We start from the raw sequence: 57,199 nt of genomic DNA on the forward strand, positions 1-57,199 counted from the left end.
TCGAACCCGTCGTCCAGGTGCAACGACCCGCACGCGCCTTCCGCCAACGCCGTCACCTCACATCACCGCCAGCGGGTTCGGCACGTCGACGTACACCGACTGGTTGTCCAATGGCGCGACAACTTCGTCGATGCCCTTCAACCGAGTAGCGATATTCGCCTTACAGGGCAGGGTTTCCGCGGTCAGCCAACGCCTGGCCAGCCGATCGCCGTCCGGCCCGGCCGCCTTCAACTCGGGCAGCGCCGCATCCAGCCGATCCCGTACGACGGCGAGCAGCGCGTCCTCGGACTCGAGGCCTTCCATGGCGAGACAACCGACCGGCGCGAGCGCCTGGTTGTGCAGCATGTAATACGTCAACCGGTCATCGACAATCTCGTCCTCGACCACTGCGAGCGTCGACTCGCTGTCGCCGCTGGTCTTGAGCAGACCATCCAGGTACGACGACGCCAGGTAGTAGCCCTGGTTGTCGCGATAGGCGCCACCGGTGACTCGGCCCGCATCATCCACCTTGACCAGGGTGTTCTGCTGATGCGCCTCCAGGCCGATCCCGGTGGCAGCGTAGAGGTGCAGCATCGGCACCAAAACCTCATCGATGTACGTGGCCACCCACGCTTGTGCGCCGTCAGGCCCTTGCGCCGCGACAGCCTCGCCCAACCGGCTCAGGGCGCCCGGGCGCGGCGCGACCAGTCCGGCCAGGCAGGCGTACGAGTCGATCCCGGGTGGCACCTCGCGAACCGCGACATCCAGACCAGTCAGGGACGGGCCGCCCTGGGCCTGGGGTTCGTCGAGGGCCACCCAGGCCGGATCGCGCACAATCGCGAACCGGGGATGAGCCTGCGTCGTACCGGCCGCATAGCCGGCGTCGAGCAGACGGTTGATCTCCAGACCACGCCGCAATTCGGTCCGGGTCGACTCACGCCGGGAGTTGGTGATGCGCAGGCCGAGAGAGAGTTTGAGCATCACCGGCAGGTCCGGGTGATAGATCGTGCGCAGGCTGGAGGTCGGATACCACTGGGCGCCCAACGGGCCGAGCGCCTTCAGCCGGCCGGAGGCGAGCAACGCGGCGACCCGCGGCCGTCGTACGGCGTCCGCAGCCTGCCACGGATGCGCCGGGACCAGCACGGTGCCCGGCTCGGGGGTGGTGCCGGCCAGCGCCGCCATCAGCTGCAGGGCGTCCAGTCCCTGCAGTGATGGCGCGCCGGCCACCTGGTCCGCGGACACCAGATCGGCGTCGGCCGCGAACCAGTGCACCTGGAAGGCGCCGCCCAGTTCTGGCGAGTAGGTCGCCAGTTCCACACCTTCCATACCGTCACGGCTCTTCGGTGCCGGGTGGTTCAGGTGGCCGAGAAGCAAGGCCTGCTCGGCATCCAGGAACCGCCCCATCGGGCTGCGAGCCGAACCACTCGCGCCCACGAAGGTCGTGACGTTGCGGACGGACTCGGCGGTACGCGACACCAGGTCGGCCACCTCGTCCGGGTCCGATCGGATCTCCTCGGCGAGGAGTCGCACCAGTACGGCCGGGTCGGCAGTGACCGATCCACCTGAATTGGTCACCTCGACCCGGCTGAACTGGTGCAGGCCGGTCCGCGAGGCATGGCCGACCTCAGCGGTGATCGTGATCGCGCTGATCGGTAGCTCGATCGACAGCCGGCCCGGCCGCACCACGATCCCGGTCTCCCGGGTCCAGCAGCGCAGCACGGCATTGAGATGCGCCTCGGCAGAGATCGACTCCGCGGTCTTCGCTGCGTCGGTCGGAGCCGTATCGGTCGGATGAGTCACGCTGCGCCCTCTCCGTTCGTTTCCCGGCGGCCGGCCAGCACCTCGCGTCCCGTGGCCACGACGAGGTCCAGCAGGCCCTCGATGTCCGTCGGGGTCGCATTCGGGTTCAGCAGCGTCAGCTTCAACGCCACCACAGCGGGCCGGTTACCTCGGGCCGGCACCTTCGTCCGGCCGATCAGCGCGCGACCCGACGTCAGCAACCGCCGCCGGACCTCACCCTGAACCGCGTCCAGGTCGGCCGGGTCCAGGTCCTGACCCGCGACCCGGAACAGCACGGTCGTCAGGGTCACCGGTGCGAGCAGCTCCAGGGAACTGTCCGCGACGACCCGGGCGGCGGCCGCGTGCGCGAGCTCGTGACAGGTGTCGAGCATTGTGCCCAGTCCCGACCGCCCGTAAGCGGTCAATGTGGTCGCGACCTTCACCGCGTCCGGACGACGGGTCGTCTGCAGGCTGCGGCCGAGCAGACCGTCGAGGCCCGAGTCGATGTCGTCGGCCGGGTTGAGGTAGTCCACCGACCGGTCGAACGACGCGAACCGGCTCCGGTCCGCGACCAGCAGCACGCTCGTCGCGGCCGGCTGCCAGCCGATCTTGTGCAGGTCGAGCGTGACCGAGTCGGCGGCCGGCAGATCCGCGAGCAACGGCGCGAGCCGATCCGAGAACAACGCGCCGAATCCGTAGGCCGCGTCCACGTGCACCCAAGCGCCGTACCGCCGGCCCAGCTCGGCGATCTCCGCGATCGGATCGATCGAGCCGTAGTCGGTAGTACCCGCGGTCGCGATGACGGCGATCGGCGTACGACCCTGGTGGCGCAGCTCCTGCTCGAGCACGTCCGTCCGCATCCGGAAGTGGTCGTCGCTCGGAATCGTGATGGCCGCGTCCTCCCCCAGACCCAGCGCGGCACACGCCCGCTGGACCGAGAAGTGGGCCAGCTCGGAGCAGAACACGACCGGCCGGTGCAAGCCCTGCAACCCGTTACGCCGTACGTCGATCCCGGTCGCGGCGGCTGCGCTGTCACGGGCGATCAGCACTGCCAGCAGGTTGGAGATCGAGCCGCCGGGAGTGAGCACGCCATCGGCCTGCGGGCCGAACCCGGCCAAGTCGGCGAGCGCACGCACGACCCACTTCTCGATCGCCAGCGTCGCCGGGCCGGAGTCGTATGTGTCCATCGAAGCGTTGCTCGCGGACGCCATCATGTCGGCGTCAACGGCCACCTGGAGCACGGGCGGTTGCAGGTGCGCGGCGGCGAACGGGTGACTCAGGTCGATCCCGTTGTCCTCCAGCAAGTCGCTCATCAACGCCAGCGCGGTCGACTCCCCGACACCAGTGGCGGGAACACGCGCCTCCCCGAGTAACTCGGTCGTACGGTGCAGAACGGCAGAAGGCGAACCGGCCGGCATCGGGCCGCGCTCGCGGTCGGAGACGGTGGACGCCAACGGCCACTTCTCCGGTCGGGTCGGAACAGAGCTCAGCACGGTCAGACGCGCCTGATGCGGCATCCAGATCTCCCGAAGAGTTTGTTAGGCAAGCCTTAGTAAGGCACGCCTAACCTATGTCTCGGGGACCACTCTCTGTCAACTCACCCGCGCGCCGTCCAACCCCTGGACCGCCTTCCCTCCCAGCGATTCCAACGACCTGCAGACACGAACGTCACACGCAACGTGGCAATCCTCACGCCAACCCTTTGCATTCATTCGTCGGAATCCGCCCTCGACCGCCGCGTGCTTGTGCGCGTCCGCTGACCTGCGAGGGCGGATTCCGACGAATGAATGCAAAGTGACGGTGGCGCGGGCTATTGGGCGTAGGGGGTGCGGGTGAGGATGAAGGTGGCGAGGTTTAGGTGGTCGGGGTGGGCGTGGAGGCGTTCGCCGGCGAAGTAGCCGTCCAGGCCTTCGTAGAGGTCTTTGCCGATGACGCGGAAGCGGGTGACACGCGTGCCGTCCGGGTTGGAGAGGACGAGGATGCCGCCGTCGATCGTCATCAGGTACGGCGTGTTGCCCCAATGCCAGGCGCCGAGCAGTTCCTCGCCGACGGGTAGTTCCGGTTCGGGCGTCCACTCCGGCGCCAACGGCGGTTCATGCGCGGCAGTGGCACGGATGAGGTCGAGCGCGAGCATCGGCGCGCGCCCATTCGTCCCATTGGCGAGCGTCACCGCGCCGATCCCCCGCACGCGATCCACGAACAGACCAGCCAGGAACCCAGGCATCGACCCGGTATGACCAGTGAAGACGTACGGATCGTCCGCATGTAAACGCAATCCCAGGCCGTAGCTCGCGGTCAACCCCTCGTTCGGGTCGTTCGCCATCGGCGCGGCCATCTCGTCGACCGTTGCCGGGGACAACACTTCGGCGGCCGGGTCAATCCAGAACGACGCGTAGCGCGCGAGATCCTCCAGCGTGCTCCACAATTGGCCCGCGGGCGCCATCGACCCCGAGTCGTACGCCGGTTCGTCGTCAAGGCGATGCGTCCACGGGTGGACGGAAAACCCTTCTGCGGCAGGCAAAACCGGCGAGTACGACGTACGGCGCATCTCGAGCGGGTCGAGAATCCGGCGCTGCGCCAACTCGGTCCAGCTCGAACCACGCAGCCGCGCGACCAGTTCACCGAGCAACCCGAAGCCGATGTTCGAGTAGTGGAACCGCCGGTCCGGTACGCCCGCGGCGATCGACTCGTCCAACGCGGACGCGAGTTCCTCGAACGAAACGCCCGGGTTGCGCTCCCACCAGTCGCCCACCGGCTCGGCGTTCATCCCGCCGGAATGGGCGAGCAGGTTCCGGATGCTCAGGTGGCCGTAGCCGATACCCGGCAGGTGTTTGCCGATCGGGTCGGACAACGTGAGCAGGCCGTCATCCCGGCACTGCATCACCAGGATTGCCGTGAGCGTCTTCGTGATCGACCCGATCCGGTACTGCGTATCCGCACTCGGCAAGGCGCCTGCTCTGTTGGCAAAACGCCCGCGCGTGCCGGACCACACCAGCTCGCCGTCGCGCACCACGCCGGCCACGAGTGACGGCAGGCGCGACGCAGACTGAACCGCCGCCACCTCCCGAAGGAGAGCGGCGGCGGTGTCAGGTCGTACCAAAGTCACTCGAAATCCTCCGGCGGCGGACAGCTGCAGATCAGATTACGGTCACCATGCGCGCCGTCGATCCGGCGCACCGGCGGCCAGTACTTCGCGGTCCGATCGACCGACTGCGGGAACGCCGCCTCTTCGCGGGTGTACTTGTGGTCCCACTTGTCGTTGATCACGGCCGACGCGGTGTGCGGCGCGTTGACCAGCGGGTTGTCGTCCGCCGGCCACTCCCCCGCCACCACGCGGTCGATCTCGTGCCGGATCGCGATCATCGCGTCGCAGAAGCGGTCGAGTTCACCGAGGTCTTCGGACTCGGTCGGCTCGACCATCAACGTGCCCGCGACCGGGAACGACATCGTCGGTGCGTGGAAGCCGTAGTCGATCAGGCGCTTCGCGACATCGTCGACGGTGATACCCGTCTCCTTGGTCATCGGGCGCAGGTCGAGGATGCACTCGTGCGCGACCAGGCCGTTCTCCCCGGTGTAGAGCACGGGGAACGCGCCTTCGAGCCGCTTCGCCACATAGTTGGCCGTCAGTACGGCGGCCTTGGTCGCGGCGGTCAGACCCTCGGCACCCATCATGCGGATGTACGCCCAGGAGATAGCGAGCACACCGGCCGAACCGAACGGCGCCGCGCTGATCGGGCCAACGCCGGACTCGGGCCCGGCCTGCTCCAGCAGCGGGTGGTTCGGCAGGTACGGCGCGAGGTGCGCGGCAACGGCCACCGGGCCGACGCCGGGACCGCCGCCACCGTGCGGGATGCAGAACGTCTTGTGCAGGTTCAGGTGGCTGACGTCGCCGCCGAACTGGCCGGGCTTGGCCAGACCGAGCAGAGCGTTCAGGTTGGCGCCATCGACGTACACCTGGCCGCCGTGGTCGTGCACGATCTGGCAGACCTCGGTCACGCTCTCCTCGTAGACCCCGTGGGTCGACGGGTAGGTGATCATGATCGCGGCCAGGTTCTCCCGGTGCTGCTCGGCCTTGGCGCGCAGGTCGGCCAGGTCGATCGTGCCGTCTTCGTTGCCCTTGACAACAACAACCTTCATGCCGGCCATCACCGCGGAGGCGGCGTTGGTACCGTGCGCGCTCGCCGGGATCAGGCAGACGTCGCGGTTCTCGTTGCCCTGGGCAAGGTGGTACGAACGGATCGCCAGCAGGCCGGCGAGCTCGCCCTGGCTGCCCGCGTTCGGCTGGATCGACACCTTCGCGTAGCCGGTGACCTCGGCCAGCCAGCGCTCGAGCTGCGAGATCAGCTTCACGTAACCGGCCGCGTCCTCGATCGGGGCGAACGGGTGCAGATCGGCGAACTCGGGCCAGGTGACCGCCTCCATCTCGGTGGTGGCGTTCAGCTTCATCGTGCACGAGCCGAGCGGGATCATGCCGCGGTCGAGCGCGTAGTCGTAGTCGGACAGCTTGCGCAGGTAGCGCAGCATGGCCGTCTCGGAGCGGTGGGTGTTGAAGACCGGATGTGTCAGGTACTCGCTGGTCCTCGTGACCTCTGCCGGCAGCTTCGCGCCGGTGAGTGAGGCGTCGAAGGTGACGCCGAACGCGCGGCACACCCCGACGAGCGCGCTGGCGTCGGTCTTCTCGTCGCAGGAGATACCGACGTGGTCCGCGTCGACGAGACGCAGCCAGATGCCGGTCTGCCGGGCGTTGTCGACCACGTCCGCCGCACGGCCGGGAACGCGCGCGAGCACGGTGTCGAAGAAGTCGTCGTGCACGACCTCGACACCACCCGCACGCAGCGAGGCGGCGAGGTTGTCCGCGTGGTCGTGCACCCGGTCCGCGATCGCCTTCAGACCGTCAGGCCCGTGGTAGACGGCGTACATCGAAGCGACGACGGCCAGCAGGACCTGCGCCGTACAGATGTTGGAGGTGGCCTTCTCGCGGCGGATGTGCTGCTCGCGGGTCTGCAGCGCCAGCCGGTACGCCGGGGCACCGTCGACATCGCGCGAGACGCCGACGAGGCGACCGGGCAACGAGCGCTCGAGCCCGGCGCGAACCGACATGAAGCCCGCGTGCGGACCGCCGTAGAACAGCGGCACGCCGAAACGCTGGGACGAGCCGATCGCGATATCGGCACCAGCCTCACCCGGCGAAGCGAGCAACGTCAGCGCCAGCAAGTCCGTCGCCACCGCGACCAGCGCGCCGGCCTCGTGCGCAGCGTCGACGAGCGGCTTGAGATCACGTACGACGCCACCGGAGCCCGGGTACTGCACGAGCACGCCGAAGTAGTCGCCCTCGGGCATGCCGTCCGACGTGTCGGCGACGACGACGTCCAGGCCGAGCGCCTCCGCACGCGTCTGCACGACGGCGATGGTCTGGGCGAAGCAGTCGGCGTCGACCAGGAAGCGGTTCGACTTGGACTTCTTGTTCGACCGGTGGGCCAGCGTCATCGCCTCGGCGGCGGCCGTGCCCTCGTCGAGGAGAGACGCGTTCGCGGTGGGGAGGCCGGTCAGGTCGGACACGGCGGTCTGGAAGTTCAGAAGGGCTTCGAGGCGGCCCTGGGAGATCTCGGGCTGGTACGGCGTGTAGGCCGTGTACCAGGCGGGGTTCTCGACGAGGCGGCGGACGATCACCGACGGCGTGAAGGTGCCGTAGTAGCCCTGGCCGATCATCGTGGTCGCGATGTTGTTGCGGGCGGCAAGGCTTCGCAACTCCGTCAGGGCGTCGACCTCGGAGGCCGGTTCGGGCAGCCGGAGCGCCTCGGTCGACCGGATCGAGGCGGGCACGGCGGCGTCGACGAGGGCGTCGACATCGGCGTACCCCAGGGTCTGCACCATGCGCGCGATCTCGTCCGGGCGGGGCCCGATGTGCCGGTCGGCGAACACGGCTGAGGTCTGCGGGTGGATTTCAGTCATCGAGAAGGCTCCGTTGCTGCTGACAAGGATGTCGGTGCTGCTGGTGGCCCTCCCCCTCTGTCACGGGCAGGGGGCACCCACTTCAGAGTCGCCTGTGGCACCCGGTCCATGGGCCTGAGAGGTTCCGGGGAGGAATTGCCCCTTCGGCGCCCAGGCTTTTGGTTCGCCTGAGACTCTCCCGAGTGCTGTGCACGGCGGCATTTCAACTACCAGCCGAGCGTACCAGCGTGGTCCGCCCGGTCCAGCATCGAGCCTGCGACCGGTCATCCGGCGCAGGCTCGATTGGTGCGTTTGGTGCGTTTGGTTCTTGGTTCAGCCGGTCATGCGCGCGCGGCGGCGGGCGGCCAGCTCGTCGCTGTGGTGAGCGGTGTCACTGTCGGAGCCGACCCGCTCGGTCGGCAGCTCGGACAGCGAGCCCTCGACCTCACGCCAGACGCCGCCGAGCGCGATACCGAACACGCCCTGACCGCCGGCCAGCAGATCGATCACCTCATCCGGCGAGGTGCACATGTAGACACTCGCGCCGTCGCTCATCAGCGTGATCTGGGTCAGATCGTCCATGCCTTGCTCGCGCAGGTGGGCGATCGCCGTACGGATCTGCTGCAACGAGATACCGGCGTCGAGCAGCCGCTTGATCACCTTGAGCAGCAGTACGTCGCGGAAACCGTAGAGCCGCTGCGTACCGGAACCGGTCGCCGGGCGCACCGTCGGCGCCACCAGACCCGTCCGGGCCCAGTAGTCCAGCTGGCGGTAGGTGATACCGGCGGCGGCACACGCGGTCGGACCGCGGAAGCCGACATCGTCCGGCATCGGTGAGAGGTCATCGTCGAAGAGCAGACCCTGCACGCCAGCGGTCGCGGCGGCCTCGGCGTGCGCTTCCGACCTCTCTTGTGCGACGGTCTGCGCCGTCACATCGGTGTCGCCGGTGCGTGTCACGCCAGAGCCTCCCTAGAAAACCCGTTCTGATGCCTGAAAGGAGCGGATCACATCGGTGGAGTTACACACCCCACAACTCCTTCACGGTAGGCCGCCGAACAGGGCCGGTCAACGACGTGGGCATCGAGCGACGTGCGTGTCGCAGCAACCAACCTCAATCGTTACCTGAGGGTGAGGGTGTTGCATTCATCGGTCCGAAACTGCCCTCTCCCGCCGCAGACCTGTGCCGGCCCGCTGTGCCGAGAGGGCAGTTTCGGACCGATGAATGCAACCCCGTGGTCACCCCTCCGCCGTCCTCCTGCCGCGAGTGGTCGCGTCATGCCCCGTCCACTCGCGGGAGGTTCAGAGGATGACCACTCGCGGATGGTTCAGGGATGACGCGAACGCCTTCTGGGATGGCGCAGATGGTCTTCGACCACTCGCGGAGAAGGAAAGGGCGCGCGCCTGGTGAGCCGCATTCCGCGTCCGACCGTCGCCGAGGGGGACGGACGTCGGCTGCGGGGCGTTAGCTTTTGTCGAAGTCTTCTGGGGAGACTTGGTCGAGGAATTCGCGGAAGCGCTCGACCTCTTCTTCCTCTTCGACCTCGTCGTCGGCGGAGTCCAGTTCGGGCACGGGGATACCGGCCTCGGCGAGGATCTCGTCGGCGCAGAACAGCGGGGTGCCGGTTCGCAGGGCGAGGGCGATCGAATCCGAGGGACGGGCCGAGATCTCGGTCTTGTCGTCGAAGACCAGTACGGCTTCGAAGACGCCCTCGTTCAGGTTCACGATCCGGACCTGCGTAAGTCGGTGACCGAGTAATTCGATCACCGAGGCGAACAGGTCGTGGGTCAGCGGTCTGGGCGGTTCCATGCCCTGCTGGGCGAAAGCGATCGCACTCGCCTCCGCCGCTCCGATCCAAATTGGCAGGTAGCGCTCGCCCCCGACCTCCCGTAACAGGACGATCGGCTGGCTCGAGGGCATTTCCACCCGTACTCCGACTACGTCGACTTCGCGCACATCTTCAGCCTACTCTGCGAGCGGGAAGGCCCGGCCCGCCCTGGCGTGGCCCGCGGACAAATTCAGCGTTTGGCGTTGCGGGGGCGTTTGAGGCCGGAGCGGACGAGGGCGGCGTGGAGGCGGACCGAGAGAGCGGCGAGTTCCTTGACGGTGTCGTCGGCCTTGCGGGTGGCTTCGGCACCACGCTGGCGCGCGAGCGGGCTCACCACTTGCTCGATCAGACCGATCTCCCGGTCGGCCGCCGTACGGAACGGACGCAGGTGCCGGGGCTCGACGCCGTACGACGCGAGCTCGCTGGCCGTCTTGGCGATCAGCAGGGCCTCGCCGTCGTAGTGGCCGTCTCGCGCGATGACCAGGCCGTAGCTCTCGAGTTGGCCGAGGACCTCGGCGGTGATCCCCGCGGCGGTGAGCAACTCGGCCCGGGTCAACCGCAAGTCGGTCGACGGCGGGCTGAAGTCATGCGGCTTCGGGAGATCCGCCGGCTCGGACAAATCGCTCGGCGGCTCGGGGTTGGCTGCGACAAAAACAGGTGGGCGCAGGCCCCGGTCCATCGCCGAGAGGTGTTCCTTGATGACCTTCAGCGGCAGGTAGTGGTCGCGCTGCGCCGACAGGACGTAGCGCAGCCGCGCCACATCCTGTTCGGTGAAACGGCGGTAGCCCGACGAGGTCCGGGCCGGCTCGACCAGGCCCTCCGCTTCCAGGAAGCGGATCTTCGAGATCGAGATCTCCTCGAAGTCGGGACTGAGCCGAGCCAGCACCTCTCCGATGCTGAAACCCGGCTGCGGACTGCCGCTGGTCACCTCACTGGCCGCTGGCGTAGTAGACCAGGCGGTACTTGCCGATCTGGACCTCATCCCCGTTCGCCAGGGAGAGCTCGTCGATGCGGTCGCGGTTCACGTAGGTGCCGTTCAGGCTGCCCACGTCGCGGACCTTGACGCCCGCGCCCTCGCGGCGGAACTCCGCGTGCCGGCGGGAGACGGTGACGTCGTCCAGGAAGATGTCGCTGTCGGGGTGCCGACCCGCGGTCACGACATCGGTGTCGAGCAGGAACCGGCTGCCCGCGTTCGGACCGCGCTGCACGATCAGCAGCGCCGATCCGGCCGGCAGCGCGTTGACGGCGGCCTCGTCCTCATCGGACAACTGCTCGCCGGAGTCGAAACGCTCGGTGTCCGGTTCGGCGCCGATGGCGGTCAGCATCGCGGTGTCGCTGACCCCGGGCGGCGTCACCGGGCGGTCAGCGCCAGGGAGCATCGATCCGCACTGCGAGCAGAACCGGCTGCCCTCGGAATTCTCGTGCCCGCACTGGTTGCAGAACGGCATGCTGTCATCCTCCAGATCGCCGTGAAGCGGTGTTTCGCCCGGATATGGGAACTGCTTAGCGAGAGTGCCGATGGTATGCCGGACCTCAACCCTCAACCAGCGGTTGAGGTCCGGCAAACCTATCAGTTCTGCTCGAGCTGTCCCTGGTAGGTCTCCGCGTCCATCAGCGCCTCGACCTCTTCGGGGTCCTCCACGTCGATGTCGAGCAGCCAGCCCTCGCCGTACGGGTCGCTGTTCACCAGGTCGGGCTGGTCGGAGAGCGCCTCGTTCACGGCGACGATGGTGCCGTTGACGGGCGCGTACAGATCGCTCACGCTCTTGGTCGACTCCAGCTCGCCGCAGGAGTCACCGGCCCGCACCTTCGCGCCGACCTCGGGCAGCTGGACGTACACGATGTCACCGAGTGCGTCCTGCGCGAAGTCGGTGATACCGACCCGGGTCGGCCCCTCGCCCGTCTTCACCCACTCGTGCTCGGCCGTGTACTTCAGGTCTTCGGGGTACACCGTTGTCCTCGTTTCGCTCAGTGGAACTGGCACAGCTTGTAATGGCTTGGAAATCTGACAGCTCAGGCGATCGCGATCACCTGGTCGGGCTGGGCGCCGGGCGAGCGTAGCGATGCTCCTCGGGCCTGTGCAAGGCGGTGATCTGAATGACACGAAGCTCGGTCACTTCGGCAGTGCCGCCGACCTGCGGACCCTCGATCTCGCTGATCAGACCGCCGGGGAAATTGGCCGCCTCGGCGAGGTTGTGGGAATCACCGATCGCCTCGATCACGTACGGTGAACCGACCTTCTCGCCGTCGATCCGGACACCCGGCGAGTCGTCGACCAGATCGGTGCTGGCGACCACCCGGACCGAGCCGTTGATCTGGATCGCCTCCGCGCCGGCATCGCGCAGCTCCTCGATGGCGTCGAGCAGATTGCTGGAGGTGACCTTGTCCTCCGGATCGTTCAGCGTGATGCGCACGCCTGGGCCCTGCGCCTTCGCCGTACCCGCGAGGATGCTCAGCACCCTCGCCTGCTCCTCGGCCTGCTGGCGCGCGGTGGCGGTCTTGTCCGCACTGGACGAGAGCGACTCCTTGCGGGCCTGCAACTCGACGATCTCACTCTCCAGCCGGCGAGTGGAGTTGCCGAGGCCATCGAGGATCGCGATCAGGTCCTCGCGGCGAGCGTTCGCATAACCGTCGTCGGCCCGGTTCACCCGGACCTGGACGACTGCCATGAACGCGACCAGCCCGAGCACGACGGCGACGATGGCCTGGCCGCGCGAAGGCTTGAACCCGGCGCGGATCCGCTGCCAGGCCAGGTTCGGCGGTTTGGGACCGGGCATCGGCGTGGGCTTGGCCGGGTGCCGGTCGCTCGCGTCCGCCTGGACCTCGGGCAGCACCTCGGGGCCTTCGGGTTTCGTGCCGTCCGGCTGCTTGGGTGTGTCGTTGGTATCGCTCATAGCGCTGTCCTGTCAGGCCCGGAAGATGTGGCGCCGGATCGCGGCCATGTTGGTGAAGATGCGGATGCCGAGCACGACCACCACGCCCGTGGACAGCTGGGAGCCGACGCCGAGCTGGTCGCCGAGGTAGACGATCAGGGCCGCGATCAACACGTTGGAGATGAACGACACGACGAAGACCTTGTCGTCGAAGATGCCGTCCAGGAAGGCCCGGAGCGCACCGAAGACGGCGTCCAGCGCGGCGACGACCGCGATCGGCAGATAGGGCTGCGCCCATTCCGGTACGTCGGGTGCGACCAGCAGGCCGATCACCACGCCGAGGACCAGACCGAGTACGGCGATCATCGCGGCATCACCTTCGCGTATCGCAGCGCGATGGTGGCATCGCCGGGCACCAGCAAGGAGTCCTCCGTCGTAATCGTCATCCGGACATCGAAATTCGTGACCAGATATTGCATCCACTGTCCACCAGAGCTCTGCGCGAAGCGGGCCGGCATGGTGGCCCGGTCTCCGATCGCGTGCACGGTGTACGGCGGGGTCAGGGAACTGTAGTCGACAGTGATGGCACTACCGGCGCCACGGATCGCGGTCAGCGAGGTGAGGCGATGACCGTTCACCGAGATCGCCTCGGCGCCGGCGGTCCACAAACCGTTGACCAGCTGCTGCAGATCGACGTCCAGCAAGCGGCCTTGTTTGTTCGTGGCGTCCTTCGCGTCGTCGACGACGGCCTTCAGACCCGGGCCGCTGACCGGCACCGATCCGGTTTGCAGCTCCAGCTGGTCGAGCTCCTGCTGCAATCGCGTGCCTTCGGCCGAATTGCCCAGACCGCTCGCCTGCAAACCGCGAACCTCGCTCGCCAGTTTGGACTGCTCACCACGCAGCTGGTTCAACCGGCCGTCCGCGTCGTCGATCCGGGTGATCAGCTGGTTGCGCTGCTTCTCGGCCTCGGGCGCGGTGCGGAAGTTCTGCGCGGCGGCCGTGGCGAGCAACAACCCGACCGCCGCCATAGCGATCACGCCGAGCACTCGCTGCGCGACCGGGCGCACCTTCTCCGGATCGCGACTACGCGAGCGGGCGGCATCGGCGTACCCCTCATCGAGTGGGTGCGCCATCAGGTTGTTGAGCAGCGACATCGACGCGTCGGGTCGCCGCTGCGGCTGACCTGCCGGCGGCGCGCCTGGCGATCCGGCCTGGGGCGTGGCGCCGTTGCGGTGCGGAGGCTGCTGCGTCACTGGTTCATCCTTGCATGCGGTGCGGTCGCCAAAGCTCAGCCTGGCGCCGGGCTCACCTTGGATAACGGTGGCACCGTCTCCACCAGGTGTTTGAGCTGTGCGAAGTAGAGCGCACCCGCCCAGTAGTACAACCCGGTGCCCCAGATCGCGAACGCCCAGCCGAACACGCGGGCCAGCATGCTCAACGTGCCATCGCCGTCGCCCAGCAGGAGCAGCGGAAACGCGTAAAGCAGATTGAACGTCGCGGCCTTGCCGAGGAAGTGCACGGGCAACGCGTTGAACCCGCGCCGATGCAGCACCGGCAACGTGAACGTCAGCAGCAGATCCCGCAACGGCAGCGCGATCGCCAGCCACCACGGAATGATGTCGCGCAACGCCAGACCGAGCACGGTCGCGAAGATGTAGAGCCGATCGGCCACCGGATCGAGCATCTGCCCGAGCCTGGTGGTCTGGTTCATCCGCCGGGCGATCTGGCCGTCGGCCCAGTCGGTGAAGCCGGAGATCATCAGTACGACGATCGCCCAGCCGTCCTCCTGCGGCCCGAGGATCAGCCAGAGGAAGACCGGAACGCCCAGCAGTCGGAGCATGCTCAGCGCATTCGGGATCGTCAGCACCCGGTCGGATACTTCCAGCTCCGCCACGAGACCCTCCCGATTTCACCACTGCCCCTGTGCGCAACGCGTACGCCCCTGTCCCGATCCGTACTGTACTTCGGCCCACCGACAGTCCCGCGCGCAGGCACGCGTTCCGCGCCCACTGCCTGCCCAAACGCCCGATCCCGCGCCCCGGCTACGCCCAACCGGTCGAGGGTGACCCGATCGAGACCTTCGGCTCGGCCTCTTTGGTGGATGAGGGATGATGGGAGCCGGATATCCGGAATTCAGGAGGACTGTGATGGCCCGGGCGAATATCGACCGGCAGGCCGCGAAGAAGCTCGGCGGCGCCGGCGACCGGCTGACCGCGATCATCAACGCGATCGCCGAATCCCACGGCGACAAACCGGTCGAGCAGATCGAGGCCGAGCTCACCCGCCAAATGGGCCTCGTCGGCGTCACCGGCAACTGGCGCAACACCGCCGAAGCCATCGCCGCCGGCGAAACCGTCGAACTCCACCTCCCCTGACCCTCACCACCGGTTGGTTGCCTTAGTCAACAAACGCCAGCACTCTTCCCGATTTCACTGACGCCTGGTCAAAGTACAACGGTCGTGGCATTGTTTACAACGGGCGTTGTACTAGTGGATCGGGTGATGTGGGATGGCGAGGGCGGATAAGCGGGCGGCGATGCTGGCCGGGGCGACAGCGGTGTTCGCTCGCGATGGGTATACCCGGGCGAGCATCGACGCGATCGCCGCGACCGCGCAGGTGTCGAGCCGGACCATCTACAACCACTTCGGCGATAAGGCCCAGCTCTTCCAGGCCGTCATCCAGGAGAGCGCCGCCCGGGTCGCGGCCGCGCAGATCGCGTTGATCGAGCGGTATCTGCACAAGGTGACCGATCTCGAGACCGACCTTTTCGAGTTCGGGGTCGCGTGGCTGACGCCGATCCCCGACTTCGCCGACCACTCGGCCTTGCTGCGTCAGATCAACGCCGAACTCGAGCACATTCCGCAGGCCGCCATCGACAGTTGGCAGGAGACCGGGCCGCTCCGGGTCCGGCGCGCGCTGGCTGAGCGATTCGCCCGGCTCGGCGCGGACGGCCTGCTCAAGATCGACGATCCCGAACGGGCGGCGCTGCACTTCGGCGTACTGATCTTCCCCGACGGTCCACCACGCCGACGCACCACCCGCACGGAGGCCGAGATCGTCGACTCCGTGCGCGCCGGCGTACGGACGTTCCTGCACGGACATCTCTTCTAGTGGTGAGGACTGCTATGCAATACAAGCTTCTGGGCCGGACCGGCTTGCGCGTTTCCGAGCTCTTCCTCGGCATGATGCGGTTCGGCCACCAGACCGATCCCGCCGAGGCCCGCAAGATCGTTGACCTGTACGCCGAAGCGGGCGGCAATGTGCTCGATACGGCGGACTACTACGACCTTGGTGGTAGCGAACTGGTGACGGGCCAGGCGATCGAGGGCCGGCGGGATCGGTTCGTGCTCGCCAGCAAGTACACCCTCAGCCGCGACGCGTCCGACCCGAACGCCGCGGGCAATCACCGCAAGAACCTCACGCTCGCCCTCGAGCAAAGCCTGCAACGCCTCGGCACGGACTATCTCGACCTCTACTGGGTGCACCTGTGGGACCGGCACACCCCGATCGAGGAGACGATGCGCGCGCTCGACGACGCCGTCCGGGCCGGCAAGGTGCTGTACGTCGGCATCTCCGACGCGCCCGCCTGGGTCGTTGCCCGAGGCAACACCTTGGCCGAATGGCGGGGCTGGACGCCGTTCGCCGGACTGCAGGTGCCGTACAGCCTGCTCAACCGCGACATCGAGCGCGAGCTGCTGCCAATGGCCGAGAGCCTCGGCCTATCCGTGGCCGCGTGGGCCACGTTGGCACACGGCAGTCTGGCGGGCCGGTCGGACGCGGCGCCGGACTCCCCCGAAGGCAAGGTCATCGAGGCCGTGCGGGAGGTCGCGGCCAAGGTCGGCGCCACCCCGTCCCAGGTAGCAATCGCGTGGACCATGGCCAAGTCGTCCAGCGTGCACCCGATCCTCGGCGCCACCCGAGTCGAGAGCCTGCGCGACAACCTCGGCGCCCTCGACGTACAACTGCCACCCGACGCCATCGCCCGCCTCGAAGCCGCCACCGGCTTCGTCCGCGGCTTCCCGTCCGACTTCATCGAAGGCGCCCTCCCCGAAGTCCTCGGCACCAGCCACCTCCCCTAACGCCCTCCCCCGCTTCCTCCCCCACTCATCGGGCCCTTGTGACCCGGCGTGTCGCCCTTCATCGGTCCCTTGTGACCAAATATCCGGTTGAGCTGACGTGGTCCCGCCGCCAGGCTGAGCCGTCACCTTCGATGAGGAGTGCGGATGCGAAGCCGGCCGGGCACGACCGTCGCCGACCTGCGGGCGATGCAGGAAATGACCCAACGCCTGTGGTCGCTGGAATCGCGCTGGCATATCGGCGATCTCGCCTGGCAGCGGAATGCCGTCCCCGACACCGGCTCGACCGCGCTCTGGGAAGACGACGGCAACGTGGTGGCGTGGGGTTGGTCCGAACTCCCCGCCCACCTCTCACTGGTCGTCGACCCCGGCCGACCGGACCTGGCGGCGGAGGTCCTCGCCTGGTTCGAGTCGACGACGTCGGCACGCGAACTGAACTGCATGGTGTTGGAGCCTGAAGCGCATTTGACGTCCTCGCTGACCGACGCCGGTTATCAGGAAGACCAGGCTGCTCCCTTCTTCACCCATCACCATCGGCCGCTCGGCGAGCTCGAGATCCCGGCATTGCCCGCGGGGTTCACGCTTCGCCACGTTCGGCCCGACGAGGCTGTACGTCGTACCGCGGGTCATTTGGCGGCGTGGGCCGAATTCGGTTCGAACGTCTCGGTCGCCGGCTACCAGTCGGTGATGGATGCCTGGCCTTATCGCGTGGACCTCGACTGGGTGGTGGAGAAGGAGGACGGCGAGTTCGTCGCCACCTCGCTGGCCTGGTTCGACGAGCGGAACAAGGCCGGCCTGATCGAACCCGTCGGCTGCGCACCGGCCTACCGGCGGCAAGGGCTGGCCAGTGCGGTGAACCTCGCCGCCTTGACCGCGCTCCGCGAAGCCGGTGCCACCCAGGCCATCGTCTGCCCTCGCGGCGATGACGCCTACCCGGTCGCCGCAAAGCTCTACCAGAGCATCGGCTTCCGTCCCGGCCCCCGCACAGCCACCTACACAAAGCACCGCGCCTGAAACGGGCGAAGTGGTTGCGCCCGGCGGCCCGGTCAGCTCAGGCGGGCGGTTGCGAGGAGTGCGGGTGTTTCCTGGTCGGACCAAGTGCCAGTGAGGGTGTATTCACCACCGGCGTCCGCCTTCGGGTCGATCACCCGAAGGATCCTGAGCTCCCAGCCGGTTGCGCGGATGGTCGTCACCACGCCATCGGTCGTACACGACAGGTCTGCGACTTTGTCGACGGTGTCGAGCTCCCGAGCGCTGTCGCCACTTCCGGTCACGTGAGCCGTCGACGTCCGGGATTCACGGCGTCCGTCAATCTCGAAGTACTCCTCGGCCTGCGCGCCGCCTGCCAGGATCGCGGCGGCCAGGGCATTCGCATAGACGGGATCCCCGCAAGCGTCATAGACCCAGCGTTTGCCCAGGACCGTGTGCTCCGTGGTGCCGATCAACCAGGGCTCACCGCCGGCCAGCGGCGCGGCGCGATAGGTCATCGGCACGTGCAGGATCTGGGCACCATCGGCACGGACCAGATGGCTGTCGATGCCGACCTCACCAGCCGGATCGTCGAACCGATACGACCCCAACGGCTGCACCTCAGGCTGTCCCCCACCGGCGTACCAGGATTGGCTCGGAAGCCATCCACCGATCAGTTCCATCTTCGTCGGCCGAATCTGAGCCCGGTGAATCAGCGCCATACCCCGATCCTACGGTCTGGAATTGTCGGCGCCGGGGGTTAGCCTCCGGCGCATGGGGATTGGTGTGCCGGAGAAGGTCGCTTGGGTGCTGGTCCGCGACGGCCAGGTGCTGGTGACGCGGACCCACGGGCGCGAGCTCTTCTACTTCCCCGGCGGACATCGCGAGCCAGGCGAAAGTGATGCCGAGACCCTGGTCCGCGAGATCGACGAGAAGGCGTGGTTCCGCTCCGCCCAGCGCGATCGCGTCTCACTCGCGGACCAACTCGTCTTCGACACCCTCCACGCAGACGGCCGCCTCCCCTGACCGGGCTACTCGTATTGGAGGGCTTCGAGGGGGTTGAGGCGGGCGGCTCGGCGGGCGGGCCAGATGGCGGCGAAGATGCCGACGACGACGGATACGACGGCAAAGATCACCAGTTGTCCGGTTGGGACGGTGAAGGTGATCTCGTCCAGGCGCGCGGCCAGGAGGGCGGCGAGGCCCAGGCCGAGAACGATGCCGATGGCGGCGCCGATCAGGGCGGTCATCACGCTTTCCTGGCGGATCATCCGCTTCACCTGGCCCCTGGTCAGGCCGATCGCGCGAAGCATGCCGAGTTCGCGGGTGCGTTCGAAGACGGTCAGCACGAGGGTGTTGACGATGCCGAACAGGCTCACCAGGACCGACAGCGCGAGCAGGACGTACAGGACGTTCAGGATCCCTTTCACGCTGTCGGTCTGCGCCTTCTTGAACTGGTCGCGGGTCAGCGCCTTGGCGTTCGGGAAGGTGGTGAGCGCCGCGCCGAGGGCGGCCGTGTTCTCGGGTGTGACGCCGCCGCGCATGTTGACGAAGGTGTAGATGTTCTGCGGCTGCGGGCTGACACCGTCGAAGGTGGTGGTCGCCATCGTCGCGCTCCCGAACGGCGATCCACCCGCGGGCGGGCGGAAGATCCCGCGCACCCGGAGTCGCACCACTTCGCCGGTGACCAGTTCGAGCTCGAGCGGTGAGTCCAGCGAGAGCGAGTGCTCATCGGCGTACTCGGCGTTGATGATGGCGCCGTCCGGTTCCAGCTGACCGAGCGACTCCTGCGAGCCGGAACGCCAGTCGAACCTGAGCAACTCGGGAGCCGTCTTGTCGACGGCCGTGATCGAGATGGTCTTGTCGAAGGCACGGGCCTGGCCGCCGCGGACGCTGGTCAATTCCGCGATCGACGGCACTTTGGAAACAGCGGCGGCTACGGTCGGCGGCAATGGGCTGAAGTTGTTCTGCGCGGTGATCGCGTAGTCGGCACTGAAGATCCCGTCGACCGCCTCCTCGAAAGGCTTGATGATCCCGGCGCCCAACGTGGCGACCAACGTGACGAGTGCCAGCCCGATCATCAGGGCCGCCGCGGTCGACGCCGTACGGGCTGGGTCCCGGCGGCTGTTCTGGCCGCCGATCGCGACAGCGGGCCGGTCAGGGAGTACGCCGGGGAACGCGGCCGGCCGTCGGAAGAGGCGGCGGATCAGCCACAGCGGCAGCAAGAAGAACGGCCAGGCGATCACCGTCAACACCACCACCGCCCAGCGGGCGACCGGATCCGCCACCGCGGCCAGTGGTCGCACGAGACGGGACGAGAACAAGGCGGTACCGATGAAGAGCAGCAGTACGCCGGCCCCGAGCAACGACAGCAACGTCCGCGTCGCCAGTCCGTCGACGAAGAGCCCGGCCAGGACGCAGGCAACGCCGGCCACTGCGAGTACGGCGGCTCCGACCGGGCGATAGCGGTGCAGCCTGCCCGGCGCCAGTGTCGCGCCTTCGCGGACAGCGGCGATCGGCGGCACCCGGGTCGCCCGCCACGCCGGCCGCAGACTCGCCAGCACCGTGACCACCACCCCGACCAGGATCGCGACCACGATCGTCCGGGTCTGGAAGACGAGCCCGTTGTTCGGCATCGAGAGGCCGACCGAGTCGAACAGCTTGAACAGGCCGGTCGCGATCGCCAACCCGAAGAACAGCCCGGCGACCGACGAAACGAGGCCGGTCACGAAGGCTTCGAGCACCACCGAGCCGAGGACCTGGCGACGGGACGCGCCCAGCGTTCGCAGGGTGGCGAACTCGCGGGTGCGCTGGGCGATCGTGATGGACAGCGAGTTCGCGATCACGAACGAGCCGACGAAGAGCGCGATCCCGCCGAAGACCAGCAGGAACGTCTGCAGGAAGCCGATGAAGCTTGTGGTACCGGCGGAGTCCTGGGTGGCCTGCTCCTCGGCGGTCCTGACCTGGGTCGCCGACGGCAGGATCCGTTCCACGGCAGCGACCAACTGCTGACTGTCGACGCCTTGTTTGGCGGCGATGAGAATCTGGTCCAGCTGTCCAGCCTTCTCGAACAACAGCTGTGCGGTGCCCAACTCGAAGCCCGCCAGCGTCGCACCGCCGATGGACGCGACCTCGCCGAACCGGACCAGCCCGGTGATCCGCATCTGCCGCGCGGCGCCGCGTGCCTGGATGCCGATCGTGTCACCTACGCCGAAACCCTGCTTCTGGGCCGTCGTGGTGTCGATGACCACCTCGTTCGCCACCGGCCAGACACCGCTGACCAGGGTGAGCGAGTTGAACTGCGGCTGGGCCGCATCGACGCTGAAGCCGAGGGTCGGCGGGCCCATGGTGGTGATCGCCTTACCGTCCCGGCCGATCATCTGCGCCGATCCGACGACCGAGCCACTGGCCGCGCCGACCTCCGGGAGCTCACGCACCTGCGGCAATAGGCCAGCCTGGAACGGCGGCGCGACGACGGTCCCGTCATCGGACGGCACGAAGGCGGTCTTGCCGGTGATCGTGACGTCGGTGTTCCGGTAGTTCTCGGCGAAGATCGAGTCGAACGCGCTCGAGATGGAGTCCGTCAGCACGTAGGTGCCGGAGATCAGGGACACACCGAGGACGACGCCGATCGCGGTCAGCGCCGTACGGAGTTTGCGGGCCAGCAGGCCCTTCAACGCGAACCGGATCACTGCAGGTCCAAAGTGTCGATGGTCCGCAGGATGTCGTGCTGGCTGGACTGGCCGGTCTCCTTCACGATCTGGCCGTCAGCCAGGTAGAGCACCCGATCCGCCATCGCGGCAGCCTTCGCGTCGTGCGTCACCATCACCGTGGTCTGGCCGTACTCGTCGACGGAGCCGCGCATCAGGTCGAGAATCTCGCCGCTGGTCCGGGAGTCCAGGTTGCCAGTCGGTTCGTCGGCGAACACCACCGTCGGCCGGGACACCAACGCTCGCGCGATCGCGACGCGCTGCTGCTGGCCACCGGACAACTCGGCCGGCCGATGGTGCAGCCGATCAGCGAGTCCGACCCGCTCGATCAGTTCGGCGAAGAACTGCGAGTCGGGCTTCGCACCGGCGATCGTCAGCGGCATCAGGACGTTGTCGCGGGCGTTCAGCATCGGGAGCAGGTTGAAGAATTGGAAGATGAATCCGATGTGCTTGCGGCGCAGCTTGGTCAGCGCATCGTCGCCGAGCGTGGTGATCTCGGTACCGTCGATCCGCACCGAACCCGACGTCGGGCGGTCCAGTCCGGCCAGGATGTGCATCAACGTCGACTTGCCCGAGCCCGACGGGCCCATCACCGCTGTCAGTTGCCCAGACTCGATCTGTACGTCGACGCCGTGCAACGCGCGGACGGCGGTGTCACCCTCGCCATAGACGCGTACGACGCCCTCTGCGTGCACGACTCCGGCAGTCCCCTCCATGCCGACCATCGCCCCTCCCGGCGGATCAGCGGCCCCCAGCCTTACGGTCACTCCTTCCCGAGAGTAGGTGCGTCAGCGCCAGTCGGCCAGCAGGTGGCGTCGTTCTTTGCGTCAGTCGCTGAGCGGCGCGGGAGCACCGCGTGACGGTCGGGCAGTAATCCGTCGGTTCTCGTTGTCGTGCACCCGTGGGTCGTAGTGGTCGACGAACACGGTGCAAACCAGATCCCGGCGACTGTGGACGCCAGTCTTCGCGAAGATGCTCTTGAGGTGCTGCTGCACCGTGACCGGGGCGATCACAAGATCGTCAGCGATCTGCGCGGTGGACCGACCCATGAGCACCAGCCTCGTGATCTCACGTTCTCGGTCGATGAGCCCGTAGGCCGCCATCAGCACGCTCGCGATCCGCGCCCGGGCAACAGGTTCGATGATGACTGCCGCGCGGGGGCCCGCCGGCGTCGTGATCGACGTTCCATGGAGGACGAGCCACCTACCCGATTCGGTGCGGACCCGGGCCAGGGCCGGTCCGACCGGGCCAGTGGCCCGACTTGCGACCGACAAGAGCGCGGCCGGTGTGCCCTCGTGCTCTCCGCTCAACTCTTTCAGCCAGTGTTCTGCCTCTGGGGAGACGGATTCAACCGAGAGACCCTCGCCCATGACCACCAGGCCGGGCCCATCGGGTCAGTCGGGCTCAAGGGCTTCGCCCAGCAGCAGACCGCGGCGCACCCCTCCGCCAGGTGCGGGCTCACTGAGCACAGGAAGTCGAGCTCAACGGCGCTGAACGTGGCCTGGCCGGCACACCTGTTGAGGCGCAGGGATCCCCAGGCCTCGCCGGTTCTTGCCCGCAGCGCCACGGCGACCTCTTGCTCGATGCTGTGCGGTCGCAGGTACTCACGGAAGACCGGGCTGCGTTCGGGGCTCCCGCCGGTCACTTGATGAAGCGTCTGGACACCCCGAGCGCTCGCGAGGACGTCGGCGGTCTTGTTCACGTCATCCGCGACGTACTCCCACTCGAGTTGACCAGCAAGGTCGAAAAAGCACTCGCCGTCGAAGTGGACGCTGGTGATCAGGTGGGACGAGGGGTCGATGGTGTTCCAGAACGGTGGCGCGCCGCCGACCGGGACGGCGCGACTCACCGTGTCGCCCGCCGCCTCGAAGAACGCGTGGGTATCGAGCCCCGCGCGGGCGAGCTGGCGGATCCGGATGCTCGCCTCATCCATCGATAGCCGTGTCACCTGGCCTCCAGACCCCGAGACACGTTCAACGGTATCGACGCCGGCGCCGAGTTGCCAGGTTTCTGGAATGGACGAGCCCCCAACTGCGGACCAGATTTGAGGACATCGATTCAGTTCGACCACGGGGAGACGACTCATGACTGACGCAGATCTGGTTCGGAAGTACGTCGACATCTACAACTCCGGCGACGCCGCCGCCCTCGGGGTCTTCTACGCCGCCGACGTGGTCCTCGTGGATCCGATGTCCCCCGAGCCGATGAAGGGCCGGGAGACCGTGCTCGCGGTCGGCTCGGCGTTCCGGCGGGCGTTCCCCGACATGGTCTGGACCCTGACCGGGGATCCGGTCGTGGGAAGCGGAGCCATCGGCTGGGAGCTGCACGCCACCGGCACCATGACAGGCCCAATGCCCGGGCCCGACGGTGAGATCCCCGCCACCGGCAAGACCTTCGCCGTGGACATGGGGATCTTCTGGACCCTCGGCACAGACGACCTGATCGTGGCGGAGCATGCGTACTTCGACTCGACCGGGATGTTGGCTCAGCTCGGCCTCACGGGCTGACACCTCCACCGGTTAGCGGAAGTTGCGGGAGGTGGTGCGGGCGGCCAACGGGAGGCGTTCTAGTTTGTCGGCGACTAGGTTGGTGACGCCTTTGGAACGCTCGATGCGGCCGCGGATGACCATGGCGGAGGCTTCGCGGGCGACGCGGCGATAGCGGTTCCAGACGCCGACGGCGCAGACCACGTTGATCATGCCGGTCTCGTCCTCGAGGTTGAGGAAGGTCACGCCGGCCGCGGTGGCGGGGCGCTGGCGGTGGGTCACCACTCCCCCGACCAGGACGCGATCCCCGGCGGGTGCCGTCTTGAGTTGGTCGGCGCGCAGCACGCCGCGGGCGTTCAAGGCGGCGCGGACATGGCGGATCGGGTGGTCCTCCGGGGAGATGCCGGTGGCCCAGAGATCGGCCATCGTGGTCTCGACCTCGGTCATACCCGGCAGCATCGGCGGCGGGCCAACGCTGCTCACGCCGGACAAATGGCCCGGGCGCTCCTCGGCGGCACGACCCGCGATCCAGAGAGCCTGGCGGCGCGACAGCCCGAACGAGTCGAACGCACCAGCCGTCGCGAGTGCTTCGACCTGAGTCGTGGTCAGACCGGTACGTCGTACCAGGTCGGACAGATCGCCATACGGGCCGTTGCGTTCGCGCTCCTCGACGATGGTGGTGGCGGGCTTGAGGCCGATCGACTTCACTCCGGCCAGACCGAGGCGGACCGCGAAGGCGCCGTCGCGGCGATGGACGTCGGAATCGAAGATGGCCTTCGCGTCGAACTTCCCGATCGGGGGTTGCTCCCGCTCCAGGCAGGCGTCGTTCCCGGTGGGAGCGTTGTTGCCCACGGCAAGGACCTCCAGCCCGGCATGGACGCCGGAGAGGTGGATGTCAGGGCGATGGACCTGTACGCCGTGGCGGCGGGCGTCGGCCACCAGGGATTGCGGCGAGTAGAACCCCATCGGCTGGGCCCGGAGTAGCGCCGCCAGGAACGCGGCCGGGTAGTGCAACCGCAACCACGTGCTCGAATAGACCAGCAACGCGAAGCTGATCGAGTGCGACTCGGCGAATCCGAAGTTCGCGAAGGCCTCGATCTTCTCGTAGATCTGGTCGGCGACCGGGCCGGTGATCCCGTTCGACGCCATGCCGTCGTACAGCTTGGTCCGCAGCGACTCGATCTTCTCGACACCGCGTTTGGAACCCATCGCCCGGCGCAGCAGGTCCGCGTCCTCGCCGGTGCAGCCGCCGACTTCCATCGCGATCTGCATCAGCTGCTCCTGGAACAACGGCACCCCGAGCGTGCGCTCCAGCACCGGCTCGAGTTTCGGATGCAGATAGCTGACCTTCTCTTCCCCGAGTTTGCGGCGGATGAACGGATGCACGGCACCGCCCTGGATCGGACCAGGCCGGATCAGCGCCACCTCGATCGCGAGGTCATAGAAACAGCGCGGCCGGAGTCTGGGCAGGGTGCCGATCTGGGCACGGCTCTCGACCTGGAACACGCCGACCGAATCGGCGTTGCAGAGCTGGTCGTACACCCCCTGCTCCTCCTTGGGCAGGGTGTCCAGATTCCAGTCTTCGCCGAGGAACTCCCGAACCGTGTCCATCGCGTATTGCAGGGCGGCGAGCATGCCGAGGCCGAGCAGGTCGAACTTCACCAGGCCCATCCAGGCGCAGTCGTCCTTGTCCCACTGCAGCACGGTCCGGTTCTCCATCCGGGCGTGCTCGATCGGGACCACCGTGCCGACCGGGATATCGGTCAGCACCATGCCACCGGAGTGGATCCCGAGATGGCGCGGGAACTTGAGCAGCTCCTCGGCCAACTGGACCACCGGTGGCGGGATGTCGTGATCGACGCTGCTGCGCACGGCACCCCAGGCGTCGACCTGTTTGGACCACGCGTCCTGCTGACCGGTCGAGAAGCCGAGCGCCTTCGCCATATCGCGGACGGCCAGCTTCGGCCGGTAGGTGATCACGTTCGCCACTTGGGCAGCGTTGCGGCGGCCGTACTTCTTGTAGACGTATTGAATGACCTCTTCGCGGCGGTCGGAGTCGAAGTCGACGTCGATATCGGGCTCTTCGTCGCGCGCGGCCGACAGGAATCGCTCGAAGGGCAGCTTGTACTTCACCGGGTCGACCGCGGTGATGCCCAGGGCGTAGCAGACCACCGAGTTCGCCGCGGATCCCCTGCCCTGGCAGAGAATGCCCTCCTGCTTAGCGAATTGGACGATGTCGTACACGATCAGGAAGTAGCCCGGGAACTTCAGGGTCTCGATCACCCCCAGCTCCCGGTCCACCCGCTCCAGCGCGTCCGCGTGCCGGGGCGTGCCCGCGTAACGACGCTCAACACCCTCCGCGCACAACTGCCGAAGCCAGGACATCGCGTCGTGCCCGGGCGGGACCTTCTGATCCGGCAGGTTCGGTTTGGCCTTGCGCAGGCTGAACCCGAGCTGCGCCGCGATCTCGACCGTACGCGCGACAGCACCGTCGTACCGCTGGAACCTGGCGGCCATCTCGGCCCCGGATCGCAGATGCGCGGCGCCCGACGGCGGCAGCCAGCCGTCCATCGCGTCGAGACTGCGCCGGGCCCGCACCGCGGCGATCGCGCCGGCCAGCCGATGCCGCCTGGGCGCGGCGTAGTGCACGTTGTTGGTCGCGATGACCGGCAGGCCCGCGTCGGCGGCGAGCCTGGCCAGTACGTCGTTGTCCAGCGTGTTCGTCGGGAGGCCGTGGTCGATCAGCTCGACCGCGATCCGGTCCCGGCCGAACAGCGCGACCAGCCGGTCCAGCTCGCGCGCGGCCGCCGCCGGGCCGGTGGCCTGACCGCCCAGCTCGAGCGCACGCCGGACCAGCCCTTTGCGGCAGCCGGTGAGGATGAACCAGTCCTCGCCACCGGCCTCGGCGAGCTCCTCCAGGTGATAGACCGGACGGCCCTTCTCCTGGCCTCTCAACTGCGCCTCCGTGATCGCCCCGGCGAGCTTGTGGTACCCCTCCTGACCACGCGCCAGCACCAGCAGATGACTTCCCTCGGGATCGGCCATCCCGTTCTGCGGTTTGGTGAGATCCAGCGACAACTCGGCGCCGAAGACCGTGCCGAGGTCGTCGTACTCCTCCGCCGCCTCGGCCATCCGGACCACACCGTAGAACCCGTCGTGATCGGTCAGCGCGAGTGAGTGCAGCCCGAGCCGGATCGCCTCCTCGACCAGATCCTCCGGAGCCGAGGCGCCGTCGAGGAAGCTGTAGAACGAATGGCAGTGCAACTCCGCATAAGGCACCACCGGACCCTCCGGCCGGGTGGGCCGGCTGACCGGATCCGGCTCGTACGGCGCGCGGTGGCGCGACCAGGCGGGCCCGTCACCACCATCCGCATCGAGCTCGCCGGCAGCCGGCGCCGGCCTGGTCCGATCCGACAGCTTCCGCTCCAGCTCAGACCACGGGATGGGCGGGTTATCCCACCCCATCCGCTGCTTCTCTCATGACGTTTCCTCCTACCCTGCAACCCTTGGATCCATTAGAACATATGTTCCCTTAAGCGTTCATGGTCATCCACAGGGTGGGGGCCGGCGGAGGTTCCTTGGGAAATTTCTGGCGGTAGCCTGTCGGATCCGGGGCAAGTCGTTCGTAGCAGGGGTGAGAGGTGGCCGGAGGTAGGTCGCCGGGGACAAGGAGTGATGAGATGACGCGGTACTTGATCTCGTTCGAGAAGGGCGCGATGGACCACATCCCCGCGGAGGACTTCCCCGAGGTGGGCAAGGCCGCCCACGCGGTGGTCCAGGAGGCCAAGGACGCCGGGGTGCTCCTGTTCGGCGGCGGGCTGGACTACGAGAACGACGACGTGGAACACGCCGTGGTGGACACCGACGGACTGGTCACCGACGGCCCGTACCCGGAGAGCAAGGAACTCATCGGCGGCGTGCTGGTCGTCGACGTACCCACCCGGGAGGCAGCCCTGGAGTGGGCCGCAAAGATCGCGGTCGCCTGCCGCTGCGCGCAGGACGTCCGCAAGTTCATGTTCGACCCGGACCTGATCGAATGAGGGTCCGTGGACGAGTGGTCAGGCGGGTGGCTCGCCGGGGGCACGGTCGTTGAGGATGCGCTGGTAAAGGTAGCTGTCACCCCAGGCGCCGTTGATGTGCAGATAGTCGCGAGCGTGTCCGTACTGCTCGAAGCCGTTCTTGGTGAGGACGCGTTGCGACGCTGCGTTCTCGATGCTGGTACTTGCTGCGATCCGGTGCAGCAGCAGCTCGGAGTCGGCGATCGCACACACGGCCGCAACAGCCGCCGAAGCCAGGCCCCGCCCCACTTCGGCGACGTCGATCCAGTAGCCGAGGTCACCGCTGCGCCATGAACGAGCAACGATGTTCGACAACGTGGCCGTCCCGACCAGCCGGTCGCCGGCCATCAGCACCCACGGCACGGTGTTCTCACTGGAGCGCAGGTCCTGGAACCGTGCGGCCTGGAAGTCGGGGTCGTACCACTCCTGCGCGCGCTTCGGTTCCCACGGCGCCAGCTGCTCACGGCTGCGCCACTGCGCTTCACAAAACGTGCCGGCGTCGCTGGGTTCGACAGGTCTGAGCAGTACTTCCGGTGTCAGCGAGCGGGTGAGATTCACTGGGGCAGCTTAGGCTTCTGCAGAGAGTTGTCCGGATGGGGCCTGGCCGTTCGTCGGTCGGGTATGGAGGAGGCTCGTGAAGTACCTACTGCTGATCTGCGGCGACGAATCGGCGGCCGTCCACGCTCAGGACGGCTGCGAAGGCTGGTCGGAGGAGATGGAGCAACGGGGCGTGATCGAAGGAGGCGCCGGACTCGCGCCGCCCACCGACGCCACCACGCTCCGGGTCCGCGACCAAGAGGTCCTGCTCACCGACGGACCGTTCGCCGAGACCAAGGAACAAGTCGGCGGCTTCGTCCTGATCGACTGCGCCGACCTTGACGAAGCGATCGAGATCGCCTCGAAACACCCCGCCGCGCGCTACGGCACGATCGAGATCCGGCCGGTGCTGGCCGGGCCGCAACCCAACATCACGTGACCGAAGAAGCCGTCGCGCGGGCTTTCCGGGACGAGTGGGGCCAGCTGGTCGCCTGCTTGATCCGGATGACCGGCGACTGGGACCTGGCCGAGGAATGCGCGCAGGATGCGTTCGCGACGGCCTTGGAGCGGTGGCCACAAGACGGGATTCCCGATCGGCCCGGCGCCTGGCTGACCACGACGGCCCGCAACCGCGCGATCGATCGGTTGCGCCGTGCGGCGGTAGGCGCTGCCAAGCTGCGGGAGGTGGCAGCGATGTCCGACGAACCAGCGGTCGACGACAGCGCCGTACCGGATGATCGGTTGCGGTTGATGTTCACCTGCTGCCATCCCGCGCTGGCAATGGAGGCACGGGTCGCGTTGACGCTGAGAACGCTCGCGGGGCTCAGTACCGCGGAGATCGCGCGCGCCTTCCTCGTCAGCCCGGAGACCATGACCAAGCGACTCGGGCGCGCGAAGCAGAAGATCAAGAACGCCGCGATCCCGTACCGCATGCCACCGGCTGAGCTCCTCCCCGAGCGAACCCCATCCGTCCTCGCCGTGCTCTACCTGCTCTTCAACGAGGGGTACTCCGCCAGCGCCGGTGCCGACCTCGTACGCCGGAACCTCAGTGCCGAGGCGATCCGCCTGACCCGGATCCTCGCGCACCTGATGCCGGACGAGCCGGAAGCACTCGGCCTGCTCGCGCTGATGCTGCTGCACGATGCCAGGAGTACGGCGAGGCTGGACGGCGACGGCGTACTCATCCCCCTCGAAGAGCAGGACCGCGCCAGCTGGGACGGCGAGAAGATCGCGGAAGGCGTCGCCGTACTCGACGACGTGCTGCGAAGGCGGCGACCCGGCCCGTACCAGATCCAAGCAGCCATTGCGGCCTGCCATGCGACAGCCGCGACTGCCGCCGACACCGACTGGAAGCAGATCGCCGAGCTCTACCGCCGGCTGAGCTTGATCACGCCGACCCCGGTGGTCGCCCTCAACCGGGCCGTGGCGGTGGGGATGGCCGAGGGGCCCGAGGCCGGGCTGCTCCTGGTCGACGAGCTGACCGAAGTCCTCGCCGGCTACCACCTTCTGGCTGCCACCCGAGCCGACCTCCTCCGCCGCGCTGGGCGGAATCCAGAGGCCCTCGCCGCCTACCGCGAAGCGCTCGCACAGGCGTCCACCGACGCCGAACGCGCCTTCCTGTCCAGAAAGATCCAGGAAATCGAGTAGCGAGGTGTCCGTCTCGGCCCATCCTGTTCGTCGGTGGGGTATGACGGAGATCAAAGAGCTCATCGCCGATGAACGACGGGAACTGGCGGAGCTGCTGCGGCAGTTGCCTACCGAGGACTGGGACCGGCCGACGCTGTGTGAAGGCTGGCGAGTACGCGAGGTGGTCGCGCACATGACCATGCCCTACCGGTACTCCATGCCGCGCATCCTGCTGGAGCTCGCCAAGTCGGGCGGCAGGTTCAACCCGATGTCCGATCGGCTGGCCCGGAAGGACGCCGCCGCGATGTCGGCGAAGGAGCTGACCGACTGCTTGGCGGCGAACGTGAACCATCCGTGGAAGCCACCGGGCGGCGGGCTCGAAGGGGCGCTCTCCCACGACGTGATCCACGGCCTCGACATCACGGTCGCACTAGGTCTCGACCGGAAGGTGCCGGCCGAGCGGCTGCGCATTGTCCTCGAACCGCTATCGGATAAGCACCTCAAGTACTTTGGTACCGACCTGACCGGGATCCGGCTTCAAGCCGACGACCTCGACTGGAGCTACGGCACCGGCCCCCGCCTGGTGACCGGCTCCGCCCAGGACCTACTGCTCGCGGTCTGCGGCCGCGACCTCCCAACCGGCCACCTACAAGGCGCAGCCCGCTTGACCAAGGAGAACCGATGAATCGCTTCGCCCTATGCCTACCGATCGCGGACCGGCCGAGGTCGTACGCCTTCTACCAAGCGGCTCTCGGCCTGAAGCCGGTCGGCGACGAGATCGCCGAGGATGGCATCCCTGAGCCGCTGCAGTTCGCCCTCGCGGATGACGTCAACCTGATGCTCATCCCGACCGGCGGCTTCGGCTGGGTGACTCCAGGCCGCGAGACCGCCGCCAAGGATGTCAGCGAATGCCTCTGCAGCATCAACGTCGCTTCGGCGGCCGAGGTCGATGCTGCCTTCGAGCGCGCGCTCGACCATGGCGCCGAATCCGTCTCACCACCGACCCAGCAGCCGTGGGGCTATTCGGCCACCTTCGCCGACCTCGACGGCCACCTCTGGTCTGTCGGCGCGCACAAGGCTCTCGGTCAGCCGTAGTTGAGCAGGGCCGCGGTGATGCTGTGCTCGTGCCGGTCGAGCCAGTCCTGGCGGCGCTGGATCTTGTCGCCGACGCCTTCATCCCACATCCGCTGCCAGCCACCGCCGAGCTTCTCGGCGCGGTGCTTCATGAGATGCCAGGCACGCCGGTTCTGCAGGATCGCCACCGCGAGCAGTTTGGCGCGGTCAGACTCGGCCAGCCCATAGGCGTCGGCGATCAACCGGCAACGCCGCGGCACGTCCAGCCCTCGCATGCGCGGATCCAGGTCCGCGTCCTCACCGAAGGGGCCCCACCACAGCATCACGTTCATCACCTCTTCCAGCCGGGTGGTCGGCCGGGCGAGGTCGAAGTCGATCAACGCCGCGGCCTTGCCGTCACGGAAGACCACGTTCTCCGGGGTGATGTCGCGATGCCCGACCAGCTGGGGCGGATCGGCAGGGCCTGGCGGCAGACCCGGTGGTTCGATCGGCGCGGGCCACGCGTCCGGCATGCCGAAGGACTCGGCCGCATCGTCGTACGCACGGACCAGGCGGGCGACGGAGACCAGCCTGTCCTCGTCGGCGATCCAGGTCGGCCAGGGGCGTCCGGCGACCTCCCCTTCGACGTACGTCAGGACGTCGCGGCCGGCGGAGTCCACCCCGAGATGCCGTGGCGCGCCCTCGAATCCTGCCTTCTCCAAGTGCTGCAGCAGATCCCGCACCCACGGGGACTGCTCCCCCGGCGGGCGCCGCACGGTGTCGCCGACTCGCACCAGGCCTTCGGTGACGTCGCCACCCGTCAGCGGTATCTCCGGCTGCCCGTCATCCCAACTTGGCAAGACTCCTCCAGTCCTCAGCGCGTCGACCAAGGGTATGGGTCAGTCGTAGCTTGCCTGGGTCCACCAGTGGCCGTTTCGTACGGCGAGGAGCCAGGCGCGGCCATCGGGGCCGACCAACTGGAAGCGGGCTAGACGGCTTTCGGCGTCGGTGTCCCACCAGCGCTCGTCGACGGGCCAAGGACCGGCCCAGGCGGTGACGGGCTGAAGGTCCGTATCGAGATCCGGGCTGAAGTGGGACAGGTGGCCCGACAACACCCCGCGCGCGCTGACCGAGACCGAGCGCCCGTCGGGGCCGAGGACCCGGGCGGGCCGAGGCTCGGGATAAACCGTCGCGGGTGCCGGGGCGGGCAGGCTGCCCGGCCAGGGCAGGTCAGGGGCCAGCTTCGGCACGGGTCTATCGCCCCACGGGACCAGCGTCTGCCGGTCGGCCGGACCGCGGCCGCCGCCGATCACCACGGTGGCGACCGCACCATGGCCGAGCATGCTCTGGACCCGGGACAGCGCCCGGTGGATCCGCTCGTCCGGCCCGCCACCCCACAGCCCGTCGGCGTGCGCACCGACCGGATCGACGCCGGCCGGGATGAGCCGCACCCGGGTGACCGCCGAGGTCAGCTCGCTCGTCGCCGTACCGCTGCCCTGGAGTTGCCAGCGGACCCGGTCCACCACGTCGGCGGCGCTGAACCAGCGCGGGTGCAGCCACTCCCGGTCGTGGATCCGGCCCGACTCGGTGCCGATCTCGACGTGCAGGGTGGTGCAGACCAGGCCGAGCCCGGTCAGACCGGTGATGAACTCATCGGCCAGACCGCGGATCGAGAAGGCCACCTGGTCGACCCGGTCCACCGGTGGTTCCAGATCGACGGTGCGGGTCAGTTCGGGTGGCGCCTGCCGCGGCACCACCGGCCGGTCGTCATCGCCGCGGGCCAGCCGATGGGCGAAGGCGCCGTCACCGCCGAACCGGGTCAGCACCTCGGTCGCGGGCAGCCCGGCGAAGGCGCCGAGGGTGCGCAGGCCGAGGCGCCGGAGCAGGTCGGTGAGCGCGGGCTGTTCCAGCACGTCGACGGAGAAGTCAGCGAGAAACCCAGCCGAGCCGCCCTCCGGCACCACCTGCACCCGCGTCTCGGGCGAACTGGTCCGGGCGGCCTGCTCCGCGGCGAACGGGCCGTCGGCGATACCGATCCGCCCGCCCGGTACGTCGTACGTCTCGAGGCGGTCGAGCAGTTTCGCCGCGGCGGCCGTCTCGCTGCCGTAGAAGCGACTCGGCCCGCGGGCCCGCAGGGCGCACATGCCCGGGCGGATGATCTGCACCCCGGGCGTGAGCGCCTCCAGGCACGCCACCACCGGGTCGAAGGCGCGAGTGTCGACGACCGGGTCGTACTTCAGCACGACCAGTTCGGGACAACGGGACTGCGCATCTCGTGTGCGCAGACCACGCCGTACGCCGCTGGCGCGAGCGGTGGCGGAGCTGGCCAGCACCTTGCCCTTCTGCAGTACGGCGACGGGCGCGTCCGGCGCGAGCCCGGCGGCCGCGGCGGCAGCTATGACGGGCCAGTCGGGGCACCAGATCACCATCGTGCGGGTCAGCGCGGATCGGGATCGGCCCGGCAGGGTCTCGGGAGAGGTCGTCATCCCACCGCCTCCTGCTGCCAAACCGGCGCCACTATCGGAGCAAGCCCTGAAACCGGCACAGGGTCGACCGAGCGGATCGAGCCGTCTTCCGCTGGCAACCAGAGCAGATGCCGATTCGGCCGACCAGCCGAGCCACGACCCGTGACAGCGATCGTCGCCTGCCGGGCCAGCAACCGGCCATGCCCAGGCTGCAACCCGGTCCACCGAGTGCCCTGGACCTCGAACCGCGCCTCGCTTCCCGGCCAGGCGCCGACCGAGATCAGCACCGCGCCCCGGGACCGCAACCGCGCTGCCAGCCGGGACGCCTCCCCCGGGGTCACCACGCCGGGCGGCCGGACCACCACCACGGTCAGGGCGTCGACCAGAGCGGCCACCACGCTCAGCCAGTCCTGCTCGGGATCGGGCACCAGCACGAGCCGGTCGAGATCGACGCCGAGCCCGCGCGCCGCCTCCGCACCGAAGGTCGGCAGGCCGACCACCCCGCACCAGGCGCCCTCGGCCGACGGACCGGCCATCATCGCCATCACCAGCGAGGTCGAACCGCGGACGGAGTACGTCGCGCCGCCGCGCAGGGAACCACCCGGGAGCAGCTCCGAGACGCCCGGCAAGGTCGGCAACGTCCGGTCCTGCGCGGCCGTGTCGAGCGCCTGCTGCACCCGCGTCTCAGTCGTCCGCGGCGCCGGCACCACCCGCCGCGGCACCGCTGCCCCACCCGGCACCACCGCCACCTGCGGCGCGGCAGACTCCGCGGTGGCGAGCCGGGCGGCGTGTTGCTCCCGGGCCCTGGCCAGCAGGGCCCGAGCCTGGTCCATCGGGGGCTCCCGAAATTCACCAGAGCCGAGCTGCGATCCCCGTGCCGTCACTCACCCATGTTCGAACACCTGTTCGAACATGTCAACTAACGCGGAGGGCGATCAGGCGACCACCGCGTGCGGCCGACGGAAGCCCGGCAGCAACTCGTCCACCAACGCGTCGGTCTCCGGCTCGGCACCCCGCGGCCCACCGTGCTTGGCCAGCATCGAGTACATCTGGGCCGCTACCGCGCTGACGTCCTCGCGCTGCCCGAAGTGGTCCGCCAGTCGCAGCGTGGCCCGCCACAACTCCTCCGAGGCCGGGTCGAACTTCAGGCCGGTCTGCAGCGCCGTACGGGCCAAGTTGCCGTCGTTGGCGCGCAGCGAGGCCTCGGCCAGCTTGAGCGCCGCGTCCACGACCGCCTCGGCCATCCGGCGCTCGATCCCGGAGGTCGCGAGCCAGGAGTAACGCCCGGCCGGCAGCTTCGACCAGGCCGGACCGTGCACCAGGCCGAGTGCCGTCGAGAGCGGACCACGCGGGTCGTCCATCAGCGACGCCTGCTTGGTCAGCGTGCGGAAGACGTCCCAGTCGACGCGCACCACGGTCCGGTTGAGCATCCACCGGCCACTCTCGTCGGCGTACATCGCATCCGGGCCGAGCCAGCGCCGGGTGTGCTCCAGCGCCGCGTCGCGCAGCTCGTCGCTGATACCGCGCGGCCAGATCGAACCGACCAGCACGTTCGGGTGGACGCCGTAGTCCTGGCTGGCGAGGAAGGCCGCGATCTCCGTGGCCAGCTCCAGCCTGCCGTCCTCCAGCTGACCGCGGGCGTCGACCTCGACCGGCCCGAGCAGGTCGATCTCGACCGGCGCGGCCACGCTGAGGTCATTGCCCGCGTACTCGTAGGCGGGCATGTCCTGTTCGAGCCGGATCTTGTCCCGCGCGTCGGCCTCGGCCGCGTTGAACAGCGCGACCAGATCGGCGAACTGCTCCGGCGCGATCCGGTGGGCGTCGACCTCCAGCCCGAGCAGGCGGCAGACCAGGCTGTCCTTCTCGTCGACCACGAACCGCCAGGGAGCGGTCATCACGTCGCCGACGACCAGCACGCCGACACTGCGACGCGGGTCGGACGCGAGCTGGTTCAGCTGGTACGCCTCTTCCGGCGACGGCGGTGCGGACAGCACCAGGATCTCCGCCCCCCAGAGGTCCTCGTCGGGGTGGATGATCCGGGCCCGCGTGACGGAGTCCACGCCGTACCGCCCACAGGCCTCGGTCTGAGCGTCCGTACGACGCATTACGTCGCCAAGTGCCTCGTGCAGCGAGGAGCGGTACCGGAGCCGGCTGGGCGCCAGCGCGGACAGGTCGTCGCCGAACCCGACCATCGACACCCGCGCGCCTTCGGACCACAGGTTGGTGGCCAGCTCGACCGCGAGCGAACCCACCACGTCGCGCGCCGCGTTGACGACACCACCGAAGCTGGCAATGCCCTGAGCCTGGCTGAGGTCCACCAGCACGATCGCGTGGTCAGCGTTCCGCCCGACCGTCACCAGCGAGGGGTACGGCGAGGGAGCGGTGATCTCGGCCTCGGGGGCATACGCCCGGCGCAGCACCCACCGGCGCCCGTCGGCGATGACTCCCCACGGGGGCGGCGGCGCGGACGGGTTCTCCGTGGGAGCCAGCACGAGCGTGAGTGCCTTGTCCGTCACCAGTGCGGCCACAATCGCCGGCACGGGCTGGTTCTGCTGCTTGAGCGCGGCACCGAGGTGGCGCAGCGCGCTGTCGACGAACTGGGCGGTCGGCACGTCGGAGGCGAGCCGCAGGTCCACCTCGGTCTGACGGTGGCTACCGGATTTCGGGCCCGGGCCGAGCGCCCAACCGCGACGGCGCTTCAACGCCAGCGCGAGGCCCGCCGCGAGCAGCGTGGCGCCGAAGCCGTACAGGCCGGCCTCGACCGGGTCGAACCCGCTCTCGGTCGCCACCGGCGCGGGCGCGTCGTACACCCTGCTGCCACCGGCGACCGGGCCGCCGGGGTTGCCGCTGTCACCGGGCACGTGCGGCGCGACCTTGTCGGGCTTGACCGCAACGGGCTTGGAGTCCTTGGCCTTCGGGTCCTTCGAGGCGTCGCCGATCTCGACCGAGGACGGCTTCTCCACCTCGATGGTCTCGCCGGTGCGCTTGTCGGTCTGGGTCTTGGTCGGGTTCTGCCGGTGCTCGCCGGCCTTCTTCTCTTCCTTCTTGTCGACGACCTTCTTGTCGGTCGTCTTGTCAGCGGTCTTGTCGACGATCTTGTCCTCGACGTTCACCTTGACGGTGTGCACGCCCGAGCCCTTGGCGTCCGCGGGTAGGCGCACCTGCCAGCCCGGCAGGATCAGGTCCGGGTTGGTGAGCCGGCGACCGTCCGGCTGCAGCTTGTTCTTGTTGAGGTCGTAGATCTCCTTGTAGCGACGGCCGTCGCCCAGGTGCCGTTCAGCGATGTCCCAAAGGCAGTCGTAGTTGCGCCCCTCGGGCGGGCGGACCTCGGTGTACTTGATGACCTTGCCGCTCTGGTCATTGTTGGTCCGCACGCCGGTCTTCACCCCGCCGCCGAGGTCGACCTTGCTCGGCGCCTCGGTCTCGAGGTACGCGTTGCGCGAGTCACCGCCAGCGGTGGCGGTGATCGAGTTCTGCGGGCCGACGGTCGAGAGCGTCGCGGCGTTGGCCACTGGCAGGGTCACGCTGGCGGCACCGACGAGCAGCACCACACCCGAGATCAGGCGTCGCGCCAGCGTCTGAGACCCGCCACCGAGCGGCACGCGCGGCGACAGCCCGTGTCCCTTGCGCTCGGCGATCGCCTCAGCGACCAGGCAGACCAGGAAATGCGCCCACGCCACCCAGATGAAGAAGGCGATGATGCCCAGCACCGACTCGGCGGTCAGCTCACCGAACAGCACATCGCGGTTCGGCATCTGCTCCGGCCAGGGTGTGCCGAAGAACGTCAGCAGCACATACGGAACACCGCCGACGATCGCCAGGATCGCCAGCAGCGAAGCGAACCCCTTGAGCCGGTCTCCCGCGCTCGTCGGCGGTCGCTGCGGCAACCTGGCAGCGGCCCGCTGCGGCGTACCCGTCGTCCTCACCATCGTGCTTCCTCCATCGCCACGGCGTCAGCCACCGATCGCCTGGACTTCCTGAACCGGAAGCCGCTGCACTGCCTTCACCTCGAAGCGCCCCAGGTCCGACCACGAGTTCTGGTCGGTGCGCCACAGGGCGACATCCCAGAACACGCTGATGTTGACCGTGTACATCCCGTCCTTCTGGGTCGCGCTCGAACGCTTGTAAACCACCTTGCAGGGGTTGGACTGATGGAACGGGTCCTGGGTTTCGTCGTATCCGTCCGATTCCAGCGGTTCCAGCCCCAGCTCGCAGGTCACCTTCTCCTGCCCGTCACCCGGATCGATCACCATCTTGCCGACGATGGCCCGCATCCGGACCAGGCAGGTCGGACAGCCACCGCGGAAGCCGATCATCGGCCGGAGGTTCTCGTCCAGGAAGACGGCCGAGCTGTCCGGCGTGAGCTTGAAGTACGCCGGCACGTTGACGCGCGGCGTATACGTCGGGTTGATCTGCAGGACCGGCGTCGGATAAGTGGTGCCGAACCGGTCCCAGAACTGGTCCATGTAGTCGACATCCCGGCACTGGTCCCGCTCTTCCGGGGTCAGCGGCACGATCTCCCGCTCGAGGTGGACGTTCGGACCGCCCCAGCCGGCGTTCAGGTCGTAGTCGACGATGTGGACCCGCATGAACCAGGTCTTGCCCTCAGGCGGAGCAGGGAGGTTGATACCGTCCGGCACCGGAAAGTCGCGACAGGGCACAAAGACCCTGCCACCCAATCGGTCCCGCCAAGGCACTGGTGCCCTGGTGAAGCCACCGCCACAGTAGCCGCCGAAGCCGCGGGAGTTCGCGTAGTAGGTGCACCCCTGGTCCGGGTAGCTACCGGTCACCTTCGCGGCAGCGGGCTGCACAGTCGCCAGCGTCCCCAGAACGAGGCAGAAGGCCACCAGGCCACGGCCTAGTCGGTTGCGCATGCTGTCTCCTGTAACTGGTCTTCATCGGAGCGTATCGCCCGGCAGGGGCATTTTGCCCGTTGCAGCACGGCGAGGAAACCCCTCCCGCTCACGGTTCGATCACGTCGATCACGCAGGGTAGGGAATCCCGGCGCAGGTGAAGCCGGCATTCCTCGAACCCATCCAGCGGTACATCACGAAAGTGCCGTTATGCGGCGCCATGATGATCACGTCGGGTGTTCCCTTGGGTGCGCTGCGTATCCACTTCTTCGTGGCCGGGTCGAAGTACTCGGTTCGTTGCGACCGGCAACTGCCGATCCGCACCTTGCCGTCGGCCTGCTTGTCCACCTTGCGCAACACGATGCTGCCCGGTGGCTTCATCACCCAGCCCGCCTTCTTCGCCACCGCGATCTGCGCCTCGACATCGGCATGGAAGTACGCCGGGAAGGTGCTGCGCAGCACGGCGTCGTCGCGGTCCACCAGGGCCTTGAAATAGATCGGGTACGCCGCGGCGAACGCCTGTACGGCGGGTTGGTTCTTGAAGATGTGCGTCACCACGATGATCTGACGAGCCGGCCCGGTCGTCGTCGTGGCCGAGGTCGTCGTAGGCGTGGACGGCTTGTCGGTAGGCGTAGAGGCGGACGCCGACGGGGTCTCGCTCGGGTCGCCGCCCGCACCGGGATCGACCGGCGTCGGCGCGCCACCGGTCGGCTCGTTTCCGCCGCAACCCGCGACAACGCCCAGCAGCAACGCCACGGACACCACCGCGGCGCCCACGCGCGTACGACCTGCCATCTCTTACCTTTCCTCAGTTCTCCTGCCGCAACTTCTTTTGCGTTCATTCGTCGGAATCCGCCCTCCCAGCGCAGCGCACCTGCACCGGCTCGCTGAGGGGAGAGGGCGGATTCCGACGAATGAACGCAAAAGAAGAGGTTACGGGTCAGCCGCCGCCGGTGGGCGGGGTGATGGGGGTGACCGACGTCCCCGGGGTCTTGGTGGGATCCGTCGGCTTTGGGGACTCGGTCGGATCCGTCGGGTCAGTCGGCGTCGGAGTGATGCTCGGCGTACAGCTGGCCGGCATCGGGAACGGCGCCAGCGTCCAGATTGGCGTCGGCGAACCGATCGTCCAGCGCACTGGGCATGGGATGTCCAGCGTCGGCGGATTCGCGGTAGGCCTGACCGTGACATCCGGCCTCTCGTCGGTCGGAATCACCGTCAGCGGCGGCACGGTCGGCGAGTCGTCCGACTTGAGAATGCCCTGCTCCGCATGGGCTTCGCCCGCGCCCTTGGCCGTCAAATCCGTGTACCCGACCACTGCCAGGAACGCCGTCTTGCTGCTCAGCTCGACCTCGACCCGGACCTGCTCGTCGTTCAGCACCGTCGGCGCGCAACCCGTCACCGCCGGGTCGTTCCCCATCACCTGACGGCAGAACTCGCCGATCGCGTCACCGGCCTTGGCGACGTCGATCTTGGCCTCGTCACTGTTCAGGTCGATCGCGGCGGCGCCGACCCGGGCGGCCTCCTGCGCGTATCCGGCCGCCCGCGAGCGCGCGCCGAGCTGCCGGCCACCGTCGAGCACGAGCCCGGCCAGCAGGAAGATCATCACGATCAGGATCACGATCGCCGGACTCAGCGAGCCCCGCTCGGTCCGCAACCGCCTAGCCATCAGAACCATCCCGCACGCCTCGATAGGGATCGACCGAAGAACTGAACTGGCGGGAGACGGTCGTATCGCCGCTCAACCCGAGCAGCCCGAGATCGCGGTAGTCGATCGTGCAGGTCACCTCGACCGTCAACGTCTCCCCCGGCTCGAACCCGCTGGTGATACTCCCGCTCGCCGTGTCCGCACACGACCGGAACGCCTGCCCGGCCGCCCGATCCACCGCGTCGTTGAGCCGGATCTCCGCGTCGTCGCTCGAACGCGCCTGACTCGCCGCCCGGGCGCCTTCCCGCGCGGCGTTCTCCAGCAGCGAAGCGGTCTGGTAGTACCGCCCACAGGCCATCAAGAACATGAACAGCATCAGCATGATCGGCGCGAGAATCGCCAGCTCCAGCGCCATCGTCCCGCGCTCCCCCGCACGTGCACGTCGTACGGCGGGCAGGTGGAAGCGGCGCATCAGTTGTCCGCCTCGAACTGCTCGATCGGCCCGGTCGCGGTACGGCTGACGGTGAACGAGACCCCGGGAATCAGAGAAACGGTGTCGCCCGAGACGGTCACCGCTACCTGCCCTTCGGGCTCGTTGTACTTCAGATCCGGCACGGCGGTGTTGCGCAACGCCGTACCACCGAGACGCGCGGCGTACCCCTGGGTCTCGGTCCGGACCTGCTCGCCGAGGCCGTCGGTGTAGACCGCAGGCTGGATCAGCCGGAGCTGGGAAACGCCTTCCTGGGCCGCGTTCAACGCGACCGAACGGCCGTACAGCCAGAGCGCGGCCTGCACGGACATGAAGATCAGGCCGAGCAGCATCGGCGCGATGATCGAGAGTTCGAGCGCGCTCGCTCCTCGCTCGTCGCGCTTTCTGCCCGGCACCGTCCCCTAGTCCCTTAGCCCTGGTCGATTTCGGCGGTGCGCTCGGTGATGACGCGTCGCACCACCAGGCCGATCGCCAATGCGGCGCCGACCAGGATGGCCGAGATGATCGCCCATTCCAGCGCCGAGGCGCCGACCTGGCCGCGTCCGCGAGCCCGCTGGTTATGGGCCCGCGCCAACGCGTAGCCGACCATCGCGCGCACGAACTGCACTTCGCCGTTCATCCGGTTCCTTTCACACGCTCGAGGGCCTAGCAAGACCCCTGATGCGCTCAGTATGCCCCGGAAGAGGTCCGATACGCCCACCCGGGCCTGGTGCCGCGCCGCGTTGTCTGCGACGCGACATCCACCCGTTAACCCACTCTTTGCACCATCACCGATGCGTTGCATAGCGGGGCACTGCAGTGCCTGGCCCAGATGGCAAACCGGCCGTCACCGCTCAGGCGGACATAGTCGTGATAAGAGCCGCTTGCAACTGGCGACGTGAGGCTGCGGTAGACGCCGGAGGCATACGAGTAGACGCGTGCTTGGCGAACCCCTGCCTGATGGTCGTATGTGGTGTAGGACATCACGGTCGCATCATTGGAGAGGTCCTCGACCCTCAGATCTAGCGGTTCTGCGAGATGGAGCTTGGCGTCACCCGAAGTGACTGCTCCGGCAGTGCGCTTCTTAGTTACAACCGCATAGCGCTTGTCAGTGAGCAACACCTTCGCGGTGAAACTTGAGCCGTCATAGGAGAGAGCCGACAGCATCACGTCCTTGACGCCAGCGCCGAGCGGGATCGTCGTAGTCGTACTAGTCGTCGAGTCGAACACCCTAGATTGTGTGGTCCATAACGCCGGATCTGTGGCCGAGTTGTAGTTGCTGAACGCGTAGCCGAAATAGCGCCCGTCCCGTGACAACGCCTCGCTACCCCCACTTTCGAACTCGCCGATCGGCTGGGGCCCGCCGCCCTTTACATAGCGCATCGCTAGGACGTTATTCCCCGCCGGTGCCACCGTGGACAGCACACTTCCTGAGGCGGACAACTGAAGGCTCAAAATATCCGACGTGCTCGACGAGGCGATCCAACTCGTTCTCGTACCGATGCTGTGGACGAGAATGCGGTTATATCCGTTAGTCACATTGACGAAAGCGACCACATCGCCGTTAGCGCTGACACCGAGGTGACGGTACTGGCTGACCGCTTCAGGGGTTACTCCGTCAAGACCTCGCGATGCCAAGGTGATCGATCCGGTCTCGAGGTCCTTACGGAGCAGGAACCGCCGGTCATCGTTCGGATTCTTGATCTCCGCCGGTGCCAGATTGCTCCATGCGGCCGCAGTAAAGATGGCATAACGCCCGTCGTCGCTGATGACTGGGTGGTACGTCTCGCCTGCAGTGGCTGACGAGTCGGCTTCCCCCGTGGCGGTTACCGCGATATTCGTGGCTGCGCCGAGTTTGACGACGCCGATAAGTGGGGTGAGCGGTTCGGTCGGCTTCGAGCCCTGGCTAGAGCCTTGCGCGTTGACCGCTGTGATGGAGACCGAGTAGGAGAGGAACGGCTCGAGTCCGCTCAGGCGCAGCGCGCGGGGTGTGCCGGCCGGGACATATCGAGCGCCAGTGTCCGGGACGGTGCGAACCACGTAGTACTGCAGCGCTGAGCCACCGTCGAAACCCGGATCCCAGGTCACCTCAGCCCCGAGCGGGACCGGGGCTGCCTTGACGTTGATGGGCGGCGAAGGGTCGCCTGGTCCGACCCGGATACGGACCGGCGTCGCCAGCGGTGGTCGACCGACACCTCCCGGCGTCATCGCTTCGACCATCACCTCACCCATCTGCGTCGCGGATGCGGTGAATACACCTTCCGGCGTGATCGTGCCGGGGCCACTAAGCATTCGCCAAGTGGGCTCGACCTCGGGATAGCCCTTGATGGCAGCCTTGAAGATGTGGGTGGCCGCGAGTTCGATCTGCTCGGGAGGATCTTCGGCGACAAGGCCCCGGAATGATCCCTCAGCCTGGAGGAGCGTTTTGGTAAAGACGAGAAGCTCGTCCTCAGACCACTCGAACTTCCAGCGGAAGAGCTTTCCAGACCATCCGACGCCCAGCTTGATACCCAGATCGACCTTGAACCAGGGCACCCCCAGACTGTCGGCACTTAGTTCCGTGAAGACCTGCAGCCGAACGCTCGGACCTGAGATCCCCATCAAGAAGACCGTCAGCTTCGCGACCGGGCCAGTGCTCATGGTGACCTTCGCCGAAGGAGTGACGAACGCCCCGTTGTCGCCGACCTCACGGTTGATCGAGGTCGCTGACACCTGTTCTCCGCGCGATTCGATCCGGGCACCGATCTCGCGGGCATAGGAAACCTTGAGCGTGGTGCCGAGTTTGCCGGTGAAGTCGAACCCGTAGCTGAACTTCAGTTCCGGACAGACCAGGACGGGCACAAGCCCGACAGTGACGGTGAAGCAGCGCGGCTTCAGGGTGCCGAGGTCCATCTCCTGTTCCAGCTTGAAGCCACCGCTCGAGACGGTGGCGCGGCTGCTGAGCGAGATCTTGTTGACGACCTCCGTCGCAGTCTCAGCCGAGCCCAGTCCGATATCGAACTTGGTTTTGATCTGGGGCTTGAGCGACATCGAGACGTCGACCGACTTGCCCTCGGACTTCATATCGAACTCAAGGACGAACGCCCCATCGCGTAGGCCGATCGACGGTGCCTTGCCCTGGACCGGGCTACCAGCCCGCTGACCTCCGCCGCGCAACGACTTGCCGTCGATCGTGGCCTCTCGTAGCCGGACTCGCGAGTTCGCCGGCACGAAGGACGCGAGATCGTCATCTCTGACGACTAGATCAGCGGCGAGCGCACCATCGTCGAAAACGTCCGAGAGATTCGCCTCGACCGTGTAGATGGTCGTCAGACCACCCTGAACTTCGACCTGACTCACACGGCGCAGCAGCCCACGTGGGGTCTTGGCCGTGGAGGGGGCGACAAGGACGTCGCTCACCTTGAGCGCCCGAACCTGCGCGGTTGGATTCTCGAAAACCAACGTGCCGTCGGCGTGAACGTATCGGGCGCCGGCCATCGACTGCTCAGTCAGGATGACAGGGGTGACCGCGAGGTCAACGGCCGGTGTCAGCGGCTCGCTGGGCGGACTGGCCTGGCCGGTGCCGACCTGGTTGGTCGCCGCGACCGTGAAGGTGTAGGAGCCGGCTGGATCTAGACCGGTCACCGTCCCACTGTTGGTCGTCGTAGTGATCTGCTGGCCGCCGGGGCTGGTCGTGACGATGTAGCCGGTGACTGCCGAGGTGCCTTCGTCGGTTGGGCGGTCCCACTTCAGCGCAACAGTTCCCGAGCTGCTGACCGAGGTCTGAACCCCCTCAGGCTGACCCGGCACACGGGCAGCGGTGGGCGTAAGGCGCTGCAAGCGGGCGTCGCTGAGACCGGTCTTGTTCCGCGCCCGGAGGCTGAAGGTGTATTCGGTCCCGTTGGTCAGGCCGTTGATCGAGGTGACCGTAGTGTCTGGAGCGACGGTCACCACCTGGCCACCTGGCGAGACCTCGATCTCGTATCCGGTGACCACGGCACCGCCATCGGCAGGCGGCAACCACTGCAGGTCCGCGCGTCCACTAAGTGCGATCGCCGTCGAGAAGATCGGAGCCAACGGAACATCGGCCACGACCGGCACAACCGCCTCAGACGGATCAGACGCCTGCTCTCCGGCCGCGTTGACCGCGAAAACGGTTGCCCTGTAGGTCGTGCCATTGGTGAGACCTGCCACCGTTCCGTCCAAGGCTGTTCCCGGCACCGTCTGGGAAGCACCGCCAGGTGTCGTCACGATGCGATAGCTGACAACGGATCCCGGTCCGGTGGGCGGCGAGTCCCAAGCCACGCGGATCGCACCATCCCGGGGTGTGACATTGCTGATGAACGGCTTCCCAGGCGCCTTCGGAGCGGTCGGAGTCACCGGATCCGACGGCGCCGACACGGCCGAACCGACGACATTCCTCGCCCGAACGGTGAAGGTGTATTGCCGATCATTCGTCAGACCCGACACCACAGCCGAGGTAGTCGTCGCGGTTGCCGCCTGTCCCCCAGGCGAAGCGACGACCTCATATGACATTGGTAGATCGCCGTCGACAGTAGGCGCCGTCCAAGAAACCGAAGCCGCACCGTTCTGCGGCGTGCCGACGACCGTGGTCGGCGTACTTGGTGCTGTCGGCGCCATCGAGTAGCCCTGAAGATCGACGTAGATCCGGATCGTGGCATTCGTGCCGTTGACGATGGTTGCCGAGCCGGAGGCATCGAGCCTGGCCCACACGAGGTTGAAGGAGTTGCGGCCGGTGGGGAACACAACATCGGTCACGCCAGCGGGCCGGCTAGTTCCTGGCGGGTAGGCGACCAACTCACCTGTGGTGCCGCCACCCGCGCCGATCACATGCAGCGCGGCGGCCGAGACACCTGTCGCGGGTACGCCGCCCTTGCCCGCCACCTTTACCGTCGTGGTGGCGCCGGCCGCCAGCAGCGTCGCGCCGGAGTCGTGGATCCGCAGGGGCATCACCGACTGCACCCGCAAGGTCGCGGCCGTCGTACTCATCGACGGCGTGTAGTAGCCGACGACGTCGACCAAATAGTGAGTCGTCCCGGGCGACGCGTTGACCAAACTGAGCCGACCGTCCGAGGCCAGCCGGGTGATGGCGCTGTTGGTCTTCGGGAGGTTGGCGGTGAACTGCCCGTGCGAGACCACCGGAGCCGTCGTACCGGCGGGATAGATGGTCCACCGGCCCGCGCCCGTCGGGCTGAGTGCGGTGATGTTCAGCACCGCTGCCGAGATCGATGCCGCGGCGGGTAGCCCGCCTTTGGCGGCGACTGGAACGGTGATCGCCGCGTTGGCGCCCACGGGAGTCTTGGTCCCCACGCCGATGGCATTCCTGGTATCGACGATTCGTGCCTGCTTAAGGGGAACGAAGCGAGTTGCCGGAGCGGTCACGCTGTCGTCGGTGTAGTAACCAGCGACATCCACGATCAGCCGGAGTGTGCCTGAGCTGGAGTTGTGGAAGCTCGCCTCGCCGGCCGCATTGACGCGCAGCAGAGAGCTGGAAGTCGTCCACCCGCCTACTGGGAAGATCAGCGTAGAGACGCCGGGACGTGGCTGACCCGCCGGCCACGCAGGTAGTGCGCCTGCCGCAGTCGGGTTTCCTACGTGAATGTTGACGGATAATCCGCTGATACCGGACGCCGGCAATCCGCCTCGACCGGCGAACTTCGTAGTAACGGTCGTCTGCGCCGGAACCGCAGTCGAGGTAGGAACACCCACCGCGGCACCAGTGTCCAGGAGCCGCGCCGGCGTGGTCAGCGGTACATATTGGCCGGCCCCACTCGTCGGTGTCACGGACGCGGCCGTACCGGCGGCCGAGCCTGTTGGAGCGCTTGGAGCAGCGACGCTGGGAACAGCGAGAAGTGAGGCAAAGACACTCAGGACAGACAAAAGTAACAGCACGTGGCGGCGCACCGGATTCCCCCTACAGTCGACCGATTCGCCGAGACCCTAGCCCGGTTTCACCGCCGCCGGGGGCTTTCTGCAGGAACCTGCAATCTTAGTTGGCCAGGATTGCCGCAGCGGCAGGATAGGCCAGGAAGAGCAGGAAGGCGGCGCACATCACCAACTGGGCGACGAGCATGGACTGGGAACGTTCCCCTGCCTTGCCTTCCACGTCGGCGAGTTCCTTGCGGCGCAGGCTGGCCGCCCGCGACAGCAGGGAGGCGCGGATCTTCGCGCCCTCGTCACCGGCCAGCGCGAGTGCGGAGGCCAGGTCGCGCAGTTCGTCCACGCCGAGGTCCTCGCCGAGCCGGGCCATCGCGTCCCACGGAGTGATACCGATCAGCCGCGCGTTCGCGAGCGCCTGCCGGATTCTGGCCATCGCCCAGTGGTCGCCGATGGTCGAGGCCGTCATCAGGGCCTCGGGCAGACCACGGCCACCGGCCAGGTTCATCGCGACCAGGTCGAGGAAGCTGCCGACCACGTGCCGGAAGTCCCGGCGCCGGATCTCGGCCTCCTGGCGCAACGCCAGATCCGGCAGGAAGAACGCGAGCGCCGCGCCGCCCAGGGTCACGATCGCGGGCGTCACACCGGGCGCGTAGGCGCCGAGCACCAGCCCGAACAGCCCGAGCACAAAGGGAATCACGAACAGCGCGGCGATGGCGGCGAAGACCTTGGTCGCCATCATCGCGGCGAACGGCCGGTTCATCACCGCGAGGTCCCGGCGCAACTTGCCGAAGTGCCAGCCGCGGGCGATCGCCTCGGCCTCGAGCCGGCGGCCGAGCGTGTCCTTGGCCCGGTCGACTCCGCCGAGCACGCGCTCCCCAGCCGCGCTCGCCGTCGCCGCTGACGTGTAGCCGGTACGGGCGGCGTCGATCCGCGCGATGGTCGACCGTACGTTGGCCGCCGGGCGGACGAAGACCCGCACCAGCAGGTAGATCCCGGTGCCGAAGATCGCCCCGGTGAGCAGCGCCCAGGTCATCCGACCACCTCCATCCGGTCGTCGCCGAGCTTCCGCGCCTGGGTCTGACCGGCGCCGGCCAGGAACCGCTCCGGCACCTCGATCTTCGCCAGCCGGCGCAACCACACCAGGCCGATCGTGTAGAGCCCGATCACCAGTGCGAGCACGAACTGCCCGATGAAGGTCGTGTACGGCGCGACGTACTCCGGGTTGAACAGGATGAGCATGGCCGCGACGAGCAACGTCACGCCGACGACGACCTGGACGCTCCGGCGCGTACTCCGCCGCTCGGAGGCCACCTTGCGTCGTACGTCGAGTTCCTCGCGGGCCGAATCGGCCAGGGCGGTGAGCACTTCGCGAAGGCCGGGGCCGCGTAGTCGTGCGTTCAGAACGAGGGCTGCGATGATCAGGTCTGCCGATGGATCGTCGAGGTCGTCGGCGAAACGCATAAGGGCCGTCGGCAACGGTTCGCGGATGCGGAGGCGGTCGACCAGCAGGTTGAGGCTCGGCTTGATCGCGGGAGCGGCGTTCACCGCGGTGGCGGGAATGGCCTGTTCCAGGCCGACCGCGCCCGCGATCGTGTCCCGCATCGCCTCGGTCCAGCCGGCCAGGGCTTCCAGCCGCTCGATCGCGCGGCGTTCCTCACCGGCACCGCCGAAGAAGCGGTCGGCCAGACCCGCCAGGGCGCCGAGGGCGACGGCGAGCACGAGCCAGCGGGTGACCACCAGCACCACCAGGCCGACCCCGATACCGATGCCGAGTTTGACCAGGGCCTTGCGGTTGGCGGGGTTGTTCGACCGGGAGAATAGCGAGGGCGTCGCCTCCTTCGGCTCGGTCCCCCGCAACGCCACGATCAGCAGCAGGATCGCGCCACCGACGACGGCACCGCACAGCAACGCGAGGATGGTCCGGTCGTCCATGTCAGGCCCATCGTCCATGCACCAGCGGCTGGTAGCCGAAGTGCTCGAGTTCCTCGATACAGGCGATCGGCGCGTGCGGCGCGGCCCGGCCGTCGGCACCCGGCGCGAAGATCTCGCCGGACAGCACCCGGCCGTCCCAGCCGGTCACCTCGCGGACGCTCTCGATGTACCGGCTGAGGCCGCCGCCGTGCTGGTAGTCGTTGAACTTGCGCACGAACACGACGAAGTCCAGCGCACCCGAGATCAGCATCTGGGTCGCCTCCATCGGCAGCCGCTCCTGCGACTGGATGGCGTACGTGCTGATCCGGTTGAACACCTCCATCGAGCTGTTCGAGTGGATCGTCGACAGCGAGCCGTCGTTACCCTGGCTCATCGCGTTCAGCATCGTCACGATCTCGTTGCCGAGCACCTCACCGACGATGACGCGGCTCGGGTTCATCCGGAGCGAACGGCGGACCAGGTCCGCCATGCTGACCTCGCCGGCGCCTTCGGAGTTCGGCAGCCGCTCCTCGAACGCGACGACGTTCGGGTGCAGGTCCTTGAACTCGCCCAGTCCGAGCTCCAGCGCCCGCTCGACCGTGATCAGGCGTTCGTGCGGCGCGATCTCGTTCGCGAGGGCGCGTAGCAAGGTGGTCTTACCCGAGTTGGTCGCGCCGGCGATCATGATGTTCTTGCGGGCCGCGACGGCCGCCTTGAGGAACGACGCGATATCGCTCGACATGGTGCCGTTGTTCACCAGGTCCGGCAGGAACACCTTGCCCAGTCGCGCCCGCCGGATCGAGATCGCCGGCCGGGAGGTCACGCCCATCACGGCCGACAACCGGGAGCCGTCGGGCAGCCGCAGGTCGAGCTCGGGGTTGGCCGAGTCGAACGGACGGCTGGTCAGACCGGCGTGGGCCGCCAGCACCTGGATCAGCTCGACCAGTTCCTCGTCGCTGTCGGCCACCGGCCCGGGACGTTCCTCGCGCCCATCGCCGTACTGCACGAACACCTGATCGCACCCGTTGATGTCGATGTTCTCGACCTCGGGGTCATCGATCAGCGGCTGCAGGCGTCCGACGCCGAACAGCGCCGAGTGGATGGCCTGAGCGATCTCGGCGTCGTCGTCGGGCGTGGGCGGCGTACGGCCCTCTGCGAGCTCGTAGCGCGCGTGGTCCTCGAGGACCTGCACGATCAGCGAACGCGCGTACTCCCGCTCATCCTCGGCGGACATCGGCGGTACGCCGTTCACCTGGTCCCGTCGGCGCTGCTCGTTCAGCCGCTCGGCCACCTGGACGCGCAGCTTGCGCACCAGCTCCTGGTCGATCACTGCTGGTACTCCCCGGTCGTGCCCGTTGTATCCGTCGTACCGGCCGTACCTGTTCCGTAGTAGTCAGACGTGGTGTAGCCCGACGCCTCGGTCGTGCTGGCCGTTTCGCTCGTACTGGCCGCCGTGTGGTCCGTGGCGGTTGCAGCGTCGTATGTCGTAGTGCCGGCGTCATAGGTCGCTGTGCTGTCGTACGTCGTCGCACTGGCCTCGTACGTCGCAGTGCCGTCGTACGACGCGGCAGCGTGCTGGGCTGAGCCGTAGCTCGCGTTGTTCGTCGGGAAGGCGGCCTGGGCCATGTCGAAGTCGGTCGACGTACGCGGTGCGACGGCGGCCGCCATCTCGGCCGCGATCACGCTGCCGGTGCGGATCAGGCTGGTCCGGTCGAGCCGTCCCACGCCCCTGCCGTCGAAGAACGCGGCACCCGCCGGGTCGAGCGCGAGGTGCCACCGGTGCTGGATCGGCGTCGACATCTGGTCGAGCACGGACCAGACCTGCCGTACGCCGTCGCGCCGCTTCGGGTCGGCCACCACGATCACGCCGAGCTGGGCGTCGACGTGGTGGACCAAGGACGAGATCCGCTCGCGCAGGTGCGCCACGGACGACCCGGTCGCCGTACAGACGAGCACGACGAGACCGGCGGACTGGAGCACGGGCAACTGCGGCGAGTTCGGGCCGATCCGCCCGCAGTCCGCGAGCACGTCGCTGCCGTACATCTGGTTGAAAGCCTGTCCGAGCGGCGCCCACAACCCGCCCATACCGCCGATCTGCTCAGGCGCGCGCACGCCCAGCAACACGTCGAGGCCACCGTCGAGCTGCTGGCTGTGCGCCATGATGACCTCGTCGCCGATGCCCTTCCGCCCGGCGGCCGCCAAACTCACGAGCCCGCGGTCGGGGTTCAGCGCGGTCTGCCCCGGCCCGGTCATCCGGATCGCGACATCACTGCCCGACGGGTCGCACTCGCTCAGCAAAACCTGCCGCGGCCAAAGCGCCCCAACCACCAACGACGCCGTCGTAACCCCCGGCGACCCTTTCGCGCTCGCCAACGCCACCAACGCCATCAGCGACTACCACCAGCGGGCGAGATCTCGGGCTTGGTGTTCGGTGGGAGCCTGACCAAAACGATCGTCTTCGTTGCCGCCGCTGCCCCAACCGCTGCCGCGTCAGTCGACGGCACCAGGATCGTCGCCGTCTGCGTCTTAGCGCTTGCCGACGCCTTTTCGTCGCCGATCTTACGGCCCGTGGTTGTGACGACTGCCGCGTCCACCAGCACCGACGGCTGACCGTCACTGTTGTTCGCGGGCACCCGGATCACCTTCACGATGTCGCCACCGCTGAGCCCATCGGAAGGCAGCCTGCCGTCCTCCAGGCTGATGCCCACCAGCGCCCCATTGGGCGGAACCTCCGGGGCTGTTCCCTCGGTGACATTCTTGATGGTGATCGGCTGGTTCGTGTAAAGCGCCGTGGTCGTGTAGCGATCCTTGACCTTGTCGAGGTCCGACCAGCTCACGAGCGCCTTGGTGTCGCCCGCGAAGCTCGCTCGGGCGAGGTCCTTCTCCGTCAGCTTCGTCCCCTGGGGAATATCCCGGCGGACGGCGACGAAGTACTCGCGGTCACCGCTGCGCAGCGCGATCAGCGCCGACCCGGCGGCACCGAGCAGAATCAGGATCACCGCCAACGCGGCAAGCGCCGGCCGCCGCTCCCTGGTACTGGGAAGTCGATGAGGCCCGGCCACCGGGCTCTTGCCCGCATTCCGGGAGCCGGTATCCGAAGGACGCGAAGAAGACGAGAAGCTCACCCGCCCTACCGTAATGGTCAACCAGTCCCACCCGCCTCCCCAGGGCCAAACACGCCCACAGAACCCTTGGCCGAAGGCGGACCGCCTCACCCCCGTACGCGGCACCTTTCCTGTCCGCGAGTGGTCACATCTGATCCCGGCGGAAATCGGTGGCTTGAGGAATGCCGGGTGCGGGAGGCTCGGGCGATGGAGTTGGCGGAGTTGCTCGGGGCCTGGGCGATCGGGCCGGTCGCGAGTGTTGAGGCGGTGGGGCGGGGGACCAATAACCCGACGTACTTTGTCGAGGCGGCTGGTGGGCGGTTCGTGCTGCGGGTTTCGATGGGGACGGCGGAGCGGTTGGCCTTTGAACACGCGGTTTGCCAACGATTGGGAGAACTGCCGTTCGAGATTCCGGTGCCGGTGGCAACGATCGACGGAAAGACGTGGGCGGAGGCGGGGTCGGGCGGGCGTGCGCGGTTGACTCGGGCGATTCCGGGCGAGCACCCGCGCCGCGAGAGCGTCGTACAGGCTGAGGTTTGTGGGCGAGCGCTCGCGCAGCTCGATCTCGCTCTCGGCGAGTTGGCGGCCAAGGACCTTCCGCCGATGCCCGAGTGGAACGCGGACTTCACGACAGTGCATCCGCGGGTGCGGAGCCTTCCGCAGTTCTTCGACCTGTTGCCGATCGACGGGCGGGATGCGGCTCGCGACCTGTTCGACCGGATCGCCAAGACGTTCGAGGATTGCGATCTGCCTCGCCAGGTCATCCACGCCGACTTCGGAGTCTCGAATGTCCTCATGTCAGGCGATCGTGTGACCGGGATCCTGGACCTGGAATTCGCCTGCCCCGGCTACCGCGCAATGGACCTCGCCACCGGCCTCTGGTCCTTCAGCAAGAACGACCAGACCACCGAGGCCTTCCGCCACGGCTACCTCGCCGAACTCCCCCTCACCGACGCCGAACTCAACGCCCTGCCCAACCTCCAACGCCTCCGCGAAGCAACCGGCCTAGTCCACCGCGTCGGCCGCCACCTCGACGGCCACACGCCTACGGTGGAACTCGCAGACCGCCTTACCCGCCTACTCGACCTAGACGCGGCGCTGCCGTCAGGAAGGCTCGGTTAGGTCTATGCGGAGGGCGCGGGCTTCTAGGCCGGCTTGTTCTAGGACCTTTTGGCGGGGGTCGGGGACGGCGAGGAACGGGCCTTGGACCAGAGGAGGGAAGGCCTTTAGGCGGGGGTCTAGGAGGACGCCGTCGACGGCGGTGCGGTCTCCCCCGCAGATCAGGGCGTCCAGCTGGCGGGCGTGTGGGAGGAGGATGCGGACGGCGGCTTCGGCGGCGGCTTCGAAGGCGACTCGGGCCTGGCCTTCGCGGCGGCGGGCGAAGCGCTGCTGGGACCAGCCGCCCGCCTTGGTCTTGCCCTGGACGTGGCGTGAGCCGACCTTGGAGTCGATCAGCTTGAGGCCGTGGAAGACGCCCGCGCCGTAACCACCACGACGGACGAGCAGGATGCCGAGACGGCGATCCGTCAGCACGTGCGCGATCAGGCCCTCGCGGGATAGGTCTTCGAGAGGGCCGAACGGTACGTCGATGCGGGCGATCGCGCCGTCGGCCGCGTGCACGGTCACCACGGCGGGCTGTGCGTCGTACGTCGTCTCGCCGTGCCGGGTGGCGAAGTTGTCCAGCCAGCGCGCGAGGCGTTCTGGCGGGATGTGCACCGCCTTGGCCACGCCGCCGGCAGAACCGGACGAACCGGCAGAACCAGATGAGCCGGACGAGCCGCCGCTCTCCAAGGAGGGCGACGGCTCGGATGAACCAGTGGTCACAAGTGGATCAGACGTTGAAGCCGAGGGCGCGAAGCTGCTCGCGACCGTCGTCGGTGATCTTCTCGGGACCCCACGGCGGCATCCAGACCCAGTTGATCCGGAAGTCGTTGACGAGACCGTCGAGCGCCATCCGGGTCTGGTCCTCGATCACGTCGGTCAGCGGGCAGGCCGCGGACGTCAGCGTCATGTCGATGGTGGCGGTGTTCTCCTCGTCGAGGGAGACGCCGTAGATCAGGCCGAGGTCGACCACGTTGATGCCGAGCTCGGGGTCGACGACATCCTTCAGCGCCTCGGTGACATCGTCCACCGCCACGGACGAACCCGCGCCGGCCGCAGCCGTCAGGTCCACCTCCGGCAGCTCGATCTCATCCTTCTCCACCACAGGCTCCGCAACGGGAGCCTCAACTGCCTCAACCGAAGCCGAGGCAGCCTCCTCAACCGGGGAGGAAATCTGTTCGGTCTGCTCAGGCATTGCTAACTCCAGACTTGTCGTCGGTCTTGGCCAGGGCCTGCGCGGTCGCGTCGCGCCAGGCTGACCAGCCCAGCAGCGCGCACTTGACCCGGGCCGGGAACTGCGCGACGCCGGCAAAGGCCACGCCGTCCTCCAGAACCTCTTCGTCGGGCTCGACATTCCCCCGGCCCTGCATCAGCTCGAGGAACTTCTCGTACGTCGCCATGCCCTCGGCCACCGGCTTGCCGATGACCAGGTCCGTCATCACCGAGGTGGACGCCTGACTGATCGAGCAGCCGACGCTGTCGTGCGTCACAGCGGTCACCTTGTCACCGTCGAGCTCGACCCGCAGGGTGACCTCGTCCCCGCAGGACGGGTTCACGTGGTGCACCTCGACGTCGTACGGCTCGGACAGTCCCGCGTGGTGCGGGGTGCGGTAGTGGTCCAGGATGATCTCCTGGTACAGCGATTCCAGCTGCATACGCCTCACGCCACCTTGAAGAACGATCGAACGAAACCGAGGCCGTCGACAAGCGCGTCGACCTCCTCCGGCGTCGTGTAGAGGTAGAAGGACGCACGGGTCGACGACTGTACGCCGAACCGCTCGTGCACCGGCCGCGCGCAGTGATGCCCGGCCCGTACGGCGATACCGCGGGTGTCGAGCACCGTCGCGACGTCGTGCGGGTGGACCCCGTCGAGCTCGAAGCTGATCGCACCACCGCGGTTCGCGATCTCGGTCGGCCCGAGGATCGTCAGACCCGGCACACTCAGCAGGCCTTCGAGCGCATAAGCGGTGATCGCCTGCTCGTGGGCCGCGACCTTGTCCATCCCGATTCCGGACAGGTAGTCCAACGCAGCACCAAGCCCGACGGCCTGCGCGATCGGCGGCGTACCGGCTTCGAAACGCGCGGGCGGAGCGGCGTACGTCGAACCGGTCATCCGGACGATCTCGATCATCTCGCCACCACCGAGGAACGGCGGCAACGAGGCGAGCAGGTCGTACCGGCCCCAGAGCACGCCGATCCCGGTCGGGCCGACGACCTTGTGCCCGGTGAACGCCAGCATGTCGACGCCCAGGGAAGCCACGTCGACCGGGAACTGCGGCACGGCCTGCGAGGCATCCACCACGACGACGGCACCAACAGCGTGGGCCTTCACGGCGACGTCGGCGATCGGGTTGATCGTACCGAGCGCGTTCGAGACCCAGGTCAACGAAACGACCTTCGTCCGCTCGTTGATCAGCGAGTCGACCTGAGACAGGTCGAGCCGCCCCTCGTCGGTGACGCCGAACCAGCGCAGGGTGGCGCCGGTCCGCTCGCAGGCGAGCTGCCAGGGCACGATGTTCGAGTGGTGCTCCATCTCGGAGATCACCACCTCGTCCCCCGGCTTCAACGAAGCGGTGAGCGTGTGCGCCGCCAGGTTGAGCGCCTCGGAGGCGTTCTTGGTGAAGATGACCTCGTCCCGCGACGGCGCGCCGATGAACGCGGCCACCTTGTCCCGGGCACCCTCGAACGCGGCCGTGGCCTCGGCACCGAGCTGGTGCATGGCGCGGGCCACGTTCGCGTTGTGCTCGAGGTAGTGCGCGCGGATGGCGTCGACGACCTGGACCGGCTTCTGCGATGAGTTCGCCGAGTCCAGGTACGTCAGCGGGAATCCGCCGGCCAATGAGCGACCGAGGATCGGGAAGTCCGCCCGGACCGACTGCAGGTCCAGCGGGCTGCTGAAGGTCCGGGTAGTGGTCATGCCTTCGTGCTCGCCTTCAGGAAGCGCTCGTAACCGTTCGCCTCGAGCTCGTCGGCCAGCTCGTGACCGCCCTCTTCGGCGATCCGGCCGTCGACGAACACGTGCACGAAGTCCGGCTTGATGTAGCGCAGGATCCGCGTGTAGTGGGTGATCAGCAGCACGCCCTTGTCACCCTGCTCCGCGAACCGGTTGACGCCGGTCGAGACGATCTTCAGCGCGTCGATGTCGAGGCCGGAGTCGGTCTCGTCAAGGATCGCGATCTTCGGGTTCAGCAGCTCCAGCTGAACGATCTCGTGGCGCTTCTTCTCACCACCGGAGAAGCCCTCGTTCACGTTGCGCTGCGCGAAGTCCGGGTCCATCTCCAGGTCGCTGAGCGCCTTGTTGACGTCCTTGACCCAGGTACGAAGCTTGGGCGCCTCGCCGTCGATGGCGGTCTTCGCCGTACGCAGGAAGTTCGACACCGACACACCGGGGACCTCGACCGGGTACTGCATGGCGAGGAACAGGCCGGCCCGGGCGCGCTCGTCGACGGCCATCGCGAGCACGTCCTCGCCGTCGAGCGTCACCGAACCGCTGGTGATGTTGTACTTCGGGTGTCCGGCGATCGAGTACGCCAGCGTCGACTTGCCGGAGCCGTTCGGGCCCATGATCGCGTGCGTCTCACCACCGTTGATGGTCAGGTCGACGCCCCGCAGGATCTCCTTCGGGCCGTTCTCGGTGTCGACCGACACGTGCAGGTCGCGGATCTCGAGCTTCGCCATGGGAATCTTCTTATCTCCGTAGTTCATTCAGGACGCTTGATTCAGGGGGTTCTTGACGTCGACCAGGATGTCGTCGCCCTCGACGCGGACCGGATAGACCGGCACCGGGTCGTACGCCGGCAGGCTGGTCGGTTCGCCGGTGCGCAGGTCGAAGCGCGAGCCATGCAGCCAGCACTCGATCTCGCAGTCGCCGACGTCGCCCTCGGACAGCTGGATCTGCGCGTGCGAGCACTCGTCCCGCACGGCGAAGACCTGGCCCGCACTCTTCACGACCGCGACCTCCACGCCGCCGACCTCTACCGCGACGACACCTTCGTCGGGTACGTCGGCCAGCGCGCAGGCACGCTCAAAACTGTCGCTCATCAGCGCTGGCCGGCTCCAGCCGAGGCCCCGGCGGACAACGTCGCCGCGCGGGCCAGCTTCTGCTCGATCACCTCGTGCAGACGCTCGATCACCTCGGGCACGCCGATCCGGCCGATGATGTCGTTGAAGAAGCCGGACACCACCAGGCGGCGGGCCTCATCCTCGGGGATGCCGCGGGCCTGCAGGTAGAACAGCTGCTCGTCGTCGAACCGGCCGGTCGCCGAGGCGTGACCCGCACCCACGATCTCACCGGTCTCGATCTCCAGGTTCGGCACCGAGTCGGCGCGGGCGCCATCGGTGAGGACCAGGTTCCGGTTCAGCTCGAACGTGTCCGTACCCTCGGCCGCCGCGCGGATCAGCACGTCGCCGATCCAGACCGAACGGGCCGAAACGCCTGCCAGCGCGCCCTTGTAGACCACGTTGCTCTTGCAGTTCGCGGCCTCGTGGTCCACGAACAGCCGGTTCTCGTGGTGTTGGCCCGCCTCGGGGAAGTAGACGCCGAGCAGCTCGGCGTCGCCACCGGGACCGGCGTACCTCACGTTGGTGCAAACGCGCACGACCTTGCCGCCGAGGCTGACGACGACGTGGTTCAGCTTGGCGTCCCGGCCGACCTTGGCGTCGTGCTGGGCGACGTGGATCGACTCGCGGTCACCGGACTGGATGGTGACGACCCGCAGCTCGGCTGCGTCGCCGACGATGATCTCCACGTTGGCGCCGAGCTCGCCGGCACCGGTGTGGTCGATGATCACGGTCGCTCGGCTGTGCCGGGCGGCGTCGATGACCAGATGGCTGAAACCGCGGCCACCGAGGCTCGCGACGTTCACGTGCAC

The 57,199-nt window shown here is 67.8% G+C and carries 56 protein-coding genes and 1 riboswitch (2 of these 57 running past the window's edge); of the genes, 12 read left to right on the forward strand and 44 right to left on the reverse strand.

Going from position 1 to position 57,199, the window contains the following annotated elements; genetic code table 11:
- The 14 genes from OG394_RS08875 to OG394_RS08940 all read right to left on the reverse strand — a co-directional run.
- On the reverse strand, positions 1-56 hold the beginning of the coding sequence (locus OG394_RS08875; RefSeq protein WP_328994579.1) for a GNAT family N-acetyltransferase. 496 nt of this gene lie to the left of the window's left edge; only the first 56 of its 552 coding nucleotides appear in the window; its start codon is at positions 54-56; its stop codon lies off the left edge, out of view.
- 1 nt (position 57) lies between these two features.
- Positions 58-1,779 carry an IucA/IucC family protein gene (locus OG394_RS08880; protein WP_328994580.1) on the reverse strand — a complete coding sequence of 574 codons (1,722 nt, stop codon included), beginning with the start codon at positions 1,777-1,779 and terminating at the stop codon, positions 58-60.
- Complete coding sequence (locus tag OG394_RS08885; RefSeq protein WP_328994581.1) at positions 1,776-3,275, reverse strand: pyridoxal phosphate-dependent decarboxylase family protein; 1,500 nt, start codon at positions 3,273-3,275, stop codon at positions 1,776-1,778. The genes OG394_RS08880 and OG394_RS08885 overlap by 4 nt, the downstream gene beginning before the upstream one ends.
- Positions 3,276-3,568: 293 nt before the next feature.
- Positions 3,569-4,864: a serine hydrolase domain-containing protein gene (locus OG394_RS08890; RefSeq protein WP_328994582.1), complete on the reverse strand. Its 1,296-nt coding sequence runs from the start codon at positions 4,862-4,864 to the stop codon at positions 3,569-3,571.
- A complete protein-coding gene (gene gcvP, locus OG394_RS08895) occupies positions 4,861-7,710 on the reverse strand; it encodes an aminomethyl-transferring glycine dehydrogenase (protein WP_328994584.1) in 2,850 nt (949 codons plus the stop codon). The genes OG394_RS08890 and gcvP overlap by 4 nt, the downstream gene beginning before the upstream one ends.
- 92 nt (positions 7,711-7,802) lie before the next feature.
- Positions 7,803-7,901: riboswitch (glycine riboswitch) on the reverse strand.
- A gap of 121 nt (positions 7,902-8,022) precedes the next feature.
- Positions 8,023-8,646, reverse strand: a complete 624-nt coding sequence (locus OG394_RS08900) for a MerR family transcriptional regulator (protein ID WP_442914276.1) — start codon at positions 8,644-8,646, stop codon at positions 8,023-8,025.
- 505 nt (positions 8,647-9,151) lie between these two features.
- Positions 9,152-9,643, reverse strand: a complete 492-nt coding sequence (locus OG394_RS08905) for a bifunctional nuclease family protein (protein WP_328994585.1) — start codon at positions 9,641-9,643, stop codon at positions 9,152-9,154.
- 62 nt (positions 9,644-9,705) lie between these two features.
- Positions 9,706-10,401, reverse strand: coding sequence for a transcriptional regulator FtsR (gene ftsR / locus OG394_RS08910; RefSeq protein ID WP_328994586.1), 696 nt, complete (start codon positions 10,399-10,401; stop codon positions 9,706-9,708).
- Positions 10,402-10,444: 43 nt separating this feature from the next.
- Positions 10,445-10,963, reverse strand: coding sequence for an FHA domain-containing protein (locus OG394_RS08915; RefSeq protein WP_328994587.1), 519 nt, complete (start codon positions 10,961-10,963; stop codon positions 10,445-10,447).
- A 122-nt stretch (positions 10,964-11,085) separates the two neighbouring features.
- Positions 11,086-11,466: a glycine cleavage system protein GcvH gene (gene gcvH, locus OG394_RS08920; RefSeq protein WP_328994588.1), complete on the reverse strand. Its 381-nt coding sequence runs from the start codon at positions 11,464-11,466 to the stop codon at positions 11,086-11,088.
- A gap of 76 nt (positions 11,467-11,542) precedes the next feature.
- Positions 11,543-12,409, reverse strand: coding sequence for a DUF881 domain-containing protein (locus OG394_RS08925; RefSeq protein WP_328994589.1), 867 nt, complete (start codon positions 12,407-12,409; stop codon positions 11,543-11,545).
- A 12-nt stretch (positions 12,410-12,421) separates the two neighbouring features.
- Positions 12,422-12,754 (reverse strand): small basic family protein, encoded by a 333-nt coding sequence (locus OG394_RS08930; protein WP_328994590.1) that lies wholly within the window; start codon positions 12,752-12,754, stop codon positions 12,422-12,424.
- Positions 12,751-13,641 carry a DUF881 domain-containing protein gene (locus OG394_RS08935; protein ID WP_328994591.1) on the reverse strand — a complete coding sequence of 297 codons (891 nt, stop codon included), beginning with the start codon at positions 13,639-13,641 and terminating at the stop codon, positions 12,751-12,753. Before OG394_RS08935 ends, OG394_RS08930 begins: the two co-directional genes overlap by 4 nt.
- A gap of 35 nt (positions 13,642-13,676) precedes the next feature.
- A complete protein-coding gene (locus OG394_RS08940) occupies positions 13,677-14,282 on the reverse strand; it encodes a CDP-alcohol phosphatidyltransferase family protein (protein ID WP_328994592.1) in 606 nt (201 codons plus the stop codon).
- A 253-nt stretch (positions 14,283-14,535) separates the two neighbouring features.
- On the opposite strand from OG394_RS08940, the gene OG394_RS08945 reads away from it, so the two are divergent.
- The 4 genes from OG394_RS08945 to OG394_RS08960 all read left to right on the forward strand — a co-directional run bounded on the left by OG394_RS08945 (position 14,536) and on the right by OG394_RS08960 (position 17,478).
- Positions 14,536-14,763 carry a hypothetical protein gene (locus tag OG394_RS08945; protein ID WP_328994593.1) on the forward strand — a complete coding sequence of 76 codons (228 nt, stop codon included), beginning with the start codon at positions 14,536-14,538 and terminating at the stop codon, positions 14,761-14,763.
- 133 nt (positions 14,764-14,896) lie between these two features.
- Positions 14,897-15,499, forward strand: a complete 603-nt coding sequence (locus OG394_RS08950) for a TetR/AcrR family transcriptional regulator (RefSeq protein WP_328994594.1) — start codon at positions 14,897-14,899, stop codon at positions 15,497-15,499.
- A 14-nt stretch (positions 15,500-15,513) separates the two neighbouring features.
- Entirely contained in the window at positions 15,514-16,467 is a 954-nt protein-coding gene (locus OG394_RS08955; protein ID WP_328994595.1) for an aldo/keto reductase, read from the forward strand.
- Between the two features lie 144 nt (positions 16,468-16,611).
- Positions 16,612-17,478, forward strand: a complete 867-nt coding sequence (locus tag OG394_RS08960; protein ID WP_328994596.1) for a GNAT family N-acetyltransferase — start codon at positions 16,612-16,614, stop codon at positions 17,476-17,478.
- A gap of 32 nt (positions 17,479-17,510) precedes the next feature.
- On the opposite strand, the gene OG394_RS08965 is transcribed toward OG394_RS08960, so the two are convergent.
- Positions 17,511-18,155 carry a CG0192-related protein gene (locus tag OG394_RS08965; RefSeq protein ID WP_328994597.1) on the reverse strand — a complete coding sequence of 215 codons (645 nt, stop codon included), beginning with the start codon at positions 18,153-18,155 and terminating at the stop codon, positions 17,511-17,513.
- Between the two features lie 52 nt (positions 18,156-18,207).
- On the opposite strand from OG394_RS08965, the gene OG394_RS08970 reads away from it, so the two are divergent.
- Positions 18,208-18,459 carry an NUDIX domain-containing protein gene (locus OG394_RS08970; RefSeq protein ID WP_328994598.1) on the forward strand — a complete coding sequence of 84 codons (252 nt, stop codon included), beginning with the start codon at positions 18,208-18,210 and terminating at the stop codon, positions 18,457-18,459.
- Positions 18,460-18,464: 5 nt separating this feature from the next.
- Here OG394_RS08970 and OG394_RS08975 read toward each other — a convergent pair whose 3' ends face one another.
- From OG394_RS08975 to OG394_RS08990, 4 genes are all read right to left on the reverse strand, one after another.
- Positions 18,465-21,122 (reverse strand): ABC transporter permease, encoded by a 2,658-nt coding sequence (locus tag OG394_RS08975; RefSeq protein ID WP_328994599.1) that lies wholly within the window; start codon positions 21,120-21,122, stop codon positions 18,465-18,467.
- Positions 21,119-21,856 carry an ABC transporter ATP-binding protein gene (locus OG394_RS08980; protein ID WP_328996816.1) on the reverse strand — a complete coding sequence of 246 codons (738 nt, stop codon included), beginning with the start codon at positions 21,854-21,856 and terminating at the stop codon, positions 21,119-21,121. Before OG394_RS08980 ends, OG394_RS08975 begins: the two co-directional genes overlap by 4 nt.
- A 111-nt stretch (positions 21,857-21,967) precedes the next feature.
- Positions 21,968-22,510, reverse strand: coding sequence for a helix-turn-helix transcriptional regulator (locus OG394_RS08985; RefSeq protein WP_328996817.1), 543 nt, complete (start codon positions 22,508-22,510; stop codon positions 21,968-21,970).
- Positions 22,456-23,088 carry a hypothetical protein gene (locus OG394_RS08990; RefSeq protein ID WP_328994600.1) on the reverse strand — a complete coding sequence of 211 codons (633 nt, stop codon included), beginning with the start codon at positions 23,086-23,088 and terminating at the stop codon, positions 22,456-22,458. Before OG394_RS08990 ends, OG394_RS08985 begins: the two co-directional genes overlap by 55 nt.
- Before the next feature lie 136 nt (positions 23,089-23,224).
- Between OG394_RS08990 and OG394_RS08995 the strand changes: the two genes are divergently transcribed.
- Positions 23,225-23,647: an ester cyclase gene (locus OG394_RS08995; protein WP_328994601.1), complete on the forward strand. Its 423-nt coding sequence runs from the start codon at positions 23,225-23,227 to the stop codon at positions 23,645-23,647.
- Between the two features lie 12 nt (positions 23,648-23,659).
- Here the strand turns inward: OG394_RS08995 and OG394_RS09000 are convergent, their stop codons facing one another.
- The gene (locus tag OG394_RS09000) at positions 23,660-27,091 is read right to left on the reverse strand and encodes an error-prone DNA polymerase (protein ID WP_328994602.1); all 3,432 of its coding nucleotides are present in this window, start codon (positions 27,089-27,091) and stop codon (positions 23,660-23,662) included.
- A 215-nt stretch (positions 27,092-27,306) separates the two neighbouring features.
- Between OG394_RS09000 and OG394_RS09005 the strand changes: the two genes are divergently transcribed.
- A complete protein-coding gene (locus OG394_RS09005; protein WP_328994603.1) occupies positions 27,307-27,666 on the forward strand; it encodes a YciI family protein in 360 nt (119 codons plus the stop codon).
- 18 nt (positions 27,667-27,684) lie between these two features.
- Here the strand turns inward: OG394_RS09005 and OG394_RS09010 are convergent, their stop codons facing one another.
- The gene (locus OG394_RS09010) at positions 27,685-28,242 is read right to left on the reverse strand and encodes a GNAT family N-acetyltransferase (RefSeq protein WP_328994604.1); all 558 of its coding nucleotides are present in this window, start codon (positions 28,240-28,242) and stop codon (positions 27,685-27,687) included.
- A 76-nt stretch (positions 28,243-28,318) separates the two neighbouring features.
- Here OG394_RS09010 and OG394_RS09015 point away from each other — a divergent pair, with 76 nt between their 5' ends.
- The 4 genes from OG394_RS09015 to OG394_RS09030 are packed head-to-tail and all read left to right on the forward strand — an operon-like array spanning position 28,319 to position 30,942.
- Positions 28,319-28,660, forward strand: a complete 342-nt coding sequence (locus OG394_RS09015) for a YciI family protein (RefSeq protein WP_328994606.1) — start codon at positions 28,319-28,321, stop codon at positions 28,658-28,660.
- Positions 28,657-29,868 carry an RNA polymerase sigma factor gene (locus OG394_RS09020; RefSeq protein WP_328994608.1) on the forward strand — a complete coding sequence of 404 codons (1,212 nt, stop codon included), beginning with the start codon at positions 28,657-28,659 and terminating at the stop codon, positions 29,866-29,868. Before OG394_RS09015 ends, OG394_RS09020 begins: the two co-directional genes overlap by 4 nt.
- 40 nt (positions 29,869-29,908) lie before the next feature.
- Positions 29,909-30,532, forward strand: coding sequence for a maleylpyruvate isomerase family mycothiol-dependent enzyme (locus OG394_RS09025; protein ID WP_328994609.1), 624 nt, complete (start codon positions 29,909-29,911; stop codon positions 30,530-30,532).
- A complete protein-coding gene (locus OG394_RS09030) occupies positions 30,529-30,942 on the forward strand; it encodes a VOC family protein (protein WP_328994610.1) in 414 nt (137 codons plus the stop codon). The genes OG394_RS09025 and OG394_RS09030 overlap by 4 nt, the downstream gene beginning before the upstream one ends.
- Here OG394_RS09030 and OG394_RS09035 read toward each other — a convergent pair.
- The 16 genes from OG394_RS09035 to OG394_RS09110 form a co-directional block, all read right to left on the reverse strand.
- Positions 30,933-31,760 (reverse strand): phosphotransferase, encoded by an 828-nt coding sequence (locus OG394_RS09035; RefSeq protein ID WP_328994611.1) that lies wholly within the window; start codon positions 31,758-31,760, stop codon positions 30,933-30,935. The genes OG394_RS09030 and OG394_RS09035 overlap by 10 nt on opposite strands.
- A gap of 39 nt (positions 31,761-31,799) precedes the next feature.
- Positions 31,800-33,386 carry a DNA polymerase Y family protein gene (locus OG394_RS09040; RefSeq protein ID WP_328994612.1) on the reverse strand — a complete coding sequence of 529 codons (1,587 nt, stop codon included), beginning with the start codon at positions 33,384-33,386 and terminating at the stop codon, positions 31,800-31,802.
- Positions 33,383-34,198, reverse strand: a complete 816-nt coding sequence (locus tag OG394_RS09045) for a hypothetical protein (RefSeq protein WP_328994613.1) — start codon at positions 34,196-34,198, stop codon at positions 33,383-33,385. The genes OG394_RS09040 and OG394_RS09045 overlap by 4 nt, the downstream gene beginning before the upstream one ends.
- Positions 34,199-34,300: 102 nt before the next feature.
- Entirely contained in the window at positions 34,301-37,294 is a 2,994-nt protein-coding gene (locus OG394_RS09050) for a hypothetical protein (RefSeq protein WP_328994614.1), read from the reverse strand.
- A gap of 24 nt (positions 37,295-37,318) precedes the next feature.
- A complete protein-coding gene (locus OG394_RS09055; RefSeq protein ID WP_328994615.1) occupies positions 37,319-38,239 on the reverse strand; it encodes a hypothetical protein in 921 nt (306 codons plus the stop codon).
- A gap of 108 nt (positions 38,240-38,347) precedes the next feature.
- Positions 38,348-39,013, reverse strand: coding sequence for a hypothetical protein (locus OG394_RS09060; protein WP_328994616.1), 666 nt, complete (start codon positions 39,011-39,013; stop codon positions 38,348-38,350).
- Between the two features lie 145 nt (positions 39,014-39,158).
- A complete protein-coding gene (locus OG394_RS09065) occupies positions 39,159-39,884 on the reverse strand; it encodes a Tad domain-containing protein (RefSeq protein WP_328994617.1) in 726 nt (241 codons plus the stop codon).
- Positions 39,877-40,335, reverse strand: a complete 459-nt coding sequence (locus OG394_RS09070; protein WP_328994618.1) for a TadE/TadG family type IV pilus assembly protein — start codon at positions 40,333-40,335, stop codon at positions 39,877-39,879. The genes OG394_RS09065 and OG394_RS09070 overlap by 8 nt, the downstream gene beginning before the upstream one ends.
- Positions 40,335-40,748, reverse strand: a complete 414-nt coding sequence (locus OG394_RS09075) for a TadE/TadG family type IV pilus assembly protein (RefSeq protein ID WP_328994619.1) — start codon at positions 40,746-40,748, stop codon at positions 40,335-40,337. The genes OG394_RS09070 and OG394_RS09075 overlap by 1 nt, the downstream gene beginning before the upstream one ends.
- A gap of 14 nt (positions 40,749-40,762) precedes the next feature.
- Entirely contained in the window at positions 40,763-40,972 is a 210-nt protein-coding gene (locus tag OG394_RS09080; protein ID WP_328994620.1) for a hypothetical protein, read from the reverse strand.
- Between the two features lie 128 nt (positions 40,973-41,100).
- Positions 41,101-45,747, reverse strand: coding sequence for a fibronectin type III domain-containing protein (locus tag OG394_RS09085; protein ID WP_328994621.1), 4,647 nt, complete (start codon positions 45,745-45,747; stop codon positions 41,101-41,103).
- 574 nt (positions 45,748-46,321) lie between these two features.
- Positions 46,322-47,245: a type II secretion system F family protein gene (locus tag OG394_RS09090; protein ID WP_328994622.1), complete on the reverse strand. Its 924-nt coding sequence runs from the start codon at positions 47,243-47,245 to the stop codon at positions 46,322-46,324.
- Positions 47,242-48,144 (reverse strand): type II secretion system F family protein, encoded by a 903-nt coding sequence (locus OG394_RS09095; RefSeq protein WP_328994623.1) that lies wholly within the window; start codon positions 48,142-48,144, stop codon positions 47,242-47,244. The genes OG394_RS09090 and OG394_RS09095 overlap by 4 nt, the downstream gene beginning before the upstream one ends.
- Before the next feature lies 1 nt (position 48,145).
- The gene (locus tag OG394_RS09100; RefSeq protein ID WP_328994624.1) at positions 48,146-49,453 is read right to left on the reverse strand and encodes a CpaF family protein; all 1,308 of its coding nucleotides are present in this window, start codon (positions 49,451-49,453) and stop codon (positions 48,146-48,148) included.
- A complete protein-coding gene (locus OG394_RS09105) occupies positions 49,450-50,511 on the reverse strand; it encodes a hypothetical protein (protein WP_328994625.1) in 1,062 nt (353 codons plus the stop codon). Before OG394_RS09105 ends, OG394_RS09100 begins: the two co-directional genes overlap by 4 nt.
- Complete coding sequence (locus OG394_RS09110; protein WP_328994627.1) at positions 50,511-51,248, reverse strand: SAF domain-containing protein; 738 nt, start codon at positions 51,246-51,248, stop codon at positions 50,511-50,513. Before OG394_RS09110 ends, OG394_RS09105 begins: the two co-directional genes overlap by 1 nt.
- Positions 51,249-51,416: 168 nt before the next feature.
- On the opposite strand from OG394_RS09110, the gene OG394_RS09115 reads away from it, so the two are divergent.
- Complete coding sequence (locus OG394_RS09115) at positions 51,417-52,349, forward strand: phosphotransferase (protein WP_328994629.1); 933 nt, start codon at positions 51,417-51,419, stop codon at positions 52,347-52,349.
- On the opposite strand, the gene OG394_RS09120 is transcribed toward OG394_RS09115, so the two are convergent.
- The 7 genes from OG394_RS09120 to sufD form a co-directional block, all read right to left on the reverse strand.
- Positions 52,332-53,051 carry an acVLRF1 family peptidyl-tRNA hydrolase gene (locus tag OG394_RS09120; RefSeq protein WP_328994631.1) on the reverse strand — a complete coding sequence of 240 codons (720 nt, stop codon included), beginning with the start codon at positions 53,049-53,051 and terminating at the stop codon, positions 52,332-52,334. The genes OG394_RS09115 and OG394_RS09120 overlap by 18 nt on opposite strands.
- Before the next feature lie 7 nt (positions 53,052-53,058).
- Complete coding sequence (locus OG394_RS09125; protein ID WP_328996818.1) at positions 53,059-53,433, reverse strand: metal-sulfur cluster assembly factor; 375 nt, start codon at positions 53,431-53,433, stop codon at positions 53,059-53,061.
- An 82-nt stretch (positions 53,434-53,515) separates the two neighbouring features.
- Positions 53,516-53,983: a Fe-S cluster assembly sulfur transfer protein SufU gene (sufU, locus tag OG394_RS09130; protein WP_328994632.1), complete on the reverse strand. Its 468-nt coding sequence runs from the start codon at positions 53,981-53,983 to the stop codon at positions 53,516-53,518.
- Positions 53,984-53,988: 5 nt separating this feature from the next.
- The gene (locus tag OG394_RS09135; protein WP_328994633.1) at positions 53,989-55,245 is read right to left on the reverse strand and encodes a cysteine desulfurase; all 1,257 of its coding nucleotides are present in this window, start codon (positions 55,243-55,245) and stop codon (positions 53,989-53,991) included.
- Positions 55,242-56,006: a Fe-S cluster assembly ATPase SufC gene (sufC, locus tag OG394_RS09140; RefSeq protein ID WP_328994634.1), complete on the reverse strand. Its 765-nt coding sequence runs from the start codon at positions 56,004-56,006 to the stop codon at positions 55,242-55,244. Before sufC ends, OG394_RS09135 begins: the two co-directional genes overlap by 4 nt.
- A gap of 27 nt (positions 56,007-56,033) precedes the next feature.
- Complete coding sequence (locus OG394_RS09145) at positions 56,034-56,369, reverse strand: non-heme iron oxygenase ferredoxin subunit (protein ID WP_328994636.1); 336 nt, start codon at positions 56,367-56,369, stop codon at positions 56,034-56,036.
- Positions 56,369-57,199, reverse strand: the 3' portion of a protein-coding gene (gene sufD, locus OG394_RS09150; protein WP_328994637.1) for a Fe-S cluster assembly protein SufD. 375 nt of this gene lie beyond the right edge of the window; the window shows 831 of its 1,206 coding nt (coding positions 376-1,206); its start codon lies off the right edge, out of view — the gene reads right to left on this strand; it ends in the stop codon at positions 56,369-56,371. The genes OG394_RS09145 and sufD overlap by 1 nt, the downstream gene beginning before the upstream one ends.

The organism is Kribbella sp. NBC_01245 (assembly GCF_036226525.1).
In the GTDB taxonomy this organism is placed as follows: Bacteria; Actinomycetota; Actinomycetes; order Propionibacteriales; family Kribbellaceae; genus Kribbella.

Excerpts from the sequence above, each read along its gene's own strand:
- OG394_RS08885 (WP_328994581.1), bottom strand. The coding sequence starts at position 3,275 with ATGCCGCATCAGGCGCGTCTGACCGTGCTGAGCTCTGTTCCGACCCGA.
- gcvP (WP_328994584.1), bottom strand. The coding sequence starts at position 7,710 with ATGACTGAAATCCACCCGCAGACCTCAGCCGTGTTCGCCGACCGGCAC.
- OG394_RS08915 (WP_328994587.1), bottom strand. The coding sequence starts at position 10,963 with ATGCCGTTCTGCAACCAGTGCGGGCACGAGAATTCCGAGGGCAGCCGG.
- OG394_RS08925 (WP_328994589.1), bottom strand. The coding sequence starts at position 12,409 with ATGAGCGATACCAACGACACACCCAAGCAGCCGGACGGCACGAAACCC.
- OG394_RS08930 (WP_328994590.1), bottom strand. The coding sequence starts at position 12,754 with ATGATCGCCGTACTCGGTCTGGTCCTCGGCGTGGTGATCGGCCTGCTG.
- OG394_RS08945 (WP_328994593.1), top strand. The coding sequence starts at position 14,536 with ATGGCCCGGGCGAATATCGACCGGCAGGCCGCGAAGAAGCTCGGCGGC.
- OG394_RS08950 (WP_328994594.1), top strand. The coding sequence starts at position 14,897 with ATGGCGAGGGCGGATAAGCGGGCGGCGATGCTGGCCGGGGCGACAGCG.
- OG394_RS08955 (WP_328994595.1), top strand. The coding sequence starts at position 15,514 with ATGCAATACAAGCTTCTGGGCCGGACCGGCTTGCGCGTTTCCGAGCTC.
- OG394_RS08960 (WP_328994596.1), top strand. The coding sequence starts at position 16,612 with ATGCGAAGCCGGCCGGGCACGACCGTCGCCGACCTGCGGGCGATGCAG.
- OG394_RS08965 (WP_328994597.1), bottom strand. The coding sequence starts at position 18,155 with ATGGCGCTGATTCACCGGGCTCAGATTCGGCCGACGAAGATGGAACTG.
- OG394_RS08970 (WP_328994598.1), top strand. The coding sequence starts at position 18,208 with ATGGGGATTGGTGTGCCGGAGAAGGTCGCTTGGGTGCTGGTCCGCGAC.
- OG394_RS08980 (WP_328996816.1), bottom strand. The coding sequence starts at position 21,856 with ATGGAGGGGACTGCCGGAGTCGTGCACGCAGAGGGCGTCGTACGCGTC.
- OG394_RS08985 (WP_328996817.1), bottom strand. The coding sequence starts at position 22,510 with ATGGGCGAGGGTCTCTCGGTTGAATCCGTCTCCCCAGAGGCAGAACAC.
- OG394_RS08995 (WP_328994601.1), top strand. The coding sequence starts at position 23,225 with ATGACTGACGCAGATCTGGTTCGGAAGTACGTCGACATCTACAACTCC.
- OG394_RS09000 (WP_328994602.1), bottom strand. The coding sequence starts at position 27,091 with ATGGGGTGGGATAACCCGCCCATCCCGTGGTCTGAGCTGGAGCGGAAG.
- OG394_RS09005 (WP_328994603.1), top strand. The coding sequence starts at position 27,307 with ATGACGCGGTACTTGATCTCGTTCGAGAAGGGCGCGATGGACCACATC.
- OG394_RS09025 (WP_328994609.1), top strand. The coding sequence starts at position 29,909 with ATGACGGAGATCAAAGAGCTCATCGCCGATGAACGACGGGAACTGGCG.
- OG394_RS09030 (WP_328994610.1), top strand. The coding sequence starts at position 30,529 with ATGAATCGCTTCGCCCTATGCCTACCGATCGCGGACCGGCCGAGGTCG.
- OG394_RS09040 (WP_328994612.1), bottom strand. The coding sequence starts at position 33,386 with ATGACGACCTCTCCCGAGACCCTGCCGGGCCGATCCCGATCCGCGCTG.
- OG394_RS09045 (WP_328994613.1), bottom strand. The coding sequence starts at position 34,198 with ATGGACCAGGCTCGGGCCCTGCTGGCCAGGGCCCGGGAGCAACACGCC.
- OG394_RS09050 (WP_328994614.1), bottom strand. The coding sequence starts at position 37,294 with ATGGTGAGGACGACGGGTACGCCGCAGCGGGCCGCTGCCAGGTTGCCG.
- OG394_RS09055 (WP_328994615.1), bottom strand. The coding sequence starts at position 38,239 with ATGCGCAACCGACTAGGCCGTGGCCTGGTGGCCTTCTGCCTCGTTCTG.
- OG394_RS09060 (WP_328994616.1), bottom strand. The coding sequence starts at position 39,013 with ATGGCAGGTCGTACGCGCGTGGGCGCCGCGGTGGTGTCCGTGGCGTTG.
- OG394_RS09065 (WP_328994617.1), bottom strand. The coding sequence starts at position 39,884 with ATGGCTAGGCGGTTGCGGACCGAGCGGGGCTCGCTGAGTCCGGCGATC.
- OG394_RS09070 (WP_328994618.1), bottom strand. The coding sequence starts at position 40,335 with ATGCGCCGCTTCCACCTGCCCGCCGTACGACGTGCACGTGCGGGGGAG.
- OG394_RS09080 (WP_328994620.1), bottom strand. The coding sequence starts at position 40,972 with ATGAACGGCGAAGTGCAGTTCGTGCGCGCGATGGTCGGCTACGCGTTG.
- OG394_RS09090 (WP_328994622.1), bottom strand. The coding sequence starts at position 47,245 with ATGACCTGGGCGCTGCTCACCGGGGCGATCTTCGGCACCGGGATCTAC.
- OG394_RS09095 (WP_328994623.1), bottom strand. The coding sequence starts at position 48,144 with ATGGACGACCGGACCATCCTCGCGTTGCTGTGCGGTGCCGTCGTCGGT.
- OG394_RS09105 (WP_328994625.1), bottom strand. The coding sequence starts at position 50,511 with ATGGCGTTGGTGGCGTTGGCGAGCGCGAAAGGGTCGCCGGGGGTTACG.
- sufU (WP_328994632.1), bottom strand. The coding sequence starts at position 53,983 with ATGCAGCTGGAATCGCTGTACCAGGAGATCATCCTGGACCACTACCGC.
- OG394_RS09135 (WP_328994633.1), bottom strand. The coding sequence starts at position 55,245 with ATGACCACTACCCGGACCTTCAGCAGCCCGCTGGACCTGCAGTCGGTC.
- sufC (WP_328994634.1), bottom strand. The coding sequence starts at position 56,006 with ATGGCGAAGCTCGAGATCCGCGACCTGCACGTGTCGGTCGACACCGAG.
- OG394_RS09145 (WP_328994636.1), bottom strand. The coding sequence starts at position 56,369 with ATGAGCGACAGTTTTGAGCGTGCCTGCGCGCTGGCCGACGTACCCGAC.